Annotated in this window: 50 protein-coding genes and 1 pseudogene (1 of these 51 running past the window's edge); 29 read left to right on the plus strand and 22 right to left on the minus strand. The window is 59.5% G+C overall.

Features of this window, described 5'->3' with window-relative positions; translation table 11 throughout:
* The 5 genes and pseudogenes from ACIOWE_RS03970 to ACIOWE_RS03990 all read left to right on the plus strand — a co-directional run.
* Window positions 1-100 (plus strand): annotated as a pseudogene (locus tag ACIOWE_RS03970) (sulfate ABC transporter permease subunit CysW); the annotation flags it as partial.
* Between the two features lie 3 nt (window positions 101-103).
* A complete protein-coding gene (locus ACIOWE_RS03975) occupies window positions 104-1,093 on the plus strand; it encodes a sulfate/molybdate ABC transporter ATP-binding protein (protein ID WP_401387612.1) in 990 nt (329 codons plus the stop codon).
* Between the two features lie 261 nt (window positions 1,094-1,354).
* A complete protein-coding gene (locus ACIOWE_RS03980) occupies window positions 1,355-2,722 on the plus strand; it encodes a cytochrome C (RefSeq protein WP_401387615.1) in 1,368 nt (455 codons plus the stop codon).
* Window positions 2,719-3,231, plus strand: a complete 513-nt coding sequence (locus ACIOWE_RS03985; RefSeq protein ID WP_401387618.1) for a sorbitol dehydrogenase — start codon at window positions 2,719-2,721, stop codon at window positions 3,229-3,231. Before ACIOWE_RS03980 ends, ACIOWE_RS03985 begins: the two co-directional genes overlap by 4 nt.
* Entirely contained in the window at window positions 3,228-5,438 is a 2,211-nt protein-coding gene (locus ACIOWE_RS03990; RefSeq protein WP_401387621.1) for a GMC family oxidoreductase, read from the plus strand. Before ACIOWE_RS03985 ends, ACIOWE_RS03990 begins: the two co-directional genes overlap by 4 nt.
* A 44-nt stretch (window positions 5,439-5,482) precedes the next feature.
* On the opposite strand, the gene ACIOWE_RS03995 is transcribed toward ACIOWE_RS03990, so the two are convergent.
* The gene (locus tag ACIOWE_RS03995; RefSeq protein ID WP_401387624.1) at window positions 5,483-6,007 is read right to left on the minus strand and encodes a DUF962 domain-containing protein; all 525 of its coding nucleotides are present in this window, start codon (window positions 6,005-6,007) and stop codon (window positions 5,483-5,485) included.
* Between the two features lie 82 nt (window positions 6,008-6,089).
* Between ACIOWE_RS03995 and ACIOWE_RS04000 the strand changes: the two genes are divergently transcribed.
* Window positions 6,090-6,767 carry a Crp/Fnr family transcriptional regulator gene (locus ACIOWE_RS04000; protein ID WP_401387627.1) on the plus strand — a complete coding sequence of 226 codons (678 nt, stop codon included), beginning with the start codon at window positions 6,090-6,092 and terminating at the stop codon, window positions 6,765-6,767.
* 282 nt (window positions 6,768-7,049) lie between these two features.
* Here ACIOWE_RS04000 and uraH read toward each other — a convergent pair whose 3' ends face one another.
* Entirely contained in the window at window positions 7,050-7,460 is a 411-nt protein-coding gene (gene uraH, locus ACIOWE_RS04005) for a hydroxyisourate hydrolase (protein ID WP_401387630.1), read from the minus strand.
* 11 nt (window positions 7,461-7,471) lie between these two features.
* Window positions 7,472-7,957, minus strand: a complete 486-nt coding sequence (locus ACIOWE_RS04010) for a heme-binding protein (RefSeq protein WP_401387633.1) — start codon at window positions 7,955-7,957, stop codon at window positions 7,472-7,474.
* Window positions 7,958-8,093: 136 nt separating this feature from the next.
* On the opposite strand from ACIOWE_RS04010, the gene ACIOWE_RS04015 reads away from it, so the two are divergent.
* Window positions 8,094-8,774, plus strand: a complete 681-nt coding sequence (locus ACIOWE_RS04015; RefSeq protein WP_201236027.1) for a heavy metal response regulator transcription factor — start codon at window positions 8,094-8,096, stop codon at window positions 8,772-8,774.
* Window positions 8,764-10,149 carry a heavy metal sensor histidine kinase gene (locus tag ACIOWE_RS04020; protein ID WP_401387636.1) on the plus strand — a complete coding sequence of 462 codons (1,386 nt, stop codon included), beginning with the start codon at window positions 8,764-8,766 and terminating at the stop codon, window positions 10,147-10,149. Before ACIOWE_RS04015 ends, ACIOWE_RS04020 begins: the two co-directional genes overlap by 11 nt.
* Window positions 10,150-10,252: 103 nt before the next feature.
* On the opposite strand, the gene ACIOWE_RS04025 is transcribed toward ACIOWE_RS04020, so the two are convergent.
* Complete coding sequence (locus tag ACIOWE_RS04025) at window positions 10,253-11,257, minus strand: AraC family transcriptional regulator (RefSeq protein WP_201236025.1); 1,005 nt, start codon at window positions 11,255-11,257, stop codon at window positions 10,253-10,255.
* A 100-nt stretch (window positions 11,258-11,357) separates the two neighbouring features.
* On the opposite strand from ACIOWE_RS04025, the gene ACIOWE_RS04030 reads away from it, so the two are divergent.
* Window positions 11,358-12,431, plus strand: coding sequence for a fatty acid desaturase (locus tag ACIOWE_RS04030; RefSeq protein WP_401387639.1), 1,074 nt, complete (start codon window positions 11,358-11,360; stop codon window positions 12,429-12,431).
* 104 nt (window positions 12,432-12,535) lie between these two features.
* Here ACIOWE_RS04030 and ACIOWE_RS04035 read toward each other — a convergent pair whose 3' ends face one another.
* Genes ACIOWE_RS04035 through ACIOWE_RS04045 form a run of 3 tightly spaced genes read right to left on the minus strand, consistent with a single transcriptional unit; the run spans window position 12,536 to window position 16,569 of the window.
* The gene (locus tag ACIOWE_RS04035; protein WP_401387642.1) at window positions 12,536-14,146 is read right to left on the minus strand and encodes an arylsulfatase; all 1,611 of its coding nucleotides are present in this window, start codon (window positions 14,144-14,146) and stop codon (window positions 12,536-12,538) included.
* A 12-nt stretch (window positions 14,147-14,158) separates the two neighbouring features.
* A complete protein-coding gene (locus ACIOWE_RS04040) occupies window positions 14,159-14,974 on the minus strand; it encodes an ABC transporter ATP-binding protein (RefSeq protein WP_401387645.1) in 816 nt (271 codons plus the stop codon).
* A complete protein-coding gene (locus ACIOWE_RS04045) occupies window positions 14,971-16,569 on the minus strand; it encodes an ABC transporter permease (RefSeq protein WP_401387647.1) in 1,599 nt (532 codons plus the stop codon). Before ACIOWE_RS04045 ends, ACIOWE_RS04040 begins: the two co-directional genes overlap by 4 nt.
* A 396-nt stretch (window positions 16,570-16,965) precedes the next feature.
* Between ACIOWE_RS04045 and ACIOWE_RS04050 the strand changes: the two genes are divergently transcribed.
* Window positions 16,966-17,979: an ABC transporter substrate-binding protein gene (locus ACIOWE_RS04050; RefSeq protein ID WP_401387649.1), complete on the plus strand. Its 1,014-nt coding sequence runs from the start codon at window positions 16,966-16,968 to the stop codon at window positions 17,977-17,979.
* A 96-nt stretch (window positions 17,980-18,075) separates the two neighbouring features.
* On the opposite strand, the gene ACIOWE_RS04055 is transcribed toward ACIOWE_RS04050, so the two are convergent.
* Window positions 18,076-18,996, minus strand: a complete 921-nt coding sequence (locus ACIOWE_RS04055) for a LysR family transcriptional regulator (protein ID WP_401387652.1) — start codon at window positions 18,994-18,996, stop codon at window positions 18,076-18,078.
* 181 nt (window positions 18,997-19,177) lie between these two features.
* Between ACIOWE_RS04055 and ACIOWE_RS04060 the strand changes: the two genes are divergently transcribed.
* Window positions 19,178-20,098, plus strand: coding sequence for a TauD/TfdA dioxygenase family protein (locus ACIOWE_RS04060; RefSeq protein ID WP_401387654.1), 921 nt, complete (start codon window positions 19,178-19,180; stop codon window positions 20,096-20,098).
* Between the two features lie 106 nt (window positions 20,099-20,204).
* On the opposite strand, the gene ACIOWE_RS04065 is transcribed toward ACIOWE_RS04060, so the two are convergent.
* Window positions 20,205-21,821 (minus strand): alkaline phosphatase family protein, encoded by a 1,617-nt coding sequence (locus tag ACIOWE_RS04065; RefSeq protein ID WP_401387657.1) that lies wholly within the window; start codon window positions 21,819-21,821, stop codon window positions 20,205-20,207.
* A 212-nt stretch (window positions 21,822-22,033) separates the two neighbouring features.
* Between ACIOWE_RS04065 and ACIOWE_RS04070 the strand changes: the two genes are divergently transcribed.
* Window positions 22,034-22,891: a hypothetical protein gene (locus ACIOWE_RS04070; protein ID WP_401387660.1), complete on the plus strand. Its 858-nt coding sequence runs from the start codon at window positions 22,034-22,036 to the stop codon at window positions 22,889-22,891.
* A 76-nt stretch (window positions 22,892-22,967) separates the two neighbouring features.
* On the opposite strand, the gene ACIOWE_RS04075 is transcribed toward ACIOWE_RS04070, so the two are convergent.
* Window positions 22,968-23,912, minus strand: a complete 945-nt coding sequence (locus ACIOWE_RS04075; RefSeq protein ID WP_401387663.1) for a LysR family transcriptional regulator — start codon at window positions 23,910-23,912, stop codon at window positions 22,968-22,970.
* Window positions 23,913-24,077: 165 nt separating this feature from the next.
* Here ACIOWE_RS04075 and ACIOWE_RS04080 point away from each other — a divergent pair, with 165 nt between their 5' ends.
* The 13 genes from ACIOWE_RS04080 to ACIOWE_RS04140 all read left to right on the plus strand — a co-directional run bounded on the left by ACIOWE_RS04080 (window position 24,078) and on the right by ACIOWE_RS04140 (window position 37,163).
* The gene (locus ACIOWE_RS04080; RefSeq protein ID WP_401387666.1) at window positions 24,078-26,438 is read left to right on the plus strand and encodes a TonB-dependent receptor; all 2,361 of its coding nucleotides are present in this window, start codon (window positions 24,078-24,080) and stop codon (window positions 26,436-26,438) included.
* A 23-nt stretch (window positions 26,439-26,461) separates the two neighbouring features.
* Window positions 26,462-27,805 carry an aryl-sulfate sulfotransferase gene (locus ACIOWE_RS04085; RefSeq protein ID WP_401387669.1) on the plus strand — a complete coding sequence of 448 codons (1,344 nt, stop codon included), beginning with the start codon at window positions 26,462-26,464 and terminating at the stop codon, window positions 27,803-27,805.
* Between the two features lie 100 nt (window positions 27,806-27,905).
* Window positions 27,906-28,322, plus strand: coding sequence for a hypothetical protein (locus tag ACIOWE_RS04090; protein WP_401387672.1), 417 nt, complete (start codon window positions 27,906-27,908; stop codon window positions 28,320-28,322).
* A 381-nt stretch (window positions 28,323-28,703) separates the two neighbouring features.
* Complete coding sequence (locus ACIOWE_RS04095; RefSeq protein WP_401387675.1) at window positions 28,704-29,513, plus strand: energy transducer TonB; 810 nt, start codon at window positions 28,704-28,706, stop codon at window positions 29,511-29,513.
* Window positions 29,514-29,558: 45 nt separating this feature from the next.
* Window positions 29,559-30,284 carry a MotA/TolQ/ExbB proton channel family protein gene (locus ACIOWE_RS04100; protein ID WP_134176178.1) on the plus strand — a complete coding sequence of 242 codons (726 nt, stop codon included), beginning with the start codon at window positions 29,559-29,561 and terminating at the stop codon, window positions 30,282-30,284.
* A 1-nt stretch (window position 30,285) separates the two neighbouring features.
* Window positions 30,286-30,687: a biopolymer transporter ExbD gene (locus ACIOWE_RS04105; RefSeq protein WP_003220570.1), complete on the plus strand. Its 402-nt coding sequence runs from the start codon at window positions 30,286-30,288 to the stop codon at window positions 30,685-30,687.
* Window positions 30,688-30,974: 287 nt separating this feature from the next.
* Complete coding sequence (locus tag ACIOWE_RS04110; RefSeq protein WP_042557103.1) at window positions 30,975-31,556, plus strand: alpha/beta hydrolase; 582 nt, start codon at window positions 30,975-30,977, stop codon at window positions 31,554-31,556.
* 54 nt (window positions 31,557-31,610) lie between these two features.
* Entirely contained in the window at window positions 31,611-32,543 is a 933-nt protein-coding gene (locus tag ACIOWE_RS04115; protein WP_401387677.1) for a sigma 54-interacting transcriptional regulator, read from the plus strand.
* A 166-nt stretch (window positions 32,544-32,709) separates the two neighbouring features.
* Window positions 32,710-33,507 (plus strand): MetQ/NlpA family ABC transporter substrate-binding protein, encoded by a 798-nt coding sequence (locus ACIOWE_RS04120; RefSeq protein ID WP_201236009.1) that lies wholly within the window; start codon window positions 32,710-32,712, stop codon window positions 33,505-33,507.
* A 702-nt stretch (window positions 33,508-34,209) separates the two neighbouring features.
* Window positions 34,210-34,875 carry an amino acid ABC transporter permease gene (locus ACIOWE_RS04125; protein WP_008083580.1) on the plus strand — a complete coding sequence of 222 codons (666 nt, stop codon included), beginning with the start codon at window positions 34,210-34,212 and terminating at the stop codon, window positions 34,873-34,875.
* Window positions 34,856-35,515: an amino acid ABC transporter permease gene (locus ACIOWE_RS04130; RefSeq protein WP_401387682.1), complete on the plus strand. Its 660-nt coding sequence runs from the start codon at window positions 34,856-34,858 to the stop codon at window positions 35,513-35,515. Before ACIOWE_RS04125 ends, ACIOWE_RS04130 begins: the two co-directional genes overlap by 20 nt.
* Window positions 35,512-36,294 carry an amino acid ABC transporter ATP-binding protein gene (locus tag ACIOWE_RS04135; RefSeq protein WP_401387685.1) on the plus strand — a complete coding sequence of 261 codons (783 nt, stop codon included), beginning with the start codon at window positions 35,512-35,514 and terminating at the stop codon, window positions 36,292-36,294. Before ACIOWE_RS04130 ends, ACIOWE_RS04135 begins: the two co-directional genes overlap by 4 nt.
* Window positions 36,291-37,163 (plus strand): transporter substrate-binding domain-containing protein, encoded by an 873-nt coding sequence (locus tag ACIOWE_RS04140; protein WP_401387688.1) that lies wholly within the window; start codon window positions 36,291-36,293, stop codon window positions 37,161-37,163. The genes ACIOWE_RS04135 and ACIOWE_RS04140 overlap by 4 nt, the downstream gene beginning before the upstream one ends.
* A gap of 111 nt (window positions 37,164-37,274) precedes the next feature.
* On the opposite strand, the gene ACIOWE_RS04145 is transcribed toward ACIOWE_RS04140, so the two are convergent.
* Window positions 37,275-38,435, minus strand: a complete 1,161-nt coding sequence (locus ACIOWE_RS04145) for an AAA family ATPase (RefSeq protein WP_401387690.1) — start codon at window positions 38,433-38,435, stop codon at window positions 37,275-37,277.
* Between the two features lie 201 nt (window positions 38,436-38,636).
* On the opposite strand from ACIOWE_RS04145, the gene ACIOWE_RS04150 reads away from it, so the two are divergent.
* Genes ACIOWE_RS04150 through ACIOWE_RS04160 form a run of 3 tightly spaced genes read left to right on the plus strand, consistent with a single transcriptional unit; the run spans window position 38,637 to window position 43,851 of the window.
* Window positions 38,637-39,740, plus strand: a complete 1,104-nt coding sequence (locus tag ACIOWE_RS04150; protein WP_401387693.1) for an efflux RND transporter periplasmic adaptor subunit — start codon at window positions 38,637-38,639, stop codon at window positions 39,738-39,740.
* Window positions 39,737-40,801, plus strand: a complete 1,065-nt coding sequence (locus ACIOWE_RS04155) for an efflux RND transporter periplasmic adaptor subunit (protein WP_401387696.1) — start codon at window positions 39,737-39,739, stop codon at window positions 40,799-40,801. The genes ACIOWE_RS04150 and ACIOWE_RS04155 overlap by 4 nt, the downstream gene beginning before the upstream one ends.
* Window positions 40,798-43,851 (plus strand): efflux RND transporter permease subunit, encoded by a 3,054-nt coding sequence (locus ACIOWE_RS04160; RefSeq protein WP_401387698.1) that lies wholly within the window; start codon window positions 40,798-40,800, stop codon window positions 43,849-43,851. Before ACIOWE_RS04155 ends, ACIOWE_RS04160 begins: the two co-directional genes overlap by 4 nt.
* A gap of 90 nt (window positions 43,852-43,941) precedes the next feature.
* Here the strand turns inward: ACIOWE_RS04160 and ACIOWE_RS04165 are convergent, their stop codons facing one another.
* The gene (locus tag ACIOWE_RS04165; RefSeq protein WP_401387701.1) at window positions 43,942-44,571 is read right to left on the minus strand and encodes a class I SAM-dependent methyltransferase; all 630 of its coding nucleotides are present in this window, start codon (window positions 44,569-44,571) and stop codon (window positions 43,942-43,944) included.
* Window positions 44,572-44,810: 239 nt separating this feature from the next.
* On the opposite strand from ACIOWE_RS04165, the gene ACIOWE_RS04170 reads away from it, so the two are divergent.
* A complete protein-coding gene (locus ACIOWE_RS04170; protein WP_401387704.1) occupies window positions 44,811-46,220 on the plus strand; it encodes a hypothetical protein in 1,410 nt (469 codons plus the stop codon).
* An 85-nt stretch (window positions 46,221-46,305) separates the two neighbouring features.
* Here the strand turns inward: ACIOWE_RS04170 and ACIOWE_RS04175 are convergent, their stop codons facing one another.
* From ACIOWE_RS04175 to tcyJ, 10 genes are all read right to left on the minus strand, one after another.
* Window positions 46,306-46,950 (minus strand): methionine ABC transporter permease, encoded by a 645-nt coding sequence (locus ACIOWE_RS04175; protein ID WP_401387707.1) that lies wholly within the window; start codon window positions 46,948-46,950, stop codon window positions 46,306-46,308.
* Window positions 46,940-48,061, minus strand: a complete 1,122-nt coding sequence (locus tag ACIOWE_RS04180) for a methionine ABC transporter ATP-binding protein (RefSeq protein ID WP_401387710.1) — start codon at window positions 48,059-48,061, stop codon at window positions 46,940-46,942. The genes ACIOWE_RS04175 and ACIOWE_RS04180 overlap by 11 nt, the downstream gene beginning before the upstream one ends.
* Window positions 48,062-48,063: 2 nt before the next feature.
* Complete coding sequence (locus ACIOWE_RS04185; protein WP_401387712.1) at window positions 48,064-48,873, minus strand: MetQ/NlpA family ABC transporter substrate-binding protein; 810 nt, start codon at window positions 48,871-48,873, stop codon at window positions 48,064-48,066.
* Window positions 48,874-48,988: 115 nt separating this feature from the next.
* Window positions 48,989-50,341, minus strand: coding sequence for an LLM class flavin-dependent oxidoreductase (locus tag ACIOWE_RS04190; RefSeq protein ID WP_401387715.1), 1,353 nt, complete (start codon window positions 50,339-50,341; stop codon window positions 48,989-48,991).
* Window positions 50,341-51,534, minus strand: coding sequence for an SfnB family sulfur acquisition oxidoreductase (locus ACIOWE_RS04195; RefSeq protein WP_401387718.1), 1,194 nt, complete (start codon window positions 51,532-51,534; stop codon window positions 50,341-50,343). The genes ACIOWE_RS04190 and ACIOWE_RS04195 overlap by 1 nt, the downstream gene beginning before the upstream one ends.
* A 25-nt stretch (window positions 51,535-51,559) precedes the next feature.
* On the minus strand, window positions 51,560-52,801 hold the full coding sequence (locus tag ACIOWE_RS04200) for an SfnB family sulfur acquisition oxidoreductase (protein ID WP_401387721.1): 1,242 nt from the start codon (window positions 52,799-52,801) through the stop codon (window positions 51,560-51,562).
* A gap of 319 nt (window positions 52,802-53,120) precedes the next feature.
* On the minus strand, window positions 53,121-53,885 hold the full coding sequence (locus ACIOWE_RS04205) for a hypothetical protein (protein ID WP_401387724.1): 765 nt from the start codon (window positions 53,883-53,885) through the stop codon (window positions 53,121-53,123).
* 474 nt (window positions 53,886-54,359) lie between these two features.
* Window positions 54,360-55,109, minus strand: coding sequence for an L-cystine ABC transporter ATP-binding protein TcyN (tcyN, locus tag ACIOWE_RS04210; protein WP_201238557.1), 750 nt, complete (start codon window positions 55,107-55,109; stop codon window positions 54,360-54,362).
* 4 nt (window positions 55,110-55,113) lie between these two features.
* Window positions 55,114-55,779, minus strand: coding sequence for a cystine ABC transporter permease (gene tcyL / locus ACIOWE_RS04215; RefSeq protein WP_007918741.1), 666 nt, complete (start codon window positions 55,777-55,779; stop codon window positions 55,114-55,116).
* Window positions 55,779-56,416 carry the 3' portion of a cystine ABC transporter substrate-binding protein gene (gene tcyJ, locus ACIOWE_RS04220; RefSeq protein WP_401387727.1) on the minus strand. 163 nt of this gene lie beyond the right edge of the window, so only the last 638 of its 801 coding nucleotides appear in the window; its start codon lies off the right edge, out of view; it ends in the stop codon at window positions 55,779-55,781. The genes tcyL and tcyJ overlap by 1 nt, the downstream gene beginning before the upstream one ends.

The raw sequence follows: 56,416 nt of genomic DNA on the forward strand, positions 1-56,416 counted from the left end.
GTCGATACTGTTGCTGATCCTGGGGCTCTTCATCCTGCTGCTCAAGCAGTGGAGCGAAAACCGTATCAACCGCCTGCGCGCCAGCGCCGCGGAGGAATAATTCATGTCGATCGAAGTGCGTAACGTCAGCAAGAATTTCAACGCGTTCAAGGCGCTGGACAACATCAGCCTGGACATTCACAGCGGTGAGCTGGTGGCGCTGCTCGGCCCGTCCGGCTGCGGCAAAACCACCTTGCTGCGCATTATTGCCGGTCTGGAAACCCCGGATCAGGGCAACATCGTTTTTCACGGCGAAGACGTCTCCGGCCACGACGTGCGTGATCGCAACGTCGGTTTCGTGTTCCAGCACTACGCCTTGTTCCGCCATATGACGGTGTTCGATAACGTCGCGTTCGGCCTGCGCATGAAACCGAAAAACCAGCGCCCGAGCGAAAGCCAGATCGCGGTCAAGGTGCATGAGCTGCTGAATATGGTGCAACTGGACTGGTTGTCGGACCGTTACCCGGAGCAGCTTTCCGGTGGTCAGCGCCAGCGCATCGCTCTGGCCCGAGCCCTGGCGGTCGAGCCGAAAGTGCTGCTGCTCGACGAACCGTTCGGCGCCCTCGATGCCAAGGTGCGCAAAGAGCTGCGCCGCTGGCTCGCTCGTCTGCACGAAGACATCAACCTGACGTCGGTATTCGTGACCCACGACCAGGAAGAAGCGATGGAAGTCGCTGACCGTATCGTCGTGATGAACAAGGGCGTGATCGAGCAGATCGGCTCACCGGGCGATGTCTACGAAAACCCGGCCAGCGATTTCGTTTATCACTTCCTCGGCGATTCCAACCGCCTGTTGCTGAGTGACGACAACCACGTGCTGTTCCGTCCGCACGAAGTGTCGCTGTCCAGGCATGAGCTGGAAGATCACCACGCCGCTGAAGTACGTGATATCCGCCCTCTGGGCGCGACCACGCGGGTGACGTTGAAGGTGGAAGGGCAGACGGATCTGATCGAAGCGGAAGTGGTGAAAGACCACGATAGCCTGATCGGTCTGGCCAAGGGTGAGACCCTGTTCTTCAAACCAAAGGTCTGGCAGAAAGTCGCCAACCTCTAAAACGCAAAAGCTCCCTGTAGGAGCTGTCGAGTGAAACGAGGCTGCGATCTTTTGATCTTAAGAATCCAGATCAAAAGATCGCAGCGTGCCGCAGCTCCTACAGTTGTGTTGTGTGGCTATTGGGCTTAACTCGATTTGGTCTAACTGTCCCACCAACCGTGACGCGTTCCTTGCCTAATCTCCAGGCTGTGCCAGGAGGCGCAGTGAAGAGTCCATGACGGACCGGCGTATCTCCTGGACCCTGATGCCAAGGAGATAACGATGAGAACGGAAGTCCACCGGCCCGCGCCGTGGCTCGGTTGCGCGCTGTTCGGCGCAATGCTCAGCCCACTGGCCAACGCCGACCCCACGCTGTCAACGCAAATACCTTTCGATGTCACGGCGACCCCGCCATTTTCCCTGACCAGCCTGCAACAGAACTTCGATGAAATGTCGTGGCAGACGTTTATCGCCTTGAACTGGCCGGCGCTGGACAACGGCAATCCGAACACCGGCACGCCGATCGGCCAACAGGACGGCGCCACGGTTTGGGAAAGCTGGAAAGAGAGCTATCAGATCTTCCTCGCCCAAGGCCAAACGCCTAATCCCTGGAACGCGCCAGCGACTATTCCGAAAGCCTGCGAGGGCCTCGGTTCCGGGCGTTTGCTGCAACAGATGGGCAAGGTGCCGGATGTGCTCGATGAGTTTATCCAGCCGTTTCAGAGTGGGCCGCTGGTGGATCAGAGCGGGGTTTATACGCGCAACGAAATCGTCGTCAACCAGCCGATGTTCAACGACATCGTCAACAACAGTCTGTACAGCGTTCAGGGCCAGCAGGCGTTTTTTGCGGCGGATCCGAAAAACACGGTGGCGTTCAGTTGCGGCAACAACGACACCAGCCAGGTCGGTTCACTGATGGTCAAGGCGTCGTGGAAAGTCCTCGACGGCAATGACCGACGAGAGAAATTCCACACCGTCGATGCGCTGGTCTACACGCCGGGCAACAGCGACCCGAGCAAAGGTCCGGTGGTACCAGAGTCGTGCAAGGCCGAACCGGTCGGGCTGGTGGGGCTGCACATCGTGCACAAGACCAGCAGTGCGCCGCAGTGGGTCTGGTCGACCTTCGAACACGTCGACAACGTGCCGGAACAGTCCACACCCGTGGCCGAGCGCAAAGGCCCGTATCTGTTCTACAACGCCAACAGTCAGGCTGAAATCAACCAGCCACCGCCGCGTCCGTGGAACCCGGCAGTCAAGGCAACGCCGTCGCAGATCGTGCGCGAAGCGTCGTTGACCCCGGCCACCAAAACCCTCAACAGCACCTATCAGACGCTGTTGCGAACGGTGAACCCGAACAGCGTGTGGGCCAACTATCAATTGATCAGCACGCAATGGCCGACACTGACGCCGCAGCCACCGTGCCAGATCTCGAAAACCGAACCTTTGGGGCGCCCGGCGCCTGCGTTCCTCGCCAACACCACGCTGGAAACCTACATCCAGGGCACCGTGCCGCAAGCGTCCTCCAGTTGCATCGCTTGCCACGGTAACGCCGCTACCCATGTCACCGAGTCGCCGCGCACCAGTTTCGCGGACTTCACCTACCTGCTCGAACGCGCACAATCGACTGGCGCGACAAGGAGTCAGCCATGAGCACCGATCTGGACAATTTCGCCGGTCTGTCTTCGGCCCTGACCGGCATTCCGCTAACGTTCATCGCACCCTCTGTCGATCCGATCGACCTGCCGACGCAGTTCCTGACGTTCATCGGGCCACGCATCACTTCCCCGGTATTGCAGGCGTTACTGACCCAATACGCGACCTTGCTGGCGGATAAAGTGCCGCCGGATCAGATCGCCCAAGCGGTGTTGATGAACGGCACGCAACCGGCCACCACGCAAACGGCGCAAGCCGCTCGATCGATCATGAAGCTCTGGCTGCTCGGCGTCTGGTATCAGCCGTACACCGTCGGCAACAACAAGGCGGGGGATCAGATGGTTGTCTCCGATCAGGCCTACACCCAGAGCTGGGCATGGAAAATTGCCCAGGCGCACCCCATGGGCTACAGCGAATTTTTCTTTGGTTACTGGAACGAAGTGCCGCCCAGCCTTGAAGACTTCACCGGTGTGCCCGCGAGTGGACAACAAGGAGCGTCGTCATGAGTACCGAACAAGCAGATGTGGTGATCGTCGGCGCCGGTCTGGCCGGTAGCATCATCGCCTATCAGTTGGGGCTGGCCGGGGTGAAAGTATTGGTGCTGGAGTCCGGGCCGGAGATTCCGGCCAACCGTAATCAGTACCTTGAACGTTTTTACACCGCGACCTTGAAGACCCCGGAATCGCCGTATCCACCGGTCAGCACGCTGGACACTCCGCGCAATCCGGCCGAGCAGAATGCGCCGCGCGCGACCATCGCCGATTTGATCCTTGGCTGGGAAAATCCTGAAATCAGCTACCTGGTGCAAAAGGGCCCACTGGCCTTTACCAGCACATATGAACGGGTTGGCGGCGGCACCACCTGGCACTGGGTCGCGACCTGCCTGCGTATGGTGCCCAACGACTTTCGCCTGAAATCGCTGTACGGCGTCGGTGTCGACTGGCCGATCAGCTACAACGATCTGCAAAGTGCTTACTGTCGTGCCGAAGCGGAAATTGGCGTGGCCGCGAATGTGGCGGATCAGGCGTATCTGGGCATGACCTTCCCGGATAACTACCAATTCCCGATGACCAGCATTCCGTTGTCACTGGTCGATGGCAGTTTTGTTGCTGCGGTTCAGGGTCAGTCGTTCGACGGCTTGCCACTGGTGGTCAGCCCGACACCGGCAGGGCGTAATTCGCAACCCTACGCGGGCCGTCGCGTGTGTGCCGGCAACACCAATTGCACACCGATTTGCCCGATCCAGGCCAAGTACGATGCCACTGTGACCATGAACAACGCGCTGAACACCGGCAATGTGCGTGTGCTCTACAAAACCGTGGCAAGCAAAGTCACGGTGGCGGCGGACAAGTCCATCAGCGGCATCGAGTTCATCCAGTATCAGCTCGGCGATGGCCCGCCGACCGGCACCGGCGTTGCGGTCGGCCAGCGTTATGTCATCGCGGCCCATGCCATCGAGACGCCGAAATTGCTGCTCAATTCCACCAGCCCCGCGTGGCCCAAAGGCGTGGCCAACAGCAGCGGTCAGGTCGGACGCAGCCTGGCGGACCATCCGATCTATCTGGCCTGGGGCCTGATGCCGGAAGGCAAAGCGGTATTTCCCTATCGCGGACCGGTTTCAACGGCCGGCATTGAAAGCCTGCGCGACGGTGCCTTTCGCAGTCAGCGTGCGGCATGGCGGATCGAGATTGGCAACGAAGGCTTCAACTGGCCGGTGGGCGACCCCTACGTGACCGTCGCTGACCTGATCGATGGCGCCAACAACAGCGCCACCAATCCACTGCCACCCGCCAAAGGCCCGCAGCAAGTGTTGTACGGAACGGCACTGGTGCAGAAACTCAACGACTTGCTGACTCGTCAGTTCCGCATCGGTTTTCTGGTGGAACAGGTCGAGGACGATCCGGATAACGCCAATTGCTACATCGTGCCGTCAACGCAGTACAAGGATCGCTTGGGCATTCCCCGCCCGGAAATTCACTACGACTTGTCCGACTACACCAAGGAGGGCTTCCGGCAGGCGAAGATCCTCGCCACCCACATCATCACCGAGCTGCTCGGTGCCACCGAGTTGACCAAGCCGTTACCGCCGGGGAAATTCAATTACAAAGGCGTGGATTACAGCTTCCAGGGCGCCGGCCATCTGATGGGCACTTACCGCATGGGCGATGACCCACTGAAATCGGTGGTCGACAAGGATCAGCGCAGTTGGGACCACAAAAACCTGTTCCTGGTCGGCGACGGCGTGTTCCCCAGCACCGGCACTTCCAACCCGAGCCTGACCATCGCGGCGTTGTCGATTCAGGCCGGTGACACCTTGGCCAATGATCTGAAAACCGCCACGGTGCAGGTTAAAGCCAATCAGCCCTGGCAGGGCACGGGCGTGCAGATCAACGGGCCGAGTCCGCGCCTGGTGCGTTATCTCAGTGGGCGCTGGTTCGCCAGCCCGGCGGGCGGCATGGTTGACGGTAACGGCAGCGCGGGCCTGATCGCCAAGCCCGGCTACACCTTGCCGGGCGCCAACGAAGGGGCGTTGATCGGGCGGATCAGCAGTACCGGGGCGCCGTTTCTGATTGGCGATCTGGCGCAGACTCCTGCGGGGCAGCAAGGCGAATTGCAGCTGTGTATCAACGACGATCTGGAGGGCCGATATGGCGTCGGACTCGCCGACAATCAGGGCGCGCTGACGGTGCAGGTGACGTTCGGCGCATTGTGAAACAGGCCACGCGAGGTGCGCAGTCGCGCACCTCGCGTGGTTCTTCAGTGGGCAGTTTTGTGTTCGCGCAGGGTTACCGGGCCGGAGCGCAGTTCAATCTCGTGCTTCAACTCCTGGCGCAGACCGAGCATGAACGCCACTTCCGCCACGACAAACAGCGGCCCGACGATCAAACCGCTGAGATCATCGACAAACGCCGGTTTGCGCCCCTCGTAGTGATGCCCGACAAACTGGATCACCCAACCGATTACAAACATCGCCAGGCCGCTGCTCAGCCAGACCAGGGTGCTCTGCTGGGCCAGGACATGCCCGGCCCAGACCGAAAATCCCATCAGCACGGTCATCAGCACCCCAAGCTTCACTTCCAGGCGCAGGTAAAACCACGCCGAGGCCAGCGCCAGTATCACGGCAGGGGATATCCACAATCCGCCCAACGACCATTCCGGCCGCGACAACAGAACCGCGACCGCCACCACAATCAGTGGAATGCCGATAAAGTGGCTGGCGATGTTGCGCGGGTCGCGGTGGTAGGCCGCATATTGACTCAGATGATCGACGAGGCTTTTCATTGTTGTTCCTCCTGTAGGGTGATCGCAGCATGCCCCGGGTTCAGCGTTCGCTCTGTCAGGCAGGCGACAATTAGGAGTGTTCATGGATAAGCGTTCACGGCTGCTGACCGGCCAGTGGTTCAGTCATTTGCCTGCGTCCTTTCAGGATAGTCTGCTGGCGGCAGCCCGGGAGCGGCGGCTGACGGCGGGGCAGCGCCTTTTTCAGCGTGGCGATCCGCCGTGCGGTCTGTACGCGGTGCTCGATGGCGCCGTGCGTATCGGCGCGGTGAGCGAGCAGGGCAAGGAAGCACTGCTGAGCCTGGTCGAGGCGCCGCACTGGTTTGGCGAAATCTGCCTGTTCGACGGCCAGCCGCGCACCCATGACGCCTATGCGGTGGGGCCGTGCACGCTACTGAATATCCCGCAAGCAACGCTGCTGAAATTGCTCGACGAGCATCCGCTGTATTGGCGGCATCTGGCACTGTTGATGAGCCACAAGCTGCGCCTGACGTTTATCAATCTCGAACAACTGAGCCTGCTGCCAGCCCCGGCGCGCCTGGCCCATCGCTTGCTGATGATCGCCGAAGGCTACGGCGAACTCGATCCGCCCCGCCGGGTGCTGCAACTGCCGCAGGAGCAGCTGGCGTCGATGCTGTCGCTGTCGCGGCAGACCACCAACCAGATTCTCAAGGACTTGCAGGGGCAAGGGATTATCGGCCTCGGGTATGGCGAGATCGAGATCCTCGACGCCACGCGATTGCGTGCCCTGGCCACAATCTAAAAGCTCACAAAGAAAAAATACCCATTCCAGACACCACGAACTTGTGGGAGCTGGCTTGCCAGCGATTGCTGAGCATCAGCCGAAATCAATGTCTGCTGAACGGACGCCATCGCTGGCAAGCCAGGCTCCCACAGGGTTTTCGGCCCTCCATGACATCTGAGGCAAATCACAGAACCTGTAGGAGTGAGCCTGCTCGCGATAGCAATCTGTCGGTCAGGCAATGGGTGACTGATACACCGCTATCTCGAGCAGGCTCACTCCTACAGAGGCTTTGTGTGGGGATCAGGAGCCGCGATAGGTCGAGAAACCGTACGGGCTGAGCAGCAGCGGGATGTGGTAATGCTGATCGGTCTGCTTGACCTCGAATATCACCGGGATCTCCGGGAAGAACGTGTCGTGCTTGATCTTCTTGAAATACTCGCCGGTCTTGAAAACCACCCGATATTCGCCCGCCTCAAAAGGCTGTTTGGCCGGAAACAGTTCGGCGATGCGTCCTTGTTCATTGGTGGTGCCTTGGGCCAACGGCTGCCAGTTCTGGCCGACATGCTTTTCCAGGGTTACGTCGATGCCCGGCGAGGGCAGGCCGTTTTCCAGGTTGAGCACGTGCACGCTCAACGGGTTACCGGCAGCAAAGGCCAGACTTGAGCAAGCGCTCAGGCCGAGCGCGGCGAGGGTCATGCGCAATGGGGTCATGATGAGTCTCCTTATTGGGAACGGGTGATGGCCAGACCGGTTTTCTCGGCAGCCTTGATCGCACAGTTTTCGTCTTGCTCACCGCCGCCGGAACCGGCCACGCCCATGGCGCCGACCAACTCGTTGGCGGCGAACAGCGGGATGCCGCCACCGAGCAACAACAACTCGTCGAGGGTGTTGAGGTTGGCGGTTTCCGGGTTGCTGCGGGCGCGCTCGGCGAACAATCGGGTTGCAGTCTTCGTCGACAACGCGGTGTAGGCCTTGCGTTGACTGGCGACGGTGTTGTGCGGGCCGACACCATCGCCACGCAACGTGACGAGCAGGTTGCCGCCCCGGTCGAGCACCGACACGGTGCCGGTGCAGTTGCTCATTGCCGTGTCGGCCAACAGCCGGGCGGTTTTCAGATCGAGGTCAGCGTGCCGTGGTAGTTCAGGTGCCGCGAAAGCACTGGCGCTGAGGCCGATGGCCAGGCTGGCGAGAAGATATTTGACGGTCATGGACAGGCTCCGAAAGCGAAGGACGCCACCTTAGCGGCGCGACTTCGTCAGAACCTCGTCAGTCGGATTACAAGTTTGTAATGGGCAACGTCGCCGAAGGCGCCTAGCCTGTGTGCCTGATCAATCGAGGTGTGCCATGCGTTTGCTGGTCGTAGAAGATGAAGCCAAAACCGCGAATTTCCTCGCCAAGGGCCTGGGCGAGTCCGGATTCGCTGTCGACGTGGCGGTCAACGGCCTCGATGGGCGCTATTTCATTGAGCAGCAGGAATACGACCTGATCATCCTCGATGTGATGCTGCCGGGGCTCAATGGCTGGCAACTGCTGCAATTGATCCGCCAGCGCGGTGCCACGCCGGTTTTGTTCCTGACCGCCAAGGATGCCATCGAAGACCGCGTGCGCGGCCTCGAACTGGGTGCCGACGACTATTTGCTCAAACCTTTCGCCTTCGCCGAACTGCTCGCGCGGGTGCGCACGTTATTGCGACGCGGGCCGATGCGCGAGGCTGAGTCATACAGCATTGCCGATCTGGAAATCGATGTGCTGCGCCGCCGCGTCAGTCGTGGCGGCCAGCGTATTTCGCTGACCAACAAAGAGTTCGCCCTGTTGCATCTGCTCGCCAGTCGTCAGGGCGAAGTGTTGTCGCGCACGCTGATTGCCTCGCAGGTGTGGAACCTGAATTTCGACAGTGACACCAATATGGTCGAAGTCGCGGTGCGCCGCTTGCGCTCGAAGGTCGATGATCCGTACATGCCAAAACTGATCCACACCGTTCGCGGCGTCGGCTATCAACTGGAAGCGCCGGACGATGCGCTCTAGGTCGATCGCCTGGCGCCTGGCGCTGGCGTTTGCATTGGTCTGTGCCTTGGTCTTGAGCGCGATTGGCGTGTTCCTGTACCGCTCGCTCGCCGCCGAAATCGCTTATCGCGACGACATGGCCCTGCTCGGGCGACTGGAGCAGGTGCGCGCCTTGCTCGCCGACAGCGACAGCCTTGATGCGTTGCAGGCGCGGCCACGGCTGTACCAGAACATGCTCGGCAACCTCGACAGCCTGCTGCTGGTGCGCCGGGCTGACGGTTCAAGTGTGATCGGCATCAACCCGCGCCAGCGCGACTTGCCGACCCTGAAGGCGATCCCGCGTGAACAAACTCCTCAGCGCCGCGATGTGCTGACCTGGCAAGCGGCGGACGGCGCGGAACTGGCTTTGTTGTCCGGTGAAGCGCAGGGGCCGAACGGCGAACCGCTGACTGTAATCGCCGGCAAAGTGTTGAGCGAGCGCGAGCAGATGCTCGGCAGTTATCGCCTGCGCTTGTACCTCTCGGTCGGACTCGGCGCGGTATTGGCATTTGCGCTGGGGCTGGTGTTGCTGCGCCGTGGTTTGCAACCGCTGCGGCAATTGAGCGAAGCCGTGCGCGGCATCGACCTGCGCAGCCTCGATCAGCGTTTGCCCGCCGCCGGCACGCCCGCCGAACTGCTCGAACCGGTGCAAGCGCTCAACGGCATGCTGGCGCGTCTGGACGACAGTGTGCAGCGGCTGTCGCAGTTCTCCGCCGACCTTGCCCATGAAATCCGCACGCCGCTGCACACCTTGCTTGCCAGCAACGGCCAGGCGCTGAACCACCCGCGCAGCACGGCTGAATATCAGGAAGTCCTGGCCTCGAACATGGAAGAGTTCGAGCGGCTCAAGCGCATGGCGGAAAACCTGATGTTCCTCGCCCGCGCCGAGCAGGCCGAGCGAGCGCTCAACCTGCAAACGCTGGATCTGCAAAGCGTCGGCAGCGAACTGTGCGATTACTTCGAGGCCCTGGCCGACGACCGCGACCTGCGCCTGGAAAACCATCTGCACGGCGAACTCCACGCCGATCAGCAACTGCTGCAACGCGCCCTCGGCAACTTGCTGGCCAACGCCGTGCGGCATGCTGACCCCGGCACCTCGATCAGCCTGCGCCGGCGCGAAGAAGCGGGCTTGTGCTGGTTGCAGATTCACAACCATGGCCCGGCCATCGCACCCGAGCATCTGGGCAAACTGTTCGACCGCTTCTACCGCGTCGATCCGGCCCGCGCTGAACCCGGGGATTCCGGAGGATTGGGGCTGGCGATCGTGCAGTCGATCATGCAATTGCATGGTGGGCAGGTGCGGGTGAGCAGTGATGCTTTCGGCACAGTTTTTGAGTTGGGCTTCTCGGTGAACTGACTACCGCCATCGCGAGCAGGCTCACTCCTACAATTGGAATGCATTCTCCTGTAGGAGTGAGCCTGCTCGCGATGACGTCAGATCAGAAAAATCTGATTCTGGATCAGCGCAACTGATCGCGAAACTGCCCCGGCGTCATCCCCGTCCAGCGCTTGAACGCCCGGCTAAAGCTGCTGGTATCAGCAAACCCCAGCAGATAACTGACCTCACTCAACGAACACTGCGGATCACGCAGGTGCAGCAGTGCGAGGTTCTCGCGGCTTTCGTTGAGCAGCGTGTCGAAGCGACAACCTTCATCCGCCAGATGCCGTTGCAGACTGCGCAGGCTCAGGTGCAAAGCCTGGGCGATGCGCTCGGCACTCGGCTCACCTTCCGGCAGTTGTTCTTCGATGGCGTCGCGCACCTTGCGTTCCCAGGTCAGCGGTTTGAGCTGAGCCATGGTGCGCTTGAGCACCGCTTCGTTGTGTTCGGCCAACTCAGGGTTGGCGTCGTCGAGGTGGCTGTCGAAGTCGGCGAGGGCGAATTCCAGGCGATCTTCGGCGGCGGCGAAATGCACGGGGGCGCGGAAGACTTTGTGCCATTGGTGTGCGTCGCTCGGTTCCGGGCGGCGCAGGTAAACCGCCAGCGGCGCGTAATCGCGGCCGAGGCGATTGCGGCAGGTGCGCACGTAGATCGCGGCGAAGGCGTCGATGGCTTCGAAGGCGGGAGCGGGATTGCCTGACGGAATTTTCAGACGGAACAGATAGCGGTCATCGCCGCGACTCAGGTCCAGTTCTAGGGCATCGCTGACGACCGGGTGATAACGCACTATGCGTTCGAATACTTCGCGCAGGCTGCCGCTGGCTACCAAGGCATAACCGAGCGCGTGAAACGTGGTCGGGCTGACAAATCGCGATACCCGCAGACCAATGGCTGGGTCACCGCTGGACTGCACCGCAAGCTCCCACAGGCGGGTGGTGCCGGACAGCGGATAGCGTGCGTTGGGATCGTCCATCAAGTTCGGGTCGAGCCCGGCCTGTTGGCACAGGTCAGTACTGTCCAGCCCCAGCGCATCGAGTTGCTTGCGCAAGGCACGGGTCCAGCTGGCGAGGGAGGTCGGTTCCTTCATGCTGATTGGCGCTTCCGGTCAACAGGTTGGCGTTCTCGGCTACCGCGATTCGAACCCTTGCAGGGCAGGATGCGAACATCAATACCCAGAGGATGGAAGCATGGACCGTACTTCTGCAAGTCCCCAGCGACACAATGCCGCCCAGCGATCAGCACATATTCGCGAAGTGGTGCTGGCCAAAGGTGTCGAACTGCGTGAACGCTTTCCGATACTCAAGCATCAGGACGCGCTTGGCGCGGGGATTCTGGCGTTTGCCCTGGCCGGGATGATCGGTTCAGCGGCGCTGTACATCACTGGCCACATGGCCTGGTGGGTGTGCCTGCTGCTCAATGCGTTTTTTGCCTCGCTCACCCATGAGCTGGAGCACGACCTGATCCACAGCATGTATTTCCGCAAGCAGCGTGTGCCGCACAACCTGATGATGGGCCTGGTCTGGCTGGCGCGGCCGAGCACGATCAATCCGTGGATCCGCCGCCATCTGCACCTCAATCATCACAAGGTCTCAGGCACCGAGACCGACATGGAAGAGCGCGCCATCACCAACGGCGAGCCGTGGGGTTTTGCGCGGCTGCTGATGGTCGGCGATAACGTGATGTCGGCGTTCATCCGCATGCTGCGAGCGAAAACCTGGGCGCACAAGTTCAGCATCATCAAACGCACGCTCAAGGTCTACGCGCCGCTGGCGCTGGTGCATTGGGGCGCCTGGTATGTGTTTCTCGGTTTCCATGCAGCGAACGGCATCGCGTACTTGCTGGGGACACCGATTGAATGGTCGGCGACCACGTTGTCGGTGATGCAGGTGATCGATATCGCCGCCGTGGTGATCATCGGCCCGAACGTGTTGCGCACGTTTTGCCTGCACTTCATCAGTTCGAACATGCATTACTACGGGGATGTCGAGTTGGGCAATGTCCTGCAGCAATGCCAGGTGTTGAACCCTTGGTGGTTGTGGCCGTTGCAGGCGTTCTGCTTCAACTTTGGCAGCAGCCACGGGATTCATCATTTTGTGGTGAAGGAGCCGTTTTACATCCGCCAGCTGACCGTGCCGGTGGCGCACAAGGTGATGCGTGAGATGGGCGTGCGGTTTAATGATTTCGGCACGTTTGGGCGGGCGAACCGGTTTGTTCGCAAAGATGCGGTTGCGCAGGAAGAGGTGCGTACGGTTCAGGCATAACGGATGACTGCAAAGGCCTCTTCGCGAGCAGGCTCGCTCCCACATTTGGAATGCAGTTACCTGTGGGAGCGAGCCTGCTCGCGAATACGGTCTGTCAGGCAATCTCAATCCGGCTGAAACGGCGAAGCACTCAAAATCACCCCGGTCTCCTCGACATACTGCTGCCAATGCCCGATCAGCGTGCTCAGCTTGTCCGGGTGACTCAACGCCAGATCATGAATCTCCCCCGGATCACTGGCCAGATCATAAAGCTGCCACGTCGCCGGCCCGACCGGCCCGGGGATCCACACCGCTTTCCACGAGCCTTGGCGGATCGCCCGGCGCCCGAACAATTCCCAGCCCGTCACGGTGTGCTCGTCATGTACTTGCGCCGTCTCGCCGGACAAAAAGCCCAGCCATGATTTACCACGCAGTGGCGCCACCGGTTTGCCGTGCCAGTGCTTGCCCGGATGACGCACGCCGGCCAGATCAAGAATGGTCGGGGTGATGTCCATCACCGTGCCGAAACCATGACTGATCTGCCCTTTGAACGAGAGTTGCGGATAGTGCAGCAGTGCCGGCACACGAATCCCGCCCTCGGTGGTGAAGGCCTTGAACAGTCGCGATGGCGCAGTCGCCACCTGCGCCCAGTTCGGTCCGTACCAGACGTAGGAGTTGGCCCGACCAATATTGTCGAGGCTGTTGTCGTAATGCTGGCTGAGATACGCCACCAGCTCCGGGCCGAATTTCGGGAACGCCTCGAGCAGCGCGCCCTCGGCACCGTTGTCGGACATGAACAGGATGAAGGTGTTATCGAGTTGGCCTTGCTGGCGCAGGTAATCGACGACCCGGCCGATGTTCCAGTCTATGCGTTCGACCATCGCCGCGTAGACCTCCATCGCCCGCGCGGAAATCTGTTTCTGCTCAGTGCTCAGCGCATCCCATTGCGCGGTCAGCTGGATCAGCGGATGCGGCTCGACGTCCGCTTCGATCAATCCCAGTGCCTTGAGTTTTTCCAGGCGTTCGAGGCGCAAGACTTCTGGGCCCGCATCGTAGCGGCCACGGTATTTTTCGACGATGTCGGCCGGTGCCTGCAACGGCCAGTGCGGTGCGGAAAACGGCAGATAAGCGAAGAACGGCCGGGTCTGGTCACGCTCCTTGAGGTATTGCAGCAGCTTGTCGCCGAAGGCGTCGGAGGAATAGAAATCCTTGGGCAATTCGTCGATGAACGTGTCGTCTTCGATGTACAGCGCCGGTGTGGATTTCAGCAGACCGGGGGTTTGCTCATCGTAAGTCGGCTCGAAGCCGTAATGGTTGGCCGCGCCTGGCAGCAGCGAAAACGAGCGCTCGAAACCCCGTGCATGGGGCGCCAGTTCGGCGGTCAGACCGAGGTGCCATTTGCCGCTCATCAACGTTTGATATCCGGCCTCGCGCAGCAGCTCGGGGAGAGCAACGACGCGGTCATTCAGATAACCCTCGTAACCCGGTTTGCCGATCAGCTCCGGCGTCAGCGTTTCGGCCATGGTGCCGATGCCGGCAATGTGATGATCGGTGCCGGTCAGCAGCATCGAGCGGGTCGGCGAGCACGTCGGCGCGGTGTGAAAGTCGGTCAGGCGCAGGCCATTGCTGGCCAGTGCATCAAGGTGTGGTGTGGCGATTTCGCCGCCGAAGGCGCCGATGTCGGAGAAACCGAGATCGTCGGCCAGAATCACCAGAAAGTTGGGGCGTTGCGGCATCGAAAACTCCTCTCAGCAGGCAATGAACGTCAGCGGCAGATCGCGGATCTGCACTGGCACGCTTGGTTGGTAATGGTCGTCACTGGTCAGTTCGTGCAGCAGCTCTTCACGCAACTGATGGAAGTCGAAACTGCTGCGTTGGCGTGGATGCGGCAGAGCAATGTCGACCACTTGCTTGATGCGCCCCGGACGCGGCTCCATGACCACAACGCGGTCGGCCAGAAAAATCGCTTCTTCGACATCGTGGGTGACGAGGATCGTGGTGATTTTTGCCCGGGCGCGGATCGCTAACAGCTCGTCCTGCATCTGCTGACGGGTCAGTGCATCGAGTGCACCGAAAGGCTCATCGAGCAGCAGAATCCGTGGGCTGGCGACCAGGCCGCGAGCGATTGCCACGCGTTGCGCCATGCCGCCGGAGAGCTGGTGTGGATAGGCGCGGGTGAAGTCGCGCAGGCCAACCAGATCGATGAAGTCGTTGATGCGTTGCTGTTTTTCAGCGGCGCTTAGCGGCTCATTGACCAGGCCGAGTCCGATGTTGTCGGCGACGGTCAGCCAGGGAAACAAGCGGTGCTCCTGAAAGACGATGCCCCGCTCGCCACTAATGCCGCTGACGGCTTTGCCATCCACGCTGATCTGCCCGCGAAACTGCGTATCGAGGCCCACCAGCAAGCGCAGCAATGTCGATTTGCCGCAGCCGCTGGAGCCGACAATGGCGACGAATTCGCCCTCGGCGATGTCCAGGTTGAATTCGCGAATCGCCTCCAGTTCGAAACCGTCGACGTCGAAGGATTTGCCTACGTGGTTGAAGCTGACAATCGGTGCGTTCATGCGTGTCTCCAGCGGGTGGCGCGAATTTCCAGGCGTTGGCCAATGAGGTTGAGCAGGGCGCCGGTCAGGCCGACGAGGAGCATGCCGGCCATGATCAGGTCCATGCGTAGCAGTTGTTGCGCGCCGATCATCTGGCTGCCGATGCCGCCGTTGGACGGCATGAAATACTCGGCGCCGATGGTGCCGAGCCAGGCGTAGATCAGGCTCAGCCTGAGCCCGGCGAAAATCCCCGGCGCGGCGCCTGGCAATACCAATCGACGCAGGCGCTGACCGAGACTCAGGCGCAGCACTTGCGCGGCTTCGTTGAGTTGCGGCGAGAGGTTGGCGACGCTGCGTTGGGTGGCGATGAACAACGGAAAGAATGCAGCAAGGGCAACGAACACCCACTTCGACAATTCGCCCAGACCGAACCATGCGGTGAGCAATGGCACCCAAGCGAAAATCGCGATCTGCCGGACAGCGGCAAGCGTTGGGCCGAGCAAGCGTTCGCTGGTACGCGACAATCCCAACAGCAGGCCCAGGGCGAAACCGAGTCCGCCGCCCAGCAGCAAACCGCCAAGCGTGCGTCCGAGACTCAGGGCCATGCCGGTGATCAGCGTTCCGTCGAGCAGGCCGTCCCACGTCGTATTCAGCACGGCCAACGGACTTACCAGAATATTCGCGTCGACCCATTGCTGATCATTCGCCACTTGCCACAGCCCCAACAAGCCCAGCGGCAGCAGCCACGGTTGCAGCCGCTGCCAGCCTTCATAGCGCGGGCCACGGCGGATTTCCGCAGTGGCCGGGTGCGGCCAGTGCACCAGTTTTTTGTCCAGCAGACCGATGCCGCGATCCATCGCCACGCCGATCAGACCAATGACCACAATGCACACGAAAACGATGTCGAGCATGAACAGTTGCCGTGCCCAGACCATCAGGTAACCGATGCCTTCGCTGGAGGCGAGCAATTCGACGGCAAGCAGCGACGTCCAGCCGGCAGCCAAAGCCAGACGCACACCCGCCATGAATGCGGGGAGGGCGGCAGGCAACACCAGCCGGCGAATCAACAAGAGTGGTGGCAGGCGCAACACCGCAGCGGCTTCGCGTAACTTCGGTTGCGCATCGCGCACGCCAACCAGCGTGTGCAGGGTCACCGGGACGACGATGGCTTTGATCAGCACCACCAGTTTCAGCACTTCGCCGATACCGAAAAACACCATGAACAGCGGAATCCACGCCAGCGTCGGCACCTGAGCGAGACCGGCGAAGGTCGGGAAGATCAAGCGTTCGAGGCGGCGACTGAAACCCAGTGCCGCCCCCAGAAGCGCACCGGCGCTGATCCCTGCCAGTAACCCCCAGAACAACCGTTGCAGGCTGATCCACAAGTGGCTCCACAACTCGCCTTGGGACAGTTCGACCGCGCTGTTCCACACCAGGGACGGCGCCGGCAGGATCTGTTCGCTCATCCACTGGTTACGTGCGGCAAGCCACCACAGGGCGAACAGGCTGATTGGCAGTAACCATGGCAATAAGCGCTGCTGCAGGCTTGGCCAGGAGCGCCGACTTTTCAGTGGCGGTGCGGGCAGCGGCAGGCTCAGCAGGGATTGACGGGCCATGAGTGACCTCCGTTGTCGGGTTGGATCGATCAAGATCAAAAGATCGCAGTCTTCGACAGCTCCTACAGGGGGGGACGCGTCCGTGAGTTCACCCCTGTAGGCGCTGCCGAAGGCTGCGATCTTTAGCGGTATTAACTTCAAACAAATGGTTATATGTATTCTGTTTATTTATCTATTTGGAAATAAGCCACGCCATTTAAGGCTTCTGGCCCACACGCATCCAATGCATTCGAAGAATATTTTCGATGCTGTTAATGCATACGCTGCTGCAAGCCCCGTCACAGACTGCTTAGCGTTAAAAGCTATAAAAATGTGCATTTATAGTATTTAAGCGAAGGTGCTGCTTCAGCCTACTTTCGGCTCCTCAACGCCCGTCGTGATCAAGGAGCCGCACCCATGAACCTTCCCTTCAAACGCGTTTTCAGTCTGTTCGCCGCCCCGGCACTGGCGGGCCTGTTGGCATTCAGCGCCCACGCCGACGAACTCAAGGAAATCCGTATCGCCGTACCCGACCTGAGCGCCGGCACCCAACACAGCGGCGGTGGTGTGGTCGATGTGTTGCGCGACCAGCAGATCTTCGAAAAGGCCTTCGCCGAGCAGGGCATCAAGATTCAGTGGAGTTTCTTCAAAGGGGCCGGACCGGTGATCAACGAGGCATTTGCCAATGGTCAGGTCGATCTGGCGTATCTGGGCGATCTGGCGGCGATCATCGGCAAGTCCAATGGCCTCGATACGCGGCTGCTCAGCGCCAGCGCGCGCGGGGTGAAGCAGTATCTGGGCGTGGTGCCGGGCTCGGGGATCAAGACTTTGCAGGACCTCAAAGGCAAGCGCGTGGCGATCTTTCGCGGCACCGCTACCCAGCTGTCCTTCGATGCGGCGCTGGCCAGTCAGGGCTTGAGCGAGAAGGATCTGAAGGTGATCAACCTCGATTTCACCGGCGCGACCGCTGCGCTGGCGGCGAAGCAGATCGATGCTTCGTGGGGTAGCTCCGGCCTGGCCGCGCTACAGACCAAGGGCCTGGCCGAGTTGCCGCTGAACACCAAGGATCTGGGTGGTGCGGGCAGCGTGCAGTCGGTTCTGGTTGGCAGCGGCAAATTTGTCGATGCGCATCCGGAGGCGGTGAGCAAACTGCTCAAGGCGCAAGAGCAGGCTGTGGAATGGCTGACCCAGGACGGCAACAAGGCCGCTTATGTGCAATTGGTATCGGGACTGGCGAGTTATCCACCGGTGATCCTCACCGAGGATCTGAAAGATCAGAAATTAAGCGAGGTGTTCCCGTCGACGCTGGACCCGGTATTCCTTGGCAGTTTGCAGGACAAGGTTGATCTGGCGGCGCAGCAGAAGCTGATTCGAAAGCCGTTCAAGGTCAACGATTGGGTCACGCCGGAGTTGGCGGCTGCGAAACTCTGAATCTCTAGCGGCTGATCTGGCACTTTCGCGAGCAGGCTCGCTCCCACATGGCAATGCATTCCAACTGTGGGAGCGAGCCTGCTCGCGAAGGCGTCTTCAAACGGCGACGCTGATCTCTTGCTTATCCACCGCCACCAGCGTCTCGATCATCGCCCGCGCCGCCGGTGAAAGCCGAAACCCGGTACGACTGACAATCCCGCATCGCGCGTTCATGCTATCGAGGTTCTGCGGCAGGTTGCGCCAGTGCAACAGCACTAGCGAACCCTGGGCGATGTCCTCATGGAATGCCTCCTCCGTACCGATGCCAATCGCATTGGATTGCAGCACTACCTTCACTAGCGCCGGAAAATGCTCGGTCTCGATGGTCGGCGAAAAATCGATGCGGCCACTGAGGTTCGCCAGCAGCTTGCGGATGCCCGGCGGGATCAGCGTGGTCGCCAGCGGGTAGTCGAACATGTCGTTGGTCGACAGGCTTTCCTTGGCCAGCAACGGATGCCCCGGACGGCAGAAAAATACACCGCGCTTGGGCGTCAGTGGCTGCGTCTGAAAATTCGGGTCGGACTCGAAATGGCGGATGTCGGCGATGAAGAATTCGATCTCTTCACGACTCAGGGCGCGGCTGAGTTTTTCCCAGTTATCCACCTGAAAGCAGGTGCGCACTTTCGGGTGCGCATTGATGAATTGCGCCACCGCGTCGGGCACCAATTTCACCGCTGGCGCCGGGCCGCAACCGAAATGCACCTCGCCTGCATCGAGCTTGGTCATCTGCGTCACTTCCGCGCTGAGCAACGCCGCGCCCTGCACCAGGCTCAAGGCGTGCTGCAAGACGACCTGGCCCTCTGGCGTGGGGCGCAGATCCTTGTTGCCGCGATCCACCAGCACGCAACCGAACTCCTGCTCCAGCCCTTGAATGCTGCGGCTGAACGCCGGTTGGGTGATGCCCATGGCGTCCGCTGCACGGACAAAACTGCGGTGTTCGTTGAGGGCGATGAAGTAGCGCAACTGGCGAAGATCCATATGCTTTTCCGGCATCCTAAAAATAGCTCGAAGGCATTTGCGACGAGGCTTGCTTGAGGTTTTAAATGCAAGCTCTTATTCCGTCAACGAAGCATACGAATATCTATTAGATGTAAATGGAATATAGATAGAGCGTTGTTTCGCTGCCGTCCAACCGCAAGCAGTCGATGAGGGTCTACCCATGAGCAATGCCGCACTCGCAGTAAAGCCCGCTGTCCACGCGCTGGAAATTCATCCGGTGGCCGGTCGTATCGGCGCCGAGATCCGTGGCGTGCACCTGTCCGGTGAGCTGGATACCGCCACCGTCGAAGCCATTCAACAGGCACTGGTTCAGTACAAAGTCGTGTTCTTCCGCGAGCAGACCCAGCTTGATGATCAACGTCAGGAAGCGTTCGCTCATCTGCTCGGCGAGCCTGTGGCACACCCGACTGTACCGGTGCGTGATGGCACCCGTTATCTGCTGGAACTCGACGGTGCCGAAGGCCAGCGCGCCAACTCGTGGCACACCGACGTGACCTTCGTCGACGCTTACCCGAAAGCCTCGATCCTGCGCTCGGTAGTTGCCCCGGCCTTCGGCGGCGACACCCTGTGGGCCAATACCGCTACCGCGTACAACGGACTGCCGAGCGAATTGCGTGAACTGGCGGACAAACTGGTCGCCGTGCACAGCAACGAATACGACTACGCTGGCGCCAAGCCTGACGTCTCGGCCGAGAAGCTCGAGCGCTACCGCAAGATCTTTACTTCGACCGTCTACGAGACCGAGCACCCGGTTGTGCGCGTGCACCCGATCAGCGGCGAGAAAAGCTTGCTGCTGGGGCACTTCGTCAAGCGCATCAAAGGCTACTCGCAGGCGGATTCGGCGCATCTGTTCGGGCTGTTGCAGAGTCATGTAATTCGTCAGGAAAACACCGTGCGCTGGCGCTGGAAGGCTGGTGATGTGGCGATCTGGGATAACCGTTCGACGCAGCATTACGCGATTGATGATTACGGTACGCAGGATCGGATCGTGCGCCGGGTGACGTTGAAAGGTGAAGTGCCGGTCGGTGTGAATGGTCAGCGTAGCCAAACCATCAGGGGCGCGGATATCGTCGGCGTCTGACCGGGCCTCTTCGCGAGCAGGCTCGCTCCCACAGTGGATTTGTGCTGAACACAATGGACGTGAACGGCACAAAACCTGTGGGAGCGAGCCTGCTCGCGAAGGACTTTCACCACACGCCAATCTGAACGACTTTCTCGGTTTCCGGCTCACCGTAGCGAAAGCGCTGCCCACGCAAATCAATCTCCTGATGACTGATCGTCGTCCGCCGCTTCAACCCCCGCATCCATTCAAACAAGTACCCCGCATGCTCCTCGCGTACCGCCGCGTAAGCCGGATCCTCACCCAGATCGCGCAGCTCCTGCGGATCATTCAATAGATCAAACAGCTGCGGCCGGAAGCCGTCATACGCCAGGTATTTCCAGCGCTCGCTGCGCACCATGGTCATGCGGCAGCGGTCGATCGGCTGCCCGAGCCGTTCCCGTGCCGGGGCCTGGAAGGCGTAGTCGTATTCGCTGATTGCAAAGCGGCGCCACTCTGGGTTTTCGCCGTGCAGCAGAGGGATCAGCGAGCGCCCCTCAAGTCGATGCTCTGCCCCCGGCAATCCAAGCGCCTGAAGAAACGTCGGCAGCGCATCAATGGTTTCCGCCAGGCGTTCATCCACCGTTCCCCGGGTGACATCCGCCGCCCCCCGAGGATCGCGCACGATCAGCGGCACGCCCACTGCCTGCTCCAGCAAAAACTCCTTCTCGCCCAGCCAGTGATCGCCCAAAAAGTCGCCGTGATCGCTGGTGAACACGATCAGCGTGTCATCCCAACGGCCATTGCTCTGCAGAAAATCGAACAGCCGCCCTAGCTGATCATCCACTTGCTTGATCAGGCCCATGTAGGTGGGGATTACATTCAATCGTACTGAGTCGCGGGAGAAGTTGAGGCTTTCCTCATGCTGGCGAAAGGCAGTGTATACGGGGTGTTTGCTGGCTTCGGAGGGCGTCGCGCGGACCGCTTTGAGAATCGATTTCGTACTGTACAAGGTGTGGTATGGCGCCGGTACGATGTAGGGCCAGTGCGGTTTGATATACGAAAGATGTAAACACCAGGATTTCTCGCCTTGCTCGGTGATGAAGTCGATGGCTCGATTTGTAGTGTAGACAGTCTCTGAGTGTTGCTCGGGAATTCGTGCTGGCAAATGCGCATGACGCATTTGCCAGCCACTGAGGATTTCACCGTTCTCGCCTTCGGCGGCGTTGGCCCAGTCGTGCCAGGGATTGCGGCCGTCGAAACCGTGTTCGCGCAAGTAATGGGTGTAGGGCGCCGATTCGCGTTTGTCGTCGAACAGCGGGTCATCGGGGAAGATGCCGTCGTGACGGAAGTAGGGCTCGAAGCCGACCTCGTTGAGCACCTCGGCCTGTTCGCTCTCTGGGTTGATTGCCAACCGCTGCAAGGCATCGACATTCGCCGTGGCGTGGGTCTTGCCGACCAGCGCGGTACGAATGCCGTGAGGGCGCAGGTAATCGCCAATGGTCAGTTCTTCGAGCGGTAGCGGCACCGCGTTCCATGCCACTTGATGGCTGCTGACATAGCGCCCGGTGTAGGCCGACATCCGAGACGGCCCGCAGATCGTGCCTTGAGTGTAAGCGCGGCTGAAACGCACGCCGGCTGCGGCCAGACGATCAATGTTCGGCGTGTGCAAATGGGGGTGGCCGTAGCAGGACAGGTAATCGCGGCGCAGTTGATCGCACATGATGTAGAGCACGTTGCGCACGGGTTTTTCAGGATGGGACATGGGGTTCACCGGTCAGAGAGACAGGTGAGGGTTTTCGCTTTCGGTGGGGGTGTTCGGCAAGTGCATTTGGGGAATGCAGTTGATGCAGATGATGCATTACAACTGACGCACACCACGGATCTGGCATCTCGTCACCTGTAATTTCTGACAGTAGACGTCAGTGTTACGTAGACGGAGTATGAAAATCCCGCACCGATATGGAAGCTCTGGAAATGAATAAGCCTAGAGAGACGAAGGCGCCGACCTTGCCGCCACCCACAATCCGGTTTCCAAAGAATGGGGACGAATTCCCCTCGAAGAAAATTCCTGTATCGGGCACAAGTACGCTGAAAACCCCGGCGAAAGTCTGGGTCTATGTTCACGAAGGATGGTGGGAGCCCAACAGTCAGTTCGAGGTTAAGGAAGATGGCACCTGGGAAGGCATTCTCGACTGGAAGTTTGCCATGCCTTACGGCGATAACAGCATTGTGGCCAGACATGAGCGTGGGATGGAATACTCTGAAGATAGCGCTCCTGTCACCTTTACCGTCAAGTTGCCAGCTGTCGAGTTCATCCTTCCCGCTGAGAATGAATACGCCAATCAAGGCGTCTTGTTCACTGGCACAGGCCAGCCAGGTGCCCAAGTTACCGTAGTCATGGCTGACGACGTAAGCAAAGTGCTCGGTGAGGGGCCTGTATACTCGGGATCAGACTGGGCTGTCAGCGCTAACATTGCTCTCGAACCTGGTAGGACGTGCGTCAAGGCACGCTCACGCATTAACAACGAAACTTCGTGGACAGACCCCCATTGTTTTTTCGTCAGGCCACCTGAACCTCTCATTCAATCGCCGTACTCAGGCGAAGTGGAGTCCCGCGTTGAAATCCGCGGGCTAGGCTACCCCGGCGCTACCCTGGAAATCTGGTTGATCGGCAACCCTTCAATCAGTTTGGGCAAGGGCACGATGAACGAATTTCGGGAATGGAAGATTCCGGTGCAGCTTCCTGCCGGGAATTGCGTGATTGAGGCTATTCAAACGTTTAACGGAGTGGCTTCCAATCCGAGTGAGTCGCGTACCTATCAAGTGAAATGAGAATCCATTTGATGGCAGCGTGTAACGCATGGGGCAAGCTATGCATTGTGCCCCGTGGGCGTTTTTGACGTGATACTCAGATAGCGAGCCTTGCCAGCGAACACACTTCCTCATCCTGCTGATCAATCACCTTGATCTGCTCAATCATCGCCTCAGCCAACGGCGACAACCGATACCCCGCCCGACTGACAATCCCATAGCGGGTGTACAACTCCTCCAGATCATCCGCCAGGCCTTCGATCTTCAAACACAGCAGATCACCCTTGGCCTGATGCAACGCATCGGAATACGCGCCGACGATCCCGATCGCATCCGAACGCAGCACCACGCTTAACAGGCTGGAGCTGTTTTCACACTCCACATTCGGCGTGAAGTCCGGGCGGCCGCTGAGGTCGACGATGACTTTGCGCAGGTTCGGCGGGCGAATGCTCACGGCCAGCGGATAGCTCATCAATTGCTCGGCTGTCACCCGATCAAAACCTGCCAGTGGATGCCCGGCACGGCAGCAGAAATGCCATTTACGTGGCCGTAACCGATGCGTCAGGTAATCCGGATCGGCTTCAAAATGTCGAGTATCGGCGACAAAGAATTCGAACTCTTCGCTGAGCAGGCGCTTGCTCAAGCTCTGCCAGTCATCGACCTGGAACTGCACCCGCGCTTTCGGATAACGGCCGATGAAGCTGCCGATGGCCCGCGGGATCAATCCCGCCGCCGGCGCCGGGCCGCAACCGAAGCGCAATTCCCCTGCCTCCAGACCATTGAACTGACTGATCTCGTTGGCCATCTGCTGCGCGCCGCTGACCAAGCGCCGCGCATGTTCGAGCAGCACCTGGCCCTGTTTGGTCGGCGGCAATTCCTTGCGCCCGCGATCGATCAGCTGACAGCCGACGCTGTGTTCCAGTGCCTGAATACTGCGACTGAACGCCGACTGCGACAGGTTCACCGCCTGCGCGCCGGCGACGAAGCTGCGCTGTTCAGCCAAGGCGATGAAGTGACGAAGTTGGCGCAAGTCGATATGCATTTTTCACATAAAAAATATCCGGGAAATGCATTGGATATGCATTAGGTCGACTCCTTATAAAGGCAATCTCTTATGCAGTAAATATTTGTAAATCCATAAATAAATAACTTAAAAGAATATGCAGCGCTGACGATGTCTGTGTGTTTTTTGACCAGGAGCCGCGCCATGAGTCCGTTGAACCTCGCGTCACCCCTAACTCCACGACGGCTCAAACGCCTGCCTCTGGCCCTGTTGCTGGCAGGGAGCGCCAGCTGGACTCACAGCTACGCCGCCGAATCCGATACCCCTGCGCCAGTGCCGGCCGGCAAGCCTGCGGCCAACAGTTCGCAACTGGAAACGGTGACGGTCACCACTCGCCGCCGCGAAGAAAGTTCGCAAGATGTGCCGACGCCCATGAGCGTAGTCAGCGGCCAGAATCTGGAAACTCAGCGGGTCTACCGCATCCAGGATTTGCAGCAGCTGGTGCCGAGCGTCAACGTCGCCTACATGCACGCCCGCCAATCCAGCGTGTCGATTCGCGGGCTGGGCAACAACCCGGCCAGTGATGGTCTGGAGGGCAGCGTCGGCCTGTACATCGACAACGTCTATCTGGGCCGCCCGGGGATGGCGGTGTTCGATCTGATGGACATCGAGCAGCTCGAAGTTTTGCGGGGGCCGCAAGGCACCTTGTTCGGCAAAAACACCACCGCCGGGGTGATCAACATCAGCACCCGGGCGCCGACGTTTACCCCTGAGCGCAGCATTGAAACTTCGGTTGGCGAGGACGGTTACTTCCAGACCAAGGGCACAATTTCCGGGCCGCTCAACGATCAACTCGCCGGGCGTTTTTCCGCCTATCGCACCCGCAGCGATGGCGATATCAAGAACGAATACGACGGCCATGATCTGAACGGTGGCTCGCGGGTCGGTTTCCGTGCGCAGTTGCTGTTCAAGCCCAACGAAGATTTCAATCTGCGCTGGATCGGCGATTACAACGAAGAGGATTCCAGTGCCGGTACTCGTGTGCTGTACAACACCGGGCCGACCATCAACGGCGTCAATCTTTACCAATCAAGGGCCAATGCCGCAGGTGCGACACTGGTTAACGGCTCGCACCGCAAGGTCAATCTGGACAACGATCAGCACGTCACCGTGCATCAGGGCGGCACCTCGGTGGAGGCCAACTGGACGTTGCCGAGCGACTTCACTCTGACTTCGATCAGCTCCTACCGCTTCTGGAATTTCACCCCGCGCAACGACGACGGCCTCAACGTGCCGGCGAGCTACAACGCCGGGGTGTCGGTGGAAGACAAACAGTATTCGCAGGAATTTCGCCTGGCTTCGCCGAAGGGAGAGTTCTTCGATTACGTCGTAGGCGCGTACTACTTCGGCAACAATCTGGACAACAAATCCTTCGCCTATTACGGCCCGCAAGCTGATATCTGGAACGGTACGCCGGCCGGTGCTCTGGCCAACGTCACCAGCGTCGGCAACGGCCACATCAAGACCGACAGTTTTGCCTTGTTCGCCCAAGGCACCTGGCACCTTACCGAGCGCCTCGACTTCACCGCCGGAGTGCGCGGCACCTATGAAGAAAAAAGCGCCTGGGTCACGCGTAATGCCCCGGTCGGCGGTGCGACTGTCGCCGGTGCTGCCGCAACGGCACGACGCGGGCGTGCCGGCGCCTATGACTCTGGCGATCTGAATCAGTACAGCTCCAGCCCGTCCGGGTTGCTCAACCTCAGCTACCGGATCACCGATGATGTGCTTGGCTACGCGACGCTGTCCCACGGCGAAAAATCCGGCGGGGTCAACCTCGCGGTGGGCTCGGCTCCCGTGGCCGGCGCCGACTCTTTGTTGATCGGTACCGAGCGCGCCAACAACGCCGAACTCGGTTTCAAAAGCACGCTGTGGGATCACCGCCTGCAGCTCAACGCCAACGTGTTCTGGACCCAGGTCAACGCCTACCAGACCAACGCCTACGACGCCGAAAACCGCGTGCAATACCTGACCAACGCCGGTTCCGTGCGCTCACGCGGGGTCGAATTCGAAAGCACCGTGATCCCGCTGCGCGGCCTGACCCTGAACGTCAACGGCTCCTACAACGACGTCAGCTATCTCTCCTACAAAGATGCGCCATGCCCGCCGGAAGTCAGCCAGGCGCCGGGTGCGCCAGCGTCTTGCGACCTCAGCGGCCATCAAGTGGTCGGTGCCTCGAAATGGATCGGCAACGCCAACGGCGAATACAAATGGAATCTGGATAACGGCTTCGAACCTTACGTCACCGCCAGCTATGCGTTCCGCTCGAAAGCCGTCGGCACGGTCGAGGACTCCGACTACGGCCAGATCCCGAGCTATGCGGTGGTCAACTTTTCCACCGGCCTGCGCGGCGACTTCAACCAAGGGCAGTGGGACATCTCGCTGTGGCTGAAAAACGCCTTCGACAAGACCTACTACACGACCCTGTGGACCGGCGGCAACGGCGGCTATGAAGGCCTGCTCGGCACGCCGCGGACCCTCGGCGTCACTGGCCGCTACGACTTCTGATTGACCCTTCAAGGAGCTGCATCATGTTGCCCATCAAAAGCGCTTTCCCGCTGTTGTTGTCCGGCGCGGTGTTGAGTAGCGGAGCCTTCGCCGCACCCAGCGTCTACCCCACTGGCGTCACCCGTTACGACCCAAACAAGGCGTTCAATCAGTACGTGATTTTCAGCGGCGCCGACAAACAGACGCACCTGATCGACATGAACGGCAATGAGGTAAAAACCTGGCCGCAGGCGGGTTTCCCCTCGGCGATCATCGACCCGCAATTGGTTGGCGGCGAGCGTGGGCACGTACTGCTGCAACTGAGCGAAAAGGACCCCGGCAAACTTGGTTCGGCCGGCAACGGTCTGGGTAACCAGAGCGTCGGCGAGCTGGACTGGAATGGCAAAGTCATCTGGCAATGGGGCGACAAGGCCCCGGGTGGCGCGGCGCAACAGCATCATGATCAGCGTCGCTTGAGTAACGGCAACACTGTGGTGCTGGCCAACAAGGTGCACAAGGTCAAAGGCTTTAAAGTGCCCGAGGTGATCGACGATGCGATCTATGAAGTCAGCGCCGATGGCGCGGTGCAATGGCAATGGCTGGCGTCGGAACATCTCAACGAATTCGGCTTCACACCCGAGCAACTGAAACTGGTGCGCGCCAGCGATAATCCGGATTACCTGCACATCAATAATCTCAGCCTGGTCGGGCCGAACAAGTGGTTCGATGCCGGTGACAAACGCTTCAGTCCGGACAACCTGCTGATCGATTCGCGCAACGCCAACTTCATCGCAATCATCGACAAGAGCAGCGGCAAAGTGGTCTGGCGTCTGGGGCCGAATCTGCCTCTGATCAACCCGAAAACCGCGCAGACCTTGCCGCGCCCGGTGGATCAGTTTGTCGGCCAGCATGACGCGCACATTATCCCGGCCGGGTTGCCCGGCGCCGGCAATCTGTTGGTGTTCGACAACCAGGGTTCGGCGGGTTATCCGAACGTGACGCTCGGGCTGATTTCCGGTTCACGGGTACTGGAAATCGACCCGTTGAAAAATGAGATCGTCTGGCAGTACAGCGCGGCCAATTCGAAGCAACCGGGCTGGGCGTTCTACAGCTCATTCATCAGCAGCGCGCGGCGCTTGCCCAACGGCAATACGCTGATTGACGAAGGCATGAACGGGCGGTTTTTTCAGGTGACGGCCAAGGGTGAGAACGTCTGGGAATACGTCAGCCCCTACCTCGGCAAAGCTCCGGGCAGTGACGCGATCAGCAACTGGGTCTATCGAGCGCTGCCTGTGAGTTATGACTGGGTGCCTGCCGGCACGCCGCGCTCGGAAATGGCGGTCATCGCGCCTGCCGTGGGTGTGCAGCAGACCAATGCCAGCCGTTAGCAGAATTGGAATTACTCCTCGAGTGATTGGCAATAAGTTATGAGCGACTTGAATAGTGCTTATTGCAATTTCGTTAGTAAGTGGCGTGGACAATGTTTGAATGTCCAACCATTCTGACTGTCGTGAGTTTCCAGGAGGAAACTTGCTCTCATCGGAAGACACTTATCTCAACGATAAAGGAAATCGCATTATGTCGAGCATTAATGGCACTTATGTAAACGCGAACGCTGGCGCCAAACTGACGATTACCGATGGCAACGATTCCAACGGCACTTTCAGCGGCGCCTTCAGCCAGGGCGGCGTTAACTATGACGTCAGCTACGGGCATTACCATTTCCAGAACAGCACCGGACAGCCTACGATCATCACTTTCGCGGCTCTGAATGAAGGAACCGGTTATCAGTCCTGGACGCTGTTCTCTCCGGATCACAACTACTCTAAAGTTCGTGCAGTGGGATCGCGCACTAATTTTGACGGTGATGTAGTCGGTCTCGCGGGAGAGTTTGTCAAACAGTAATGGTTGTTATAAATCCAGGGTCGATGCATTAAGCGTGCATCGACCTTTTTTATTTGTGCCGGAGAAAGTTTATAAAATATTGGGTTGGTATTAATTGTCACTAAACATCGGGTCATGGATCAGCGATGCCTTACGTGAATACTTTTTATGCCGCGAAAGCATGTCTTTTTACCCGTCACGCTGAAAGCCTTGAACCACGGGGCTTTGCTGGAAATGATCATTTTATATATTCCATAAAAGCCTATGCATAACGTTAAAGATTACTTTCGGAGATAAGCGGCAAACCCAATGATTCACCCATCGACCCGCCGTGGGGGATTCAACAAGCGGTGGTTCGGCAGTTTTTGCACAGAACGTAAAAAGACCGCAGGGAGTGAATCAATGGGCAATGTCCAGACCGCCGCCAGCGCAGAGGAATTGCTGTGGCGTCAGACGCCGAGTGGCGAATTGGTCGATCTCGGCCGACCGCATCGCGTGCCGTTGGGGCAGTTGCGTTTGCAGCGCGCGCCGAAAGGCATTCTGAGTCGGCGCGAGACAATTTTGCTCGGCGTGTTGGCGCTGGTGGTACATGGCGCGGTGATCTACTGGATCAGCCAGAAGCCGACGCCGGTATTGCCGATTGTGCCGCCGGAAATTCCACCGATGACCATCGAGTTTTCGCGCCCGGCGCCACCCACGCCACCGGTTGTCGAGCCGCCACCGCCAGCGCCAGTGGTCGAGCCACCGCCGCCAGTGGAAGACGAACTGGCGACCAAGCCACCACCGCCCAAGCCGATTCCAAAACCCAAACCGGTGGTGAAGCCCGCGCCGAAACCTGCGCCCAAAGCCGTTGAGCAACCACCGGCACCGCCGCAACCGGCAGCCCCGGTTGCGGCGCCAGCGCCCCCCGCACCGCCGGCGCCGGCACCGGTAACTCCGGCCTCAGCCAACGCCGCGTACCTGAAAAACCCGGCGCCGGAATATCCGTCGCTGGCCCAGCGTCGCGGTTGGGAAGGCACGGTGTTGTTGCGAGTGCATGTGCTGGCCAGCGGCAAACCGGGCGAGATCCAGATTCAGAAGAGCAGTGGCCGGCAACAGCTCGATGACGCGGCGCTGAACGCCGTGAAACGTTGGAGTTTTGTCCCGGCCAAGCAGGGTGATGTCGCCCAGGACGGCTGGGTCAGCGTGCCCATCGATTTCAAGATTCATTAAACCGAAACCAAATTCGCGCTAAACGTTTACACGAGGGAACACATCATGACGTTACTGGCATCTCCACTGGAATCCATCGAAAGCGCGGTGATCTGGCTGCTGGTGGTTTTTTCCGTCGCCACCTGGGGGCTGGCACTGCTCAAGGCTGTGCAATTCGGGCGTCTGAAGGCGCAGGATCGGCGTTTTCATAAGCGCTTCTGGGCGGCGTCGAGTCTGGATTCCGCCGCCGAGTTGAGCGAAACCCAACCCGGCGCTGCGGCACGGGTGGCACAGGCCGGTTATGCGGCGATTCAGGTGGGTGAGGCGCCACAGGCCAATGATTTGAGCCAGGCGATCAATCATCAGGATCGACTGGAGCGCGCCTTGCGTCAGCAGATCGTCCGCGAACGGCGTTCGCTGGAGACCGGTCTGGCGGTAGTTGCGAGTATTGGTAGTACGTCGCCGTTCATTGGTCTGTTCGGCACGGTGTGGGGAATCATGGAAGCGTTGAAAGGCATCAGCGCGGCAGGTTCGGCGAGCCTGGAAACGGTGGCCGGCCCGATCGGTGCGGCACTGGTCGCAACCGGTGTGGGCATCGCCGTCGCGGTACCGGCGGTGCTGGTTTACAACTACTTTTTGCGACGTTTGAAATTGACCGCTGCGGACTTGGACGACTTCGCCCACGACTTCTACAGCCTCGCGCAGAAGAGCGCATTCCGCGTGCTGATCCACCCGACCGCGCACAAGGTTGCAGCGCCGGGCAACGCGGCAAAAGTGAAGGAGGCGTCCTGATATGGCCTTCTCCACGCAAGACAGTGACGAGGTGCTCAGCGAGATCAACGTGACGCCGCTGGTGGACGTGATGCTGGTGCTGCTGGTGGTGTTTATCGTCACCGCGCCGCTGCTGACCAACGCGATCCCGATCAATCTGCCGAAGACCGAAGCGGTGGCGCCGGTCGAGCAGAAAGACCCGCTGGTGGTGAGCATTGATGGCGCCGGCAAACTGTTTATCAACAAGGATGAGATTCAGCCGGACTTGCTCGAATTCAACCTCAAGTCGGCCAAGGCCAAGGACCCGGAAGTGCGCGTGCAATTGCAGGCCGATGACGGGGTGAACTACGGGGAGGTGGCGCGCGCCATGGCCTCGATTGAACGGGCGGGGATTACCAAGTTGTCGGTGATTACTGCGCGTTAACAGAATTTACGTTTTTCCGGGGCCGTCTCCTTGGCAGGGTGCGGCCCTTTTTTTATCCGTTTTATTGCCCATACCACCCACCCATGTGGGAGCGAGCCTGCTCGCGAAGGCGTCATTCGCCACAATATCAACGCCGAAGGATGCATCGTATTCGCGAGCAGGCTCGCTCCCACAGGTTTAGCGTTTCATATTCATTTAAGGTCTTAATAAATAGCTTCTTATTCCTTAACGAATATAAATCCTCTCCCTATACTCGACCAGGAACAGACACGCAGGAGAGCTCCCCCATGCGCAACGAATCAATTCGCTACCTGATTGTGCCGGGCTGGCAAGGATCGCCAGAAGATCATTGGCAAAGCCACTGGCAGAACAGCCTGCCGAACAGTGCGCGAGTGGAACAGGCCGACTGGCTGACCCCTCGCCGTGAGGACTGGGTCGCCGCGCTGGCCGAGGCGATTGCCGCCGACAGCACACCGGTCATCCTCATCGCGCACAGCCTGGGCTGCGTCACCGTTGCCCATTGGGCAGCCACTGCGCCGCTGCAATACCTGCGTCAGGTACGCGGGGCCTTGCTGGTCGCGCCAGCGGATGTCGAGCGCCCGACGTGCGCGCCGGCGCTGCGCAATTTCGCGCCGATTCCGACCGATCTGCTGCCGTTCCCGAGCCAGGTGGTCAGCTCCGACAACGACGCCGCCGTCAGTGCGCCGCGCGCCTTGGAGCTGGCGCGCAACTGGGGTGCCGAGGCGGGGATTCTGGCCGGCGCCGGGCACATCAATGTGAAGTCCGGGCATCAGCGTTGGGAACAGGGTTTTGCTTATCTCTATCGCCTGCAAAACCGTATGGAAGACCACGCACGGCGTCGCGCCTGATTTTTATTTTTTTAAACGCCCCCGTCTGCCGGCGGTTCTGGGCGGGAGCCTGCCATGAGTTTTGAAACCTTCGGTCAGCCGTTGCTGACCTTTCCCGATGCGGAAAAAAGCCCCCTGAGCATTCGCGCCAAAGCGCTGGTGTTTGTCGATCCGCGTTCGCGCCAGTTGCGCGAAGAGCTTGAGCAACTGGCGCCTCGTTCGCTCTCGGTATTGATCCGTGGGGAGACGGGGACCGGTAAAGAACTGCTCGCCCGGCACATCCATCGCGCCAGTGACCGCAGTGGCCTGTTCGTTTCGGTGAACTGCGGCGCGATCAGCCCGACCTACGCCGATGCCGAATTGTTTGGCTACGCCGCCGGCAGCTACACCGGCTCGGCCAGCAGTCGTGCCGGCTGGTTCGGTTCGGCCAATGGCGGGACGTTGTACCTCGATGAAATCGGCGACTTGCCGCTGCCGATCCAGATCAAATTGCTCGCTGCTCTGGAAAATCACGAAGTCACCCGCGTCGGTGCGCACCAGCCGAGCCCGGTGGATGTGCGTCTGGTGGCGGCGACCAGCATCGATCTGGCGCAAGCGGTGGACGCCGGGAAATTCCACGAGCGGCTCTATCACTACCTCAGCGAAGGCCAACTGGAACTGCCGGCCCTGCGTGAGCGCATCGGCGACATTCTGTCGTTGGCCGAGTATTTCCTCGGCATTTATAGCCAGCGTCTGGACCTGCCGGTGCCGCTGATCAGCGAAGCGGCGCAACACGCGCTGGAGCGACACAGTTGGCCGGGCAACACCCGCGAGCTGGAAAACGTCATTCACTTTGCGTTGCTGGTGAGCACCGGAGACGAAATCCTCCCGGAACACCTGAACCTGCCCGAGGTGTCTGGGACGCAGGCTCAGATCGAACGGCTGGTTGCACAAATCAACATCGGCGGCAGCGTCGACGAACGTAAGGCATTGAAAGATTTACTGTTGAGCTTGAGTGAGGGTTTGTAACCATTTCGTTCAACATGAACAAAATGGAATATGAAGCTGAATAAACGTTATTGTCCGGGAATAAAAAATCCCGGTATTGTCCGCCTCACGCCAGCGATATCACTTCACTGGCACACGTATTAATGCCGTCGTCGATGACGACCGTGATTTTCGATAAGGACACTGCATGAAAAAGGTTCTGTTGTTTACCGCATTGGCGGCTGCTCTGACTGCTTCCCTGGCGCAGGCCGGCGAGAAACTGGTGGTCGCCGCGACCCCGGTGCCGCACGCTGAAATTCTTGAGCTGATCAAACCGACCCTCGCCAAAGAAGGCGTGGATCTGGAAATCAAGGTGTTCACCGACTACGTGCAGCCGAACGTACAGGTTGGCGAGAAGCGCCTGGATGCCAACTACTTCCAGACCAAGCCTTACCTGGACAGCTTCAACCAGGGCAAATACAAAGACGACAAGGCCAAGTACCTGGTGACCGTGCAAGGCGTGCACGTTGAACCGTTCGGTGGCTACTCGAGCAAGTACAAGACCCTGGCTGAACTGCCGGACGGCGCAACCATCGCCATCCCGAACGAAGGCAGCAACAGCGGTCGTGCACTGATCCTGCTGCAGAAGGCTGGCCTGATCGAATTGAAAGATCCGAAAAACGCCCTGGCGACCCCGAAAGACATCGCCAAGAACCCGCACAACTTCAAGTTCAAGGAACTGGAATCGGCCCTGCTGCCACGCGTTCTGAAGGAAGTTGATCTGGACATGATCAACACCAACTACGCGCTGGAAGCCAAGCTGAATCCGACCAAGGATGCGCTGGTGATCGAAGGTGCAGATTCGCCTTATGTGAACTTCCTGGTGGCCCGTGAGGACAACAAGAACAGCGACGCGATCAAGAAACTCGCCGCTGCCCTGACCAGCCCGGAAGTCAAAGCGTTCATCGAGAAGAAGTACAACGGCGCAGTGCTGCCGGCGTTCTGATCTGACGCTTGAGTGAACCCCTTCAAGGTGTGAAAACGCCGATGGCCAGCGATGGTCATCGGCGTTTTTGTGTACACGGTTCGGCTGTTCAGAAGCATTGTGGCGAGGGGATTTATCCCCGATCGGCTGCACAGCAGTCGAAAAACCATTCCACACGGTTCATCTGCCATCCGATATCCGGGGCCGCTTCGCAGCCCATCGGGGATAAATCCCCTCGCCACAAAAGCACAAGCCAGAAGCAAAAGATCGCAGCCTTCAGCAGTTCATACAGTGACCATATTCCCCTGTAGGAGCTGCCGAAGGCTGCGATCTTTTGATCTTGACTGTGTCAGGCCACCCCGGTCTTCAGCGCCCGGCGCAACGCCACGAGCAATTTCACAATGTCCTGCGGATCCAGTCGCTGCGGCACTTTTACGTCCATGTTGTCTTCCTTGTAATGGTTTGGCCGGGAGAGTCTGGCCAAAAGCTGTTCGTCCTTGGAGGGCTTTCGTGAAAAAAAGATCCTTCCTACAGCGCAAGGGAAAATAGCCTTCTTATTCCTTCCCGGCAAACCCACAAGATAGTTTTTTGGGTGATATCAATATGCTTTAACGGTATTTAAATTCTTGTTTTTATACCTATAAAGTCACTGCCTGCCGGACAGTTACCCGCTGCCCATGGACTGCACGACCGTCGCTTACCGAGCGGCGTACAGGACGTTTCATGACTTTTGATTACGCTTTTATCCTCAGTACCCTGCCGGCTTTTTTAAAAGCTGTGGGCGTGACGCTGCAGGTTGGTTTTATCGCCATCGGCACGTCGTTGCTGGTGGCGCTGCTCAACGCGACGATTCTGGTGTTTCGCACGCCTTACCTGCAAAAACTGGTTGGCTTGTACGTGGAACTGGCGCGCAACACGCCGCTGCTGATCCAGTTGTTCTTCGTCTATTTCGCCTTGCCGGCAGTGGGGATTCAGGTCTCTGGCTTCACCGCCGCGATCATCACCATGACCTTCCTCGGCGGCGCTTACCTCACCGAAGTACTGCGTGCCGGCGTCGATGCGGTGCCGCAAGCACAGCTGGAATCGGGCCGTTCCATCGGTTTGTCACACGGCCAATTGCTGCGCTACGTGATCCTGCCGCAAGCAGGGATTCTCAGCCTGCCGTCGCTGTTCGCCAATTTCATTTTTCTGCTCAAGGAAACCACCGTGGTCTCGGCGGTGGCGGTGCCGGAAATCCTCTACACCACCAAGAGCTACATCGCGCTGTATTACAAAACCTACGAAATGCTCGCCGTGCTGACGCTGATCTGCGTGCTGCTGTTCTTGCCGCTGTCACTGTTGCTCAGCCGTCTGGAAAGGAGGCTTCAGCATGGCCAGTTCGGGTCTTGAACTGCTCTGGGTGTCGTTGCCGCAACTGGCCAAAGGCGCCGGGCAAACCTTGTCGATCTCGTTTCTGAGCATCGCCATCAGCACCGTCGGCGGTGTGCTCTACGGTGTGCTGCGCACGCTTAACGTGAGGTGGCTGAACGCGATCCTGCGTATCTATCTGGAACTGTTCCGGGCGATCCCGGTGCTGGTCTGGCTGTACCTATTGTTCTTCGGTCTGCCGATTTTCTTTGGCCTGAGCCTGCCGAGTTTCTGGTGCGCGGTGCTGGTGTTGTCGTTGTGGGGCGCCAGCGAGGTCGGCGAAGTGGCGCGCGGTGCGTTGCATTCGTTGCCACGCGGGCAGCGTGAGGCGGGGCTGTCGATTGGCCTCAATGCGCCGCAACTGTTCGGCTACGTGCTGCTGCCGCAAGCACTGAAACGCATGACGCCGCCGACCATCAACGTCTACACACGAATCATCAAGACCAGTTCACTGGCGGTGCTGATCGGCGTGGTTGATGTGATCAAGGTCGGACAGCAGATCATCGAGCGCACTTACGAATCCGTGCTGATTTACGGCGCGCTGTTCCTGTTTTTCTTTTTCATCTGCTACCCGCTCTCGGCCGCCTCGCGCGTGCTGGAGCGGCGCTGGACGCAAGCATGAGCGCATTGATCGAGTTTCGCGGTTTCAACAAATTCTACGGCGAGCAGCAGGTGCTGAACGGCATCGATCTGCAAGTGAAGTCAGGCGAAGTGATCGTCATCCTCGGCCCCAGCGGCTGCGGTAAAAGCACGCTGCTGCGCTGCCTCAATGGTCTTGAGGTCGCTCACAGCGGCAGCCTGAAGTTTGCCGGTCGCGAGTTACTGGACACGTCCACCGACTGGCGCGAAGTCCGTCAACAGATCGGCATGGTGTTCCAGAGTTATCACCTGTTTCCGCACATGAGCGTGCTCGACAATTTGCTGCTCGGGCCGCTGAAAGTACAGAAGCGTCAGCGCCGTGAAGCGCAGCAGCAAGCCGAAGCCTTGCTCGAACGCGTAGGTCTGGCGGACAAGCGCGATGCGTTTCCACGCCAGCTCTCCGGTGGCCAGCAGCAACGCATCGCCATCGTCCGTTCGTTGTGCATGAACCCACGGGTGATGCTCTTCGACGAAGTCACTGCGGCCCTCGACCCGGAAATGGTCAAGGAAGTGCTGCAAGTGATTCAGGGCCTGGCCCGTGAAGGTATGACCCTGCTGATCGTCACCCATGAAATGGCTTTCGCCCGCGCGGTAGCCGACCGCATCGTGTTCATGGATGCCGGGCGCATCCTGGAACAGACCCCGCCCGAGATTTTCTTTACGAACCCGCAAACCGCACGCGCGCAGCAGTTCCTGGAGAAGTTCTCCTTCGTTGCAACACTGCCCGAAACGAAACCCACAAAGGAACTGCAACTGTCATGAAAACTGCCGCTTTTTTATTCCCTCTGCTCAGCCTTGCGCTGCTCGCCGGTTGCAGCAAAACCGAAGAAACGCCAAAGCCGAAAGTCGCCAGCGAAAGCACCGCGCCCGCCGGTTATCTGGACAAGATCAAGGCTCGCGACAAACTGATTGTCGGTGTCTTCACCGACAAGCCGCCATTCGGTTTCGTCGATGAGGCGGGGCGCTACGTCGGTTTCGATACCGACATCGGCCGGCAATTCGCCAAGGATCTGCTGGGCGACGAAAACAAGGTCGAGTTCGTGGCGGTGGAACCGGCCAGCCGCATTCCGTTCCTGCAAAGCGACAAGGTCGACCTGATCCTCGCCAACATGACCGTGACCCCGGAGCGCAAGGAAGCGGTGGAGTTCACCAACCCGAATCTGAAAGTCGCGGTGCAGGCATTGGTGCCGCAGAGCAGCTCGGTGAAAAATCTTGATGACCTGGCGACCCGCACCACCATCGTCACCACTGGCACCACGGCCGACATCTGGCTGACCAAGAATCACCCGGACTGGAAGCTGCTCAAGTTCGAGAAAAACTCCGAGTCGCTGCAAGCCTTGGCCAACGGTCGTGGCGATGCGTATGCGCAGGACAATCTGGTGCTGTTCAGTTGGGCCAAGCAGAACCCGGGTTATCGTGTGCTGGACGAAAAACTCGGGGCCGAAGCGCCGATTGCGCCGGCGGTGAAGAAGGGCAACATTGAGCTGCGCGACTGGGTGAATACCGAGTTGGCCAAGCTGGGTGAAGAGAAGTATCTGCTCAAGCTGTACGACCAATACGTGCGTAAGGAGCTGAGCGATGACACCAAGCCTGAGAATGTGATTGTTGAGGGTGGCAAGTGGCAGGGGTGATCCCTTGATTCAGAGGTGACTCTGAAATTGCCTTCGCGAGCAGGCTCGCTCCCACAGTTGTACGCGATCTAATGTGGGAGCGAGCCTGCTCGCGAATTCTTGAAGCACCGCTCAATCCGGCCAATGCCACGCCGGCTCATCCAGCATCCGTTGCCCGACAATCCCGGTCTGCCCCAGCGTCTTCTCCAGCACGATGCAATTGCACTCGGGATCTTCCTGCAACGCCGAAATCAACCGCCGTGCATGGGATACCACCCACACCTGGCATTCTTCCGAGGCGCGAATGATCAAGCGTGCCAGCGCCGGCAACAGATCCGGATGCAGGCTGGTTTCCGGCTCGTTCAGCACCATCAGTGACGGTGGCCGGGGTGTCAGCAACGCTGCGACCAGCAGCAGATAACGCAACGTTCCGTCCGAAAGTTCAGCTGCCGATAACGGCCGCAACAACCCTTCCTGATAAAACTCGATGGCAAAGCGGCCACCGGCCAACGGCGCGATGTTCAATCGTGCGCCGGGAAACGCATCGCTGATCGCTGCCTGCAATGCTTCGGGATCACCAATTTCACGGATGGTCTGCAACGCTGCCGCCAGATCCCGCCCATCGTGATGCAACACCGGCGTGCGCGTGCCCAGCTGCGGTTGGCGCACCGGCGCTTCGGCGTCGCTGCGAAAGTGATCGTAGAAGCGCCAGCGGCGGATGAACTCACGCATCTGGAACACTTCCGGTGAGCTGCGCAGGCTGCCGACCTGATCGAACAGGCTGTCGAAATTCGGCGTGTGCTGAGCCAGTACATCCCAGCTACGGCCTTCGCGAGCACGGATCATCGGCCCGTCGCGATCCACCAACAGGCTGGCCGGGCGATAGAACGGCCCGGCCCAGATGCATTCCTTTTTGATTTCCGGGTCGAGGGAAAAAAAAGAACGACTCGGCTCCGGCAAACCCAGGGCAATCGAGTAACTGAAATCCTCACCGGCAAACCCCAGGCGCAGACGCTTCACGCCTTGGCGCACGGTCGGCTCGATTGCCACTTCGCCGTTGCGCATGCGCCGGCTGATGGTTTCCGGGCCGGCCCAGAACGTCGAGTCCAGCCCGCCCTCACGGGCCAGCGCATTCACCACGCCGCCCTGCGCGGTCTCGGCCAACAGGCGCAAGGCGCGGTAGAGGTTGGACTTGCCACTGCCGTTGGGGCCGGTGATCAGATTCAGTCGGCCCAGCGGGATCACCAATTTATTGATCGAGCGGTAATTGGCCACCGCGAGGGTCTTGAGCATGAAAATCCTTCTCTTGAGGCGACCATTGTAGGAGCTGCCGCAGGCTGCGATCTTTTGATCTTGAGCTTTAAAAGCAAAGATCGCAGCCTGCGGCAGCTCCTACAGGGGAAATGTGCTGATTCGCGTGAGCGAACGTTGAACCCTGTTCTAAGCTCACAGTCGTATCGTCACTTGCACGTTCGTACACAGGAAGGAGTCTGCATGGCGAGTCCCGGATTGAAAACAGCGGTCATGCTGAGTCTGTTCACGTTACTGACCGCCTGCGGTGAGAAAAAAGCACCGCAGGAATACCTGCCACGCGTCTTCGTGCAAGAAGTGAAACCGGCGAATTACGCCGCTTCCGTGACCCTCACCGGCGACGTGCAAGCGCGCGTGCAGACCGAATTGTCGTTCCGCGTCGGCGGCAAGATCATCCAGCGCATGGTCGATGTCGGGGACCGCGTCAGCGCCAAACAAGTGCTGGCCAAACTCGATCCCAAGGACTTGCAGACCAATGTCGATTCCGCCCAAGCCCAGGTCGTTGCCGAGCAGGCGCGGGTGAAACAGACGGCGGCGGCGTTCGTGCGTCAGCAAAAACTGTTGCCCAAGGGCTACACCAGCCAGAGCGAATACGACTCCGCACAGGCAGCATTGCGCAGCAGCCAAAGCGCCTTGAGCGCGGCGCAGGCGCAACTGGCCAATGCCAAGGATCAACTCAGTTACACCTCATTGATTGCCGATGCACCGGGAGTGATCACCCAGCGTCAGGCCGAAGTCGGCCAAGTGGTGCAGGCCACCGCGCCGATTTTCAGTCTGGCCCGTGACGGCGACCGCGATGCGGTATTCAACGTCTATGAGTCGCTGCTGGCCGAACGTCCTTCGGATAACAAGATCACGGTCAGCCTGCTCGACAACCCCGACATCAAAACCACTGGCACTGTGCGCGAAATCACTCCGGCAGTGTCGGCGCAGTCCGGCACCGTGCAGGTCAAAGTCACCCTCGACAAGCTCCCGACGGGCATGCAGCTCGGCTCGGTGGTCAGCGCCACCGCGAAAGGCTCCGGCAAATCGGCGGTTGAACTGCCGTGGTCGGCACTGACCAAAAACATCAGCGATCCAGCGGTGTGGATGGTCGACGAGCAGGGGCTGGCGCAGTTGCACACGGTCACGGTTGGTCGTTACCTGACCGGCAAAGTGATCATCAGCGAAGGTCTCAAGGGCGGCGAGAAAGTCATCGTCGCCGGCGGCCAGTTGCTGCACCCGGGGATGAAAGTCGAGATCGCCGAAAACACCTATAAAGATCTGCAACCGGGAGCACTGCCATGAAGTCGCTATGGCTGTTAGCCGTTGCCGTGTTGTTGGCCGCTTGCTCAAAGAAAGAGCCGCCGCCCGAACCTGTGCGCCCGGTGCTGTCGGTCAAGGTCCAGGCGTTGAGCGAAGAAAGCCTCGGGCGTTTCGCCGGGAGCATTCAGGCGCGCTACGAGAGCAACACCGGTTTCCGTGTCGGCGGGCGTATTGCCAGCCGCAACGTCGATGTCGGCGCCGAAGTGGAGAAGGGTACGCTGCTCGCCACCCTCGACCCGTCCGATCAGCAGAACCAGTTGCGCTCTGCCCAAGGCGATCTGGCCAAGGTTCAGGCGCAACTGATCAATGCCCAGGCCAACGCCCGGCGTCAGCAAGCCCTGTTTGATCGCGGGGTCGGCGCCCAGGCGCAACTCGACATCGCCACCACGGATCTGAAAACCACCCAGGCCTCGCTGGAGCAGGCGCAGGCAGCGGTCAACCAGAGCAAGGATCAACTCGGCTACACCGAACTGCGTGCCGACCACAAAGCCGTGGTCACCGCGTGGAATGCCGAGGCCGGACAAGTGGTCACTGCCGGCCAACAAGTGGTGACGCTGGCGCAACCGGACATCAAGGAAGCGGTGATCGACCTGCCGGACACCTTGGTCGACCAGATCCCCAGTGACGTGGTGTTCCTCGTCGCTGCGCAACTCGATCCGAGCATCAACACCACGGCAGTCATCCGCGAAATCGAACCACAGGCACAAAGCGCCACGCGCACCCGTCGTGCGCGGTTGACCCTGGCCGAGACACCACCCGGTTTTCGCCTCGGCACAGCGATCAGCGTGACCCTGAGTTCAGCGATCAAACCGCGTATCGAATTGCCCGCAACCGCGCTGCAAGAGGTCGATGGTAAAACGCGGATCTGGGTGATCGACACCCAAAGCAAAACCGTCAGCCCCCGCGACGTCAGTCTCGTCAGCCGCACCGACAGCACGGTGGTGCTGGCCGGCGGTGTGAAAAACGGCGAGCGCGTAGTCAGCGCCGGCGTCAACAGCCTCAAACCCGGACAATCCGTGAAACTTGACGAGGACAGTCAATGAAAGGGTCTTTCAACCTCTCCGAATGGGCCCTCAAGCATCAGTCGTTCGTCTGGTATCTGATGTTCGTTGCTCTGCTGATGGGGGTGTTTTCGTACTTCAATCTGGGGCGCGAAGAAGACCCGTCGTTCACCATCAAGACCATGGTGATCCAGACCAAATGGCCGGGTGCGACCCAGGAGGAAACCCTCAAGCAGGTCACCGACCGCATCGAGAAAAAACTCGAAGAGCTCGACTCCCTCGACTACGTGAAAAGCTACACGCGCCCCGGCGAGTCGACGGTGTACGTGTACCTGCGCGACACCACCAGTGCCAAGGACATTCCGGAAATCTGGTACCAGGTGCGCAAGAAGATCGACGACATTCGCGGCCAATTCCCTCAGGGGATTCAAGGGCCGGGATTCAACGATGAGTTCGGTGACGTGTTCGGCTCGGTGTACGCGTTTACCGCCGATGGCCTGACCATGCGCCAGTTGCGCGATTACGTGGAGCAGGCACGGGCCGAGATCCGCAATGTGCCGGGGCTGGGCAAGATCGAGATGGTCGGCCAGCAGGACGAAGTGATTTACCTGAACTTCTCCACGCGCAAACTGGCGGCGCTGGGCATCGATCAGCGGCAAGTGGTGCAGAGCCTGCAATCGCAGAACGCGGTGACGCCGGCCGGGGTGATCGAGGCCGGGCCCGAGCGGATTTCCGTGCGCACCTCCGGGCAGTTCGCTTCGGAAAAGGATCTGGCCGAGGTCAATCTCAAGCTCAACGACCGTTTCTATCGTCTGGCCGACATCGCCGACATCAGCCGTGGCTACGTCGACCCGGCCACACCGGAATTTCGTTTCGACGGCAAACCGGCCATCGGTCTGGCGATTGCCATGCAGAAGGGCGGCAACGTTCAGGAATTCGGTAAAGCGCTGCACGCGCGCATCGATCAACTCACCGCTGACCTGCCGGTCGGCGTTGGTGTGCACACGGTTTCCGACCAGGCGGTGGTGGTTGAAGAGGCCGTTGGCGGTTTCACCAGCGCCTTGTTCGAAGCGGTGATCATCGTCTTGGTGGTGAGCTTCATCAGCCTCGGTGTGCGCGCCGGGCTGGTGGTGGCGTGCTCGATTCCGCTGGTGCTGGCGATGGTGTTTGTGTTCATGGAATACAGCGGCATCACCATGCAGCGGATTTCCCTCGGTGCTCTGATCATCGCCCTCGGCTTGCTGGTGGACGACGCGATGATCACTGTGGAGATGATGGTCACGCGCCTGGAAATGGGCGAGACCCGGGAGCAGGCGGCGACATTCGCCTACACCTCGACGGCGTTCCCGATGCTCACCGGTACGCTGGTGACTGTGGCCGGTTTCGTGCCCATCGGGCTCAATGCCAGTTCTGCCGGTGAATACACCTTCACCCTGTTCGCGGTGATCGCCGTGGCCATGCTTGTGTCTTGGGTGGTGGCGGTGTTCTTTGCACCAGTGATCGGCGTGCACATCCTCAGTGCCAACGTGAAACCCCATGCAGCCGAGCCCGGTCGCATTGGTCGTGCGTTCAACCATGGCTTGTTGTGGTCGATGCGCAACCGCTGGTGGGCAATCGGCATCACGGTTGTGTGCTTTGTGCTGGCGGTGTTTTGCATGCGTTTTGTGCAGAACCAGTTCTTCCCATCCTCCGATCGCCCGGAAATTCTGGTCGACCTGAACCTGCCGCAAAACGCCTCGATCGACGAGACCCGCAAGGCCGTCGACAAGCTCGAAGCGACGCTCAAGGGCGACGACGACATCGTGCGCTGGAGCACTTACATAGGCCAGGGTGCGATCCGTTTCTACCTGCCGCTCGATCAGCAACTGCAAAACCCGTACTACGCGCAACTGGTTATCGTCAGCAAAAACTTCGAGTCCCGCGAGGCCCTGAGTCAGCGTCTGCGTGAGCGTTTGCACAAGGATTTCGTTGGTATCGGCAGCTACGTGCAAGCGCTGGAAATGGGCCCGCCGGTGGGGCGGCCGATCCAGTACCGGGTCAGCGGCAAGGACATCGATCAGGTGCGCAAGCACACCATCGACCTCGCCACCGAACTGGACAAGAACCCGCACATCGGCGAGATCATTTACGACTGGAACGAGCCGGGCAAAGTCCTGCGCATCGACATCGCTCAGGACAAGGCGCGCCAGCTCGGGCTGTCGTCCGAAGACGTGGCGAACCTGATGAACAGCATCGTCAGCGGCTCGCCGTTGACCCAGGTCGATGACGATATCTACCTGATCAACGTCGTTGGGCGTGCCGTGGATTCCGAGCGCGGAACTCCGGAAACCCTGCAGAACCTGCAAATCGTCACGCCGAGCGGTACGTCGATTCCGCTACTGGCGTTCGCCACCGTGCGTTATGAACTGGAGCAGCCGTTGGTGTGGCGCCGCGACCGCTTGCCGACCATCACCATCAAGGCGTCGGTGCGCGATGAAATCCAGCCGACCGATCTGGTGAAACTACTCAAGCCGTCCATCGATGCCTTCGCCGAAAAACTTCCGGTCGGCTACAAAGTCGCCACCGGCGGTACGGTGGAGGAAAGCGGCAAGGCGCAAGGCCCGATTGCCAAGGTATTGCCACTGATGCTGTTCCTGATGGCGACGTTCCTGATGATCCAGTTGCACAGCGTGCAGAAGATGTTCCTGGTGGCGAGTGTCGCCCCGCTGGGGCTGATCGGCGTGGTGCTGGCGCTGGTGCCGACCGGTACGCCGATGGGCTTCGTAGCGATTCTGGGGATTCTGGCGCTGATCGGCATCATCATCCGCAACTCGGTGATTCTGGTGACGCAGATCGATGAGTTCGAGAAAAAGGGCTACGCGCCGTGGGATGCAGTGGTGGAAGCCACCGAGCATCGACGTCGACCGATTCTGCTGACGGCAGCGGCGGCCAGCATGGGCATGATCCCGATTGCCCGGGAAGTGTTCTGGGGCCCGATGGCCTACGCGATGATCGGTGGGATCGTGATTGCGACACTGCTGACGCTGCTGTTTCTACCGGCGCTGTATGTCGCTTGGTACAAGATTCGTGAACCGAAGAAGGATGCTGCCTGATACAAAAGCAAAAGATCGCGGCCTGCGGCAGCGCCTGCATGGGAACGCATTCTCCTGTAGGCGCTGCTGCAGGCTGCGATCTTTTGATCTTTAAGCAGCCCGTCGCCAGACACTCGCCAGCCAAGGCTGTTGCTCTCGGGGCAAACCCGCCGGGCGGAAGTAATGTTCCAGCTCGATAAACCCCGCCGCCGTCAACAACCCGCGCCACGCCTCCAGATCGTGATACGAGCCGTACCGCGGCCCATTCCAGCCCTCACGGTTATCCCCGCGTGGATTGGAACTGAACAACACCCCACCCGGTTTCAACGTCCCGCGCAGTTGTTGTAACACCCGTGGCAACTCTTGCAACGGCACATGAAATAGCACCGCATTGGCGAAGATGCCGTCGAAGTGTTCGGCCGGCAGATCAAGCTTCAGAAAATCCTGGCACCACACCTCGCAGCCACTGTCTTCACGGGCCATTTGCGCAAACTTTTCTGAACCGTCGAGGCCGACCGCGACGTGGCCCATGCGCGTAAATGTCTGCAAGTCCCGCCCCGGCCCACAGCCGAAATCGAGAATCGTAAACGGCGCTGTGCCCTGAATGTGCCGCACAAGCGCGTCGATGTTCTGACTGACATCGTGATCGCGGGTGCCCTCACGGAAATCTTCGGCCACCGAGTTGTAGTGGCCGAGGGTCGTGGCGGTGATCTGTTCGAGGTCGCTGGGTGTCTGCTTCATGACGGTGGCTGCGTGGCAAAAAGGAGGTGGGGCTGACTATAAGCGCTTTTGCGCCGAAGAGGATCGCAGCCAGCGACAGCTCTTGCAGGGACAGCATAAAAATCCAACGTTTGTGCAATACATATGTACCGCACCTGGCGGTTCGCAATCGGATGCAATGACGCCTGCGCGATAGACGACTATCGCGATGTCTGCCCTGTTTTTTTCTTCGGGGGGATTCACTCAAAAAAAGGATTTTCATGAGAACTGTCAGCAAACCCGGTTCCACTTCGCCGTCCAACCGCAATACGCTGGATGCCACACCCACCCGTAAAAGATCCGGCCATACGCCGTCTGACGACGGGACGCCGTTGAAGGTTTTTCGTCCTGACGAAGTTTCAGAGGGAGGGGCGCCCGCTCAGCCTGCTGAACCGTCATCCCCGGCAATCACGACGACCGCGTTGCAATCGGCTCAGATCTTGCCCATGCAGCCAGTGACCGGTTCACTGGCGCGCTACAGCTTGAGAGCACCGGCCAACCTGCCCGCAGCCAATGCTCTGGGCTTGAGGGTGTTCAAGAACCGAATCTATGTCGATATCGCGCCCGGCGAGATCGTCCTGGTTCGGGAAACCGGCAAGGCCGGTGAATATCGGGCGGCGCTGGTATCTGAATTGGCAGCTTTGGGGCCGGTGTTGTTTTACCACCCGCAAAGCAAGACCTGGACGCTCGAACGGCCGCAGCCTCTGCCCGAGCCCGGCAAAGTCATTGATATCGACATCGATCAGCTCATTCGCAAGGTCAGAAAAGACCATGCCCAGAAACACCTAGTGCATACCGGTAACGATGATTCATTTGAGTACACCGCGGCACAGAAGGGCACGCTGGTCGCGCGCGGGTTGAGGCAGTTTCCGCCGGAACAGGCGGCGATCATTCGCTCGGAGCTGCAAGCGGTCGAAAACATTTTCGCTGATGCGGGACATGCCATTGGCCAGAAGTACAAAGACGCCGACGCGGTTTACCAAAGCTTCTTTGGCGTTGATCACCATGCTGTTACGCAGCAATTCGCCGATTCAGTCGCCCGAGGCCAGGCCCTGTCCAGAGAGTATCAAGGGATCTGGGGAGGCGAGAAATTCCTCGGGATTGATGAAGACAGCAACAGCGCGGCCTGGATGTACAAAAAAGATTTTCACGGCCGCTTCTTCATCAATCGCAAGTACATGCAGCGCGGGGTTTTGAGCGTTTCACTGGGCCATGAAATGTTGCACACCAACAGAATTGACCGGTTCCAGACCATCGGGCCGAACGCGGCGGATTATTTCTATCTGGACAGCCGACTGGGCCGCTTGCTGGATTGGGATTCGCTGGCCGTTTACGACGTACCGGAGCGCGGTGTCTGCGAAGCGATCATGCGCGGCGGTTTGACGGTCGAGTATTTGAACGCCTTTACCAGTGACCACGATAACTTCCTGTTCGGCGTCAGCGATTACCTCGGAGTTGGCGATGATCTGGAGCTTCAGGCGGCGGTTGATCTGTTCAATGCAAACCCGTCACTGCGAGCGCACTTGGCGGTCAACAACGCTGACAGCCTTGTATACGCGGCAAAAAGCATGCAGACGCTGCATCGAAGCAAAATTGAATATGCATGGCTCGACAGCCTGATTGATGATTGAGGCGCATGCCCCAGAACGGAAAGGAATCGTAGCCTGCGGTATTTCTCATAGGAGCTGCCGCAGGCTGCGATCTTTGGCTCTGGCCTCAGCGTTTGTTCAAGCCGCGGGCGAGGCGATCCCCACCCAACTGAATAACCGCCACCAACGCCACCAGCAGCACAATCACCGTCAACATGATCTGGCTGTCAAAACGCTGATACCCGTAGCGATAGGCAATATCCCCCAAGCCACCCGCGCCAATCGCCCCGGCCATGGCCGAGGAGTTGATCATCGTCACCAGCGTAATGGTGAAACCGCCGACAATCCCAGGCAGCGCCTCGGGCAACAGCACATGCCAGACAATGTGCCAGCGCCGGCAACCCATGGCCTGCGCCGCTTCGATCAGGCCATGATCGACCTCACGCAGACTCACCTCGGCAATCCGCGCAAAGAACGGTGTCGCCGCGATGGTCAGTGGCACCACCGCCGCCCACACGCCGTAGGTGGTGCCGACAATCAACCGGGTAAACGGAATCAGCGCGACCATCAGGATCAGAAACGGGATCGAGCGAAACAGGTTCACGAATGCGCCCAAGGCACGGTTCAACACTGGCGCTTGGTAGATCCCGCCCTTGTCGCTGGTGACCAGAATCACCGCCATGGGAATCCCCACCAGCAACGCGATCAGCGATGACACGCCGACCATCAGAAACGTGTCGATAAAACCCTGCAGCAAGCGCTCAAACCACATAACCCAAGACCTCCACCCGTTGTGCCCATTGCCCGGCACGTTCGCGCAATTGTTCGGCGCTGAACGCTGAACCGCTGACAGCCAGCAGCAGTTGCCCAAGCACATGCCCCTGAATCCGTTCCACGCCGCCCTGAAGCAATTTCACCCGGCCACCGAGGGCAGCAAACAGCGCCGCCAGATCCGGCTCGTCACTGGCACTGCCGGTGAACTGCAAACGCAGCACTACTGCGGCTTCGGAGGAGGGCGGTTGTGTATGCAAGCGGCTTTGTAATTCTTCCGGCAACGCGTGTTGCAGCGGCGTGAGCAAGGTCTGGCTGACCTCGTGTTGCGGATTGCCGAAAACTTCCCACACCGGGCCTTGCTCGACGATGCGTCCGTGCTCCAGCACCACCACGCGGTCGCAGATTTCGCGGATCACCGCCATCTCATGGGTAATCAAAACGATGGTCAGGCCCAGGCGCTGATTAATCTCGCGCAGCAGGCCGAGAATCGACTGGGTGGTTTCCGGATCCAGCGCCGAGGTGGCTTCGTCGCACAACAAAATATCCGGGTCATGCACCAGCGCGCGGGCAATGCCGACACGCTGTTTCTGCCCGCCGGAAAGTTGTGCCGGATATGCCTTGTGTTTGGCTTGCAGGCCGACCAGCTCGAGCAGTTCGCGGACCTTTTTCTCGCGTTGATCTTTCGGTACACCCGCGACTTTCAGCGGCAGTTCGACGTTTTGCCAAACGGTCTTGGCCGACATCAGATTGAAGTGCTGAAAGATCATGCCGATGCGGCGGCGCAGGGCGACCAGGCGGTCTTCATCGAATTCGCCGATGTCGACCTGATCGATCAGCACACGCCCGGAAGTCGGTTGCTCCAGACGATTGATCGTGCGGATCAGCGACGATTTGCCGGCGCCGCTGCGGCCAATGATGCCGAACACTTCACCGCGCTGAATCGCCAGGTCAATGCCTTGCAGCGCCGCGACCGGGCCTTGGTGGCCGTCGTAGGTTTTACCCAGGCCGATGAAGCGCACGTGGGCGCGATTCAACTCAGGATGAAGATCGGTTTTTTCAGCACGTTGTGGCTCTGGAATTTCCAGTCGCCGTTGGGTCGCGGCCGTCATGCTCAGCTTTCCCAACCGGCCTGATACAGCTTGCCGTGGGCCTTGTCCAGCGCAGCGCGAACGACTGGCGAATGCTGGTAAATGTCGACGAACTTGATCAGGCGCGGGTCGGTTTTGCTCTTCGGCTGGATCACGAACTGGATCACGTATTCCTTGTGATCGAGGCCGTCAAACAGCAGTGCGGAACTGGCATCGAAAGTCTTCGCCAGACGAATGTAGGCCGGGTAGCCCTGGACCAGGTCGGCGTCGTCGTAGGCGCGCACCAGTTGCACGGCTTCGACCTGAAGGATTTTGATTTTCTTCGGATTGGCGACGATGTCGTCTTCGGTGGCCTTGTAACCGACGCCCGGTTTCAATGTGATCAAACCGGCCTTGGCCAGCAGTTGCAGACCGCGACCGCTGTTGATCGGGTCGTTGGCGATGGCGACGCTGGCGCCTTCTGGAAGCTCATCGAAGCTTTTGTATTTCTTCGAATAGAGGCCGACGTTGTTGATGATTCCCGGCGCGAATGGCACCAGATCAAAACCGGATGCGGCCTTGGCGTTTTCGAGGAACGGGATGTGCTGGAAGTAGTTCACGTCGATGTCACCGGCGGCGAGGCTGACGTTCGGCGCGATCCAGTCGGTGAACTCGACCAGTTCGACTTTCAGGCCCTGTTTGGAGGCTTCTTCGACCGCGGCTTCCAGCGGGATGGCGAACGCGGCGGTGGTGCCGATTTTCAGCGGTGCGTCGGCGGCGAAGACTGCCGAGCTGAACAGGCCGAAGGCCAGGGCCAGTGCTTTGACTGGGTGGGACAGGAATTTCTGGGTCATGATGGTTTTCCAGTCAGTGCATAAATGTGTGGTGTCTGGTCAGGCCTCTTCGCGAGCAGGCTCGCTCCCACATTTGGAATGCATCCCCTGTGGGAGTGAGCCTGCTCGCGAAGCTTTAGCGGCGAAACGCTGCGCCTGTGTGTTGCTCGGGCAACTGCGCCTCACCGTGAAACAACTTCTCGCGCAGGCTGCCGTTGTCGTACGCGGTCTTGTACGACCCACGCCGCTGCAATTCCGGAATCACCTGTTCAATGAAATCCACATAGCTTTCCGGGGTGACGATGCGGGTCAGGTTGAAGCCGTCGAGGCCGGTTTCGGCGATCCACGACTCCAGTTCATCCGCGACTTGCTCGGGCGAGCCGACCACGGTGATGTAGCGACCACCGAGGGCGTGCTGGTCGAGCAATTTGCGCCGGGTCCAGTCGTTGTTTTGCAGGTTCCTGGTGGCGGACTGGATGGCGTTGCTCTTCACGTACTGGATCGGTTCGTCGATTTCGTACTGGGAAAAGTCGATCCCGGTGGACGCCGAGAAATGCGCCACGCCGGCCTCGGCACTGGCGTAGCTGAGGTACTCGGCGTGCTTGGCCCACGCGGCTTCTTCGGTTGCACCGACGATCACGTTGAGGCCCATGAACACTTTGATGTCCTCGGGATTGCGCCCGGCCTCGACGGCGCTGGCACGCACCTTGTCCACTTGCACCTTGGTCGACGGTTTGTTCTGACCGCTGATGAACACGCACTCGGCGTGACGCCCGGCGAACAGCAAGCCGCGATCGGAACTGCCGGCCTGAAACAGCACAGGCGTGCGTTGCGGTGACGGCTCGCAGAGGTGATAGCCCTCGACCTGATAGAACTCGCCCTTGTGTTCGACCTTGTGCACTTTCTCCGGCTGCGCGTAGATCCGCTGCTTGCGGTCGTTGAGCACCGCGCCGTTTTCCCAGCTGCCTTCCCAGAGTTTGTAGAGAACTTCGAGGTATTCGTCGGCCTGGTCATAGCGGCGATCATGCTCGACCTGCTCGCTGAGGCCCATCGCTTTGGCGGCGCTGTCGAGATAACCGGTGACGATGTTCCAGCCGACGCGACCACGGCTCAAATGATCGAGGGTCGACATGCGTCGGGCGAACAGATACGGCGGCTCATAAGTGAGGTTGGCGGTCAGGCCGAAACCGAGGTTTTTGGTCACGGCAGCCATCGCCGACACCAGCAGCAGCGGATCGTTGACCGGCAACTGGATCGACTCTTTCAGCGTCACGTCCACCGAGTTCTGATAGACGTCGTACACGCCGACGATGTCGGCAATGAACAGGCCGTCGAACAGTCCGCGCTCCAGCAACTGCGCCAGTTCGGTCCAGTATTCAAGGGTGTTGTAGCGAGTGGAGGTGTCGCGCGGATGCGTCCACAAACCATGGTTGATGTGCCCGATGCAGTTCATGTTGAATGCGTTGAGCAGAATTTTTTTCTTCGCCATCAGATGGTCCCCCGCAGCGGCGGGTTTTCATCGTTGAGGTAGTAATTGCCCACCGCGTGATACTTCCAGCGCACCGGATCGTGCAGGGTGTGCACGCGGGCGTTGCGCCAGTGACGGTCGAGGCCGTGTTCGATCAGGGTGGCCTGGCTGCCGGCCAGTTCGAACAGCGAGCTGCCGGCGGCCAGGGAAATTTCGGTACTGATCGCGCGTGCTTCGGCGACGGCAATCGACGCGGCGGCGACAGTCTCGGCGGTCAGTTCGGCTTGAGCTTGATCGAGGAATTCGCCGGCGCGTTCGAGCAGTGCTTCGGTGGCATGCAGGCGAATGCTCAAGTGACCGAAGCTCTTCAGCGTCAGCGGATCTTCGGTGGCTTTGTCGTTGCCCGAGTCGATCCATGGCCGGGTTTTGCTGCGCACGAAGTGCAGCGCATCTTCGTAAGCGGCGCGGGCGATGCCGGTGTCGATGGCGGCGTGGAGGATCTGCGCCAGCGGGCCAACGGTGGTCGGGCGTTCGAAGGCGCTCTGGAACGCAATCACATCTTCGGCGGCAACGTAGACGTCTTCGAATACCACCGAACCACTGCCGGTGGTGCGCTGGCCGAATCCGCTCCAGTCGTCGATCACGCTCAGGCCTTTGCTGTCGCGGGGCACAAAGGCCAGTTGCTGCACACCGTTTTCATCGACCACTGAAGTCGGAATGCGTTGGGCGTAAATCGCACCGGTCGCATAAAACTTGCGGCCGTTGATGCGGTAGCCATCGCCGTCACGCTTGAGGCTGGTGACGCGGTCATGAGCGGTTTTGGTACCCAGCTCCGCGAGGGCATTGCCGAAGCGTTGGCCGGCCAGCACTTCTGCGTACAGACGTTGTTTCTGTTCGTGGCTGCCGTTCACCCGCAGCACTTCGAGGGCATAGAAATGGTTCTGCGGAATCTGTCCGAGAGAGCCGTCAGCCTGGGCGATCAGGGCGATGACTTTGGCCAGGGTCACGTTGGATACGCCGGCGCCACCGTACTCTTTGGGCACGCTGATGCCCCACAGGCCCGAGCGCGAAAACACGTCGAGTTCCGGCAAGGGCAGGCGACGTTCACGGTCACGAATCGCGCTGTCGCGTTTGAAGTCTTCGGCCAGGTCGCTGGCGACGATCAGGGCTTGCTCATCGCTGGTGATGACCGCGACGGGATGGGAAAAAGTCATAGGTTTCTCCAGATGTCTGGTCGTCTCAGATCCAGGAATGGCGAGCCGGCAAAGTGCCGTTGAGGCGATAGGCGCCGACCGCGTGATACTTCCAGCGCACCGGGTCGTGCAGGGTGTGCACCCGGGCGTTGCGCCAGTGGCGGTCGAGGTTGAATTCGGCGAGGGTCGCGCGACTGCCGGCCAGTTCGAAAAGTTTTTCGCTGGCCAACAGCGAGATCTCGGTGGTCAGCACTTTGGCTTCGGCCACAGCAATCGAGGCGCGGGCGGCGGAGTCGGCGGTAAGCGGCGCGGCGTGCACCTGATCGAGCACTTGCCCGGCCTTGCGCAGCAGCGCTTCGGCGGCGTGCAGTTCGATTTTCAGCCTGCCGATATCGGCGATCACGTAGAGGTCATCGCTGGCGCGTTCGACCTTGGCGTCGATCCATGGCCGCGCGCGGGTTTTGACAAAGTCGATGGCGTCGTCGATGGCGCCTCGGGCGATCCCGGCATCGATGGCGGCCTGAATCAATTGCGACACGGCGCCTTGGGTATTCGGTTTCTCGTTGATCTTCCAGTTATCGACGACCAGCCCCGCTTCGACACGCACGTTGTTCAGCAAAATCGTGCCGCTGGCGGTGGTGCGCTGACCGAAGCCCGACCAGTCGTCGACGATGCGCAAACCCGGAGTGCCACGACGGACGAATGCCAGCACCTGCTTGCCGTCATCGTTGAGCGCCTTGACCGCGACCCAGTGCGCGAACAGTGCGCCGGTGGAGTAAAACTTCTGGCCGTTGATCACGAAATCGTCGCCGTCGGCGGTGATTCGCGCTTTCAGTTCCAGAGTGTTTTTGGTGCCGCGCTCAGGGCCGGCATTGCCGATGCGCCAGCCTTCCAGAACACTCTGGAACAACTGCTTTTTCTGTTCTTCAGTGGCACTGCCGAGCACCAGATTGATGATGCCGAACTGGTTCTGCGGGATCTGTCCCAGCGCCGGGTCGGCCGCGGAAATGATCGCGAACACCTCGGCCAACGTAACGAAGGAAACCTGCGGACCACCGTACTCGCGCGGGATGGCGATGCTGCCTAGGCCGCTGCGGGTGAACTGTTCGATTTCCGACCACGGCAGCTTGCGCTGGCGGTCGCGTTTGGCGGCCTGCACGCGGGCGACTTGCGCCAGCTCCTGCGCGGCCTTGATGGCTTGGGCGTCGTTGCGCAAGACCTGCGCGGGCAACAACAACGGGGCGATGTCCAGATCTGACTGGATGGTTGCATCTGCCAGACTGGACATCAGTGCCGCTCCTTGGCTGCACGCAATGCCCTGGCGATCTGCACTGGGGTGATTGTGTTCCGGACCATACTACCTACCTCACATCTCATGAAAAACGCCGCAAAAGTGCGGCGAAAGAAAGAATGTCCGGTGGTCCGGTTCATATACCCTAAGCGTGTATAAATATTAAATAAACTAACTTTTAGGAATATGTATAGAAGGGGTGATGGTCTGGATGGTTAAGAATTCCAGGAGCGATAGAGATCATGTGGTGAATCAATATTGTGGTGGGGAGATTTATCCCCTCACCACAGAAGCTCTCTTGCCGCAGACAGGTTGTTCACTCCTTGTACGATTCAGCTGCCTTGAACATCGGCTTCAGCGGCACCTTCAAGTAAGGATTCACACAACCGATCTTCAGCGTCCGTGGCGGCGCCCAGCGGGAGTTGTTGCCGACCCGGTCGAGGATGCAATAGGTCACGTCCAGGCGCAGATCCTCGCCTGCCTCGACAATCACTGATGGAGGCACCCAGACCTGAATCGACAGTCCGACATCCGCGGGCGTGATCGGCGCCAGATCCATGCGCACGTCGCCCCAGCGCAAAGTGATGGCGTCGCCTTCGGCCATGTTCAGGTAGGGCTCGATAGTCAGTGGTACACCGCGTTTGATCTGGTTCGGATTCACACCCTGGCGGTGAATCGTTTCGGGAATCGTCACGGGCGCCAGCTGCTGGTTTTCGTCACCACAAAGGGCTGACGGCAGGCCGCCGGGACAATCGAGCTTGACCTCAACCCGCGTCGCCGCCGATAACGCTGCACCTTGACCGACCTGCATCACCCGGTAGTGGATGCGCGCAGTACCGCTGGCAATAAAACTCTCCGGCACCCGCAGGCTGACCGACGCGCCGACGTCCTCGATCTTCAGCACACTTGAGGCGACATAGCATTTGTTCCAGAACAGTTCGATCAGGTCGCCGCAGTCCATGTCGGGGTAGGGCGGCACGTTGACCAACAGATGTCCGGCATCGGCCAGATTGATGCCGGTTTTTTGCGCTGACGCCAGGGTCGGCGCTGCGAGTTCGGGGGTATGCGAAGTGCGGGTCATCGATTTCTCTCCTTGAAGTCTTGCAGCGAAGTCCGTTTCTGGAAGAACAAAAGGCGCGTATCAATCGGCAATAAAGTTGTGAACTTGTGTTCATGTTTAATGCGCGTTGATTTAGATTGGGTAACGCCTGCTGGCGACTAGATAAGAGTGTGAGGAGAGGGGTGTCAATAGACGGTTTTAGTTAATTCGTGAATTACCGGTTAATCAGAAACTTCCTACAATGCCGAGGTCGTATGCCTAGGCGGTATAGCGAATGAGGCTACAAATCTCGAGGGTTTTTGCCGGTTTTTCCACGAAGTTATTTGCAACCAGTCACTCGCCATGCGACGTCTGTCAGACACGTGTTATCTGTTGCAGAACATATATAGGTACAGCGCGATTGATGTTTATTTGTAGGTGTTTATAAGAAGGAATGAAGGCAGGGTAAAGATAACTTCCATCCGTGGAAGTTGGAGGTTGGTGCGTTTGAAGTTCTCAGGCGTGATTCAGGAACTTGCTGAGGAATTGTTGGGTGCGTTCTTCTTTCGGGTTGGCGAACAGCGCTTTCGCTTCGCCTTGCTCGACAATCACACCCTTGTCGAAAAACACCACACGGTTGGCCACGTCGCGGGCGAAGCCCATTTCGTGGGTGACGATCACCATGGTGCGTTTCTCCTCGGCGAGGCCGCGGATGGTCGCCAGCACTTCACCCACCAGTTCCGGATCGAGGGCCGAAGTCGGCTCGTCGAAGAGGATCACTTCCGGCTCCATCGCCAGCGCCCGGGCAATCGCCACGCGCTGTTGCTGACCGCCGGACAGACGACGCGGATAGGCGTCTTCCTTGCCAGCCAGACCGACCTTGGCCATCAGCTTTTTGCCCAGGGCAATCGCTGCGTCGCGCGGCATCTTCTTGACCACGATCGGGCCTTCGATGACGTTTTCCAGAGCGGTGCGATGGGGGAACAGGTTGAAGTTCTGAAACACGAAGCCCACGTGCTGGCGCAGATTGCGCACCAGACTTTGCTGCTGGTTCAGCGGGCGGCTGGTATCGATTTCGATATCGCCGACCTTGATCCGGCCACTGGTGGGTTGCTCCAGGAAGTTAAGGCAGCGCAGGAATGTGGTTTTTCCCGAGCCGCTGGGGCCGATGATCGCGACCACCTCGCCTTCCTTCACTTCAAGATCAATGCCGTTGAGCACGACTTGATTCTTGAATTGCTTGGTCAGTTTTTCCACGACAATCATCGCGTCAGGACTCCTGGTCATGCCGATTGACCCGCTCTTCCAACTTGTTCTGAAAGTGCGAAAGCACCGTGGCCAGAATCCAGTAGATCAGCGCGGCGGCAAGATACATGGTGAAGACTTCGAAAGTCCGGGCGGTAATCAACTGCGCCTGACGGAACAGCTCCGGCACCTGAATGGTGGCGGCCAGTGCCGTGTCCTTGACCAGTGAAATGAAGCTGTTGCCCAGCGGCGGCAACGCCGTGCGCATCGCTTGCGGCAGGATGGCCCGGCGCAGCGTTTGCGCGCGGGTCATGCCGATGCTCGCGGCTGCTTCCCATTGCCCGCGCTCGATCGAACCGATCGCGGCGCGGAGGATTTCACAGGCGTAGGCGGCCATGTTCAGCGAGAAGCCGATCAGTGCTGCTGGCAGCGGATCGAGTTCCAGACCCAATTGCGGCAAGCCGTAATAGATCACGAACAGTTGCACCAGCAACGGCGTGCCGCGAAAGAACGACACGTAGATGCGGGCCAGCCAACTGACCGACTTGAAGCGTGACAGGCGCATCAGTGCCAAGCCAAAGCCCAGCAGCAAACCGAAGAACATGCCGCCGAGGCTGAGGACTACCGTGTAGTACGCGCCCTTGAGCAGAAAGGGCGCGGAGTCCAGTGCGAGTTGGAAAGCTTCTTCCATTATTTAGTGACGTCAGCGTTGAAGTATTTCGTGGACAGCTTCTCGAGGGTGCCGTCGGCACGCAGTTCGTCCAGTGCCTTGTTCAGGGCTGCCAGCAGTTCAGGCTCGCCTTTGCGCAGGGCGATTCCGGATTCCTGACGGGAGAAGGCTTCGCCGGCAGCGACGGTTTTCGGCGCTTTCTTGGCGTACTCAAGTGCGGCCAGACGATCGATCAGAATGGCGTCGGTGCGGCCGTTGTTCAGGTCGGCAAACTTGGTCGGATCATCATCGTAGGTACGCACGTCGGCACCCGGCACGTTGGCGCGGACCCACTGTTCGTAGTTGGTGCCCAGGCCTACACCGACTTTCTTGCCGGACAGATCATTGTCGGTTTTGATGTTCAGCGCCGCTTCCTTGCTCTTCAGCACCAGCGCCTGAATCCCGGAAACGGTGTACGGCTCGGAGAAGTCATACTTCTTCTTGCGCTCGTCGGAGATGGTCACCTGGTTGACGACGACGTCCAGACGCTTGGATTCCAGCGCAGCGAGAATACCGTCCCACTTGGTCGGCTGAATCTTGGCTTTGACGCCGAGTTTTTGCGCCAGGGCTTCGGAGAGTTCGACTTCGAAACCGGACAGCTTGCCGTCGGCATCGACGA

It is taken from the genome of Pseudomonas sp. NPDC087598 (assembly GCF_044743525.1).
GTDB lineage: Bacteria > Pseudomonadota > Gammaproteobacteria > Pseudomonadales > Pseudomonadaceae > Aquipseudomonas.

What these genes read in the sequence shown, in the direction of transcription:
- ACIOWE_RS03975 (WP_401387612.1), top strand. Translation starts at nt 104, where the DNA reads ATGTCGATCGAAGTGCGTAACGTCAGCAAGAATTTCAACGCGTTCAAG.
- ACIOWE_RS03980 (WP_401387615.1), top strand. Translation starts at nt 1,355, where the DNA reads ATGAGAACGGAAGTCCACCGGCCCGCGCCGTGGCTCGGTTGCGCGCTG.
- ACIOWE_RS03985 (WP_401387618.1), top strand. Translation starts at nt 2,719, where the DNA reads ATGAGCACCGATCTGGACAATTTCGCCGGTCTGTCTTCGGCCCTGACC.
- ACIOWE_RS03990 (WP_401387621.1), top strand. Translation starts at nt 3,228, where the DNA reads ATGAGTACCGAACAAGCAGATGTGGTGATCGTCGGCGCCGGTCTGGCC.
- ACIOWE_RS03995 (WP_401387624.1), bottom strand. Translation starts at nt 6,007, where the DNA reads ATGAAAAGCCTCGTCGATCATCTGAGTCAATATGCGGCCTACCACCGC.
- ACIOWE_RS04000 (WP_401387627.1), top strand. Translation starts at nt 6,090, where the DNA reads ATGGATAAGCGTTCACGGCTGCTGACCGGCCAGTGGTTCAGTCATTTG.
- uraH (WP_401387630.1), bottom strand. Translation starts at nt 7,460, where the DNA reads ATGACCCCATTGCGCATGACCCTCGCCGCGCTCGGCCTGAGCGCTTGC.
- ACIOWE_RS04010 (WP_401387633.1), bottom strand. Translation starts at nt 7,957, where the DNA reads ATGACCGTCAAATATCTTCTCGCCAGCCTGGCCATCGGCCTCAGCGCC.
- ACIOWE_RS04015 (WP_201236027.1), top strand. Translation starts at nt 8,094, where the DNA reads ATGCGTTTGCTGGTCGTAGAAGATGAAGCCAAAACCGCGAATTTCCTC.
- ACIOWE_RS04020 (WP_401387636.1), top strand. Translation starts at nt 8,764, where the DNA reads ATGCGCTCTAGGTCGATCGCCTGGCGCCTGGCGCTGGCGTTTGCATTG.
- ACIOWE_RS04025 (WP_201236025.1), bottom strand. Translation starts at nt 11,257, where the DNA reads ATGAAGGAACCGACCTCCCTCGCCAGCTGGACCCGTGCCTTGCGCAAG.
- ACIOWE_RS04030 (WP_401387639.1), top strand. Translation starts at nt 11,358, where the DNA reads ATGGACCGTACTTCTGCAAGTCCCCAGCGACACAATGCCGCCCAGCGA.
- ACIOWE_RS04035 (WP_401387642.1), bottom strand. Translation starts at nt 14,146, where the DNA reads ATGCCGCAACGCCCCAACTTTCTGGTGATTCTGGCCGACGATCTCGGT.
- ACIOWE_RS04040 (WP_401387645.1), bottom strand. Translation starts at nt 14,974, where the DNA reads ATGAACGCACCGATTGTCAGCTTCAACCACGTAGGCAAATCCTTCGAC.
- ACIOWE_RS04045 (WP_401387647.1), bottom strand. Translation starts at nt 16,569, where the DNA reads ATGGCCCGTCAATCCCTGCTGAGCCTGCCGCTGCCCGCACCGCCACTG.
- ACIOWE_RS04050 (WP_401387649.1), top strand. Translation starts at nt 16,966, where the DNA reads ATGAACCTTCCCTTCAAACGCGTTTTCAGTCTGTTCGCCGCCCCGGCA.
- ACIOWE_RS04055 (WP_401387652.1), bottom strand. Translation starts at nt 18,996, where the DNA reads ATGGATCTTCGCCAGTTGCGCTACTTCATCGCCCTCAACGAACACCGC.
- ACIOWE_RS04060 (WP_401387654.1), top strand. Translation starts at nt 19,178, where the DNA reads ATGAGCAATGCCGCACTCGCAGTAAAGCCCGCTGTCCACGCGCTGGAA.
- ACIOWE_RS04065 (WP_401387657.1), bottom strand. Translation starts at nt 21,821, where the DNA reads ATGTCCCATCCTGAAAAACCCGTGCGCAACGTGCTCTACATCATGTGC.
- ACIOWE_RS04070 (WP_401387660.1), top strand. Translation starts at nt 22,034, where the DNA reads ATGAATAAGCCTAGAGAGACGAAGGCGCCGACCTTGCCGCCACCCACA.
- ACIOWE_RS04075 (WP_401387663.1), bottom strand. Translation starts at nt 23,912, where the DNA reads ATGCATATCGACTTGCGCCAACTTCGTCACTTCATCGCCTTGGCTGAA.
- ACIOWE_RS04080 (WP_401387666.1), top strand. Translation starts at nt 24,078, where the DNA reads ATGAGTCCGTTGAACCTCGCGTCACCCCTAACTCCACGACGGCTCAAA.
- ACIOWE_RS04085 (WP_401387669.1), top strand. Translation starts at nt 26,462, where the DNA reads ATGTTGCCCATCAAAAGCGCTTTCCCGCTGTTGTTGTCCGGCGCGGTG.
- ACIOWE_RS04090 (WP_401387672.1), top strand. Translation starts at nt 27,906, where the DNA reads ATGTCCAACCATTCTGACTGTCGTGAGTTTCCAGGAGGAAACTTGCTC.
- ACIOWE_RS04095 (WP_401387675.1), top strand. Translation starts at nt 28,704, where the DNA reads ATGGGCAATGTCCAGACCGCCGCCAGCGCAGAGGAATTGCTGTGGCGT.
- ACIOWE_RS04100 (WP_134176178.1), top strand. Translation starts at nt 29,559, where the DNA reads ATGACGTTACTGGCATCTCCACTGGAATCCATCGAAAGCGCGGTGATC.
- ACIOWE_RS04105 (WP_003220570.1), top strand. Translation starts at nt 30,286, where the DNA reads ATGGCCTTCTCCACGCAAGACAGTGACGAGGTGCTCAGCGAGATCAAC.
- ACIOWE_RS04110 (WP_042557103.1), top strand. Translation starts at nt 30,975, where the DNA reads ATGCGCAACGAATCAATTCGCTACCTGATTGTGCCGGGCTGGCAAGGA.
- ACIOWE_RS04115 (WP_401387677.1), top strand. Translation starts at nt 31,611, where the DNA reads ATGAGTTTTGAAACCTTCGGTCAGCCGTTGCTGACCTTTCCCGATGCG.
- ACIOWE_RS04120 (WP_201236009.1), top strand. Translation starts at nt 32,710, where the DNA reads ATGAAAAAGGTTCTGTTGTTTACCGCATTGGCGGCTGCTCTGACTGCT.
- ACIOWE_RS04125 (WP_008083580.1), top strand. Translation starts at nt 34,210, where the DNA reads ATGACTTTTGATTACGCTTTTATCCTCAGTACCCTGCCGGCTTTTTTA.
- ACIOWE_RS04130 (WP_401387682.1), top strand. Translation starts at nt 34,856, where the DNA reads ATGGCCAGTTCGGGTCTTGAACTGCTCTGGGTGTCGTTGCCGCAACTG.
- ACIOWE_RS04135 (WP_401387685.1), top strand. Translation starts at nt 35,512, where the DNA reads ATGAGCGCATTGATCGAGTTTCGCGGTTTCAACAAATTCTACGGCGAG.
- ACIOWE_RS04140 (WP_401387688.1), top strand. Translation starts at nt 36,291, where the DNA reads ATGAAAACTGCCGCTTTTTTATTCCCTCTGCTCAGCCTTGCGCTGCTC.
- ACIOWE_RS04145 (WP_401387690.1), bottom strand. Translation starts at nt 38,435, where the DNA reads ATGCTCAAGACCCTCGCGGTGGCCAATTACCGCTCGATCAATAAATTG.
- ACIOWE_RS04150 (WP_401387693.1), top strand. Translation starts at nt 38,637, where the DNA reads ATGGCGAGTCCCGGATTGAAAACAGCGGTCATGCTGAGTCTGTTCACG.
- ACIOWE_RS04155 (WP_401387696.1), top strand. Translation starts at nt 39,737, where the DNA reads ATGAAGTCGCTATGGCTGTTAGCCGTTGCCGTGTTGTTGGCCGCTTGC.
- ACIOWE_RS04160 (WP_401387698.1), top strand. Translation starts at nt 40,798, where the DNA reads ATGAAAGGGTCTTTCAACCTCTCCGAATGGGCCCTCAAGCATCAGTCG.
- ACIOWE_RS04165 (WP_401387701.1), bottom strand. Translation starts at nt 44,571, where the DNA reads ATGAAGCAGACACCCAGCGACCTCGAACAGATCACCGCCACGACCCTC.
- ACIOWE_RS04170 (WP_401387704.1), top strand. Translation starts at nt 44,811, where the DNA reads ATGAGAACTGTCAGCAAACCCGGTTCCACTTCGCCGTCCAACCGCAAT.
- ACIOWE_RS04175 (WP_401387707.1), bottom strand. Translation starts at nt 46,950, where the DNA reads ATGTGGTTTGAGCGCTTGCTGCAGGGTTTTATCGACACGTTTCTGATG.
- ACIOWE_RS04180 (WP_401387710.1), bottom strand. Translation starts at nt 48,061, where the DNA reads ATGACGGCCGCGACCCAACGGCGACTGGAAATTCCAGAGCCACAACGT.
- ACIOWE_RS04185 (WP_401387712.1), bottom strand. Translation starts at nt 48,873, where the DNA reads ATGACCCAGAAATTCCTGTCCCACCCAGTCAAAGCACTGGCCCTGGCC.
- ACIOWE_RS04190 (WP_401387715.1), bottom strand. Translation starts at nt 50,341, where the DNA reads ATGGCGAAGAAAAAAATTCTGCTCAACGCATTCAACATGAACTGCATC.
- ACIOWE_RS04195 (WP_401387718.1), bottom strand. Translation starts at nt 51,534, where the DNA reads ATGACTTTTTCCCATCCCGTCGCGGTCATCACCAGCGATGAGCAAGCC.
- ACIOWE_RS04200 (WP_401387721.1), bottom strand. Translation starts at nt 52,801, where the DNA reads ATGTCCAGTCTGGCAGATGCAACCATCCAGTCAGATCTGGACATCGCC.
- ACIOWE_RS04205 (WP_401387724.1), bottom strand. Translation starts at nt 53,885, where the DNA reads ATGACCCGCACTTCGCATACCCCCGAACTCGCAGCGCCGACCCTGGCG.
- tcyN (WP_201238557.1), bottom strand. Translation starts at nt 55,109, where the DNA reads ATGATTGTCGTGGAAAAACTGACCAAGCAATTCAAGAATCAAGTCGTG.
- tcyL (WP_007918741.1), bottom strand. Translation starts at nt 55,779, where the DNA reads ATGGAAGAAGCTTTCCAACTCGCACTGGACTCCGCGCCCTTTCTGCTC.